We start from the raw sequence: 54,601 nt of genomic DNA, 5'->3' as shown, positions 1-54,601 counted from the left end.
GTGGACGGGCTGGGCCAGGAAAACAACCCCGAGTGGAAAACCGTCGCTATCGACAGCCGCAGCGGCGATCTGGTGGCGCCGCAGGGCTCCATCGGCTTCCGTTGGGGCGAGAAGGGCAAGTGGAACCTGGAACAGCGCGAGGGCAAGTCGCAACAGGAAGTCGAGCTGCAGCTCAGCCTGTTGGGCATGCATGACGATGTTGCCGAGGTGGGCTTCCCGTACTTCGGCGGCGCCGACAGCGAGCATTTCAACAGCGTGGCGCTGGACGAGATCCTGCTGCACAAACTGCCGGTGAAACGCCTGCAGCTGGCGGACGGCAGCGAAGCGCTGGTGACCAGCGTGTACGACCTGACGCTTGCCAACTACGGCCTCGAGCGTGGGTTGGGCGACGCCAACTGCGCCGCCGATTATGACGAGGTCAAGGCCTACAGCCCGGCCTGGGCCGAACAGATCACCGGCGTGTCGCGCCACAACATCATCCGCATTGCCCGCGAGTTCGCGGAAAACGCCGAGAAGACCCACGGCCGTTCGATGATCATCGTCGGCGCCGGCGTCAACCACTGGTATCACATGGACATGACCTACCGTGGCCTGATCAATATGCTGATCTTCTGCGGTTGCGTCGGCCAGAGCGGCGGCGGCTGGGCGCACTACGTCGGCCAGGAAAAACTGCGGCCGCAAACCGGCTGGCTGCCGCTGGCGTTCGGCCTCGACTGGCAGCGCCCGCCGCGCCACATGAACAGCACCTCGTTCTTCTACAACCATTCCAGCCAATGGCGCTATGAAACCGTTGGCACCGACGAGCTGCTGTCGCCGCTGGCGGACAAATCGCGCTTCGGCGGCAGCCTGATCGACTTCAACGTGCGCGCTGAGCGCATGGGCTGGCTGCCGTCGGCGCCGCAGCTGGGCACTAACCCGCTGCGCCTGGCGGAGCAGGCCCGCGCGGCCGGTCAGTCGCCGGTCGAGTTCACCGTCGACAGCCTGAAAAATGGCTCGCTGGGCTTCGCCGCCGAGCAGCCGGACAATCCGCAGAACTTCCCGCGCAACCTGTTCGTCTGGCGCTCCAACCTGTTGGGCTCCTCCGGCAAGGGCCATGAGTACATGCTCAAATACCTATTGGGCACCGAAAACGGCATTCAGGGGAAAGATCTCGGCCAGCAGGGCGGCGTGATGCCGCAGGAAGTGGAATGGCGCGAGCAGGGCGGCGAAGGCAAGCTGGATTTGGTGGTGACGCTCGATTTCCGCATGTCGAGCACCTGCCTGTACTCCGACGTGGTGTTGCCGACCGCCACCTGGTATGAAAAAGACGACATGAACACCTCCGACATGCACCCGTTCATCCATCCGCTGTCGGCGGCGGTCGATCCGGCCTGGGATTCGAAGAGCGACTGGGAGATCTACAAGGGCATCGCCAAGGCCTTCTCCGAGGTGTGCGTTGGCCATCTGGGCCAGGAAACCGACGTGGTGACCCTGCCTATCCAGCACGATTCCGCCGCCGAGCTGGCGCAACCTTACGGCGTGCAGGACTGGAAGAAAGGCGAATGCGATCTGATCCCGGGCAAAACCGCGCCGCACATCATCGCGGTGGAGCGCGATTACCCGGCCACCTACGAGCGCTTCACCTCGCTGGGGCCGCTGCTGGACAAATTGGGCAACGGCGGCAAGGGCATCAGCTGGAACACCCAAACCGAGGTCGACTTCCTCAAGCAGCTTAACTACGTCAAGGCCGACGGCCCGGCGGCGGGGCGGCCGAAGATCGAGAGCGCGATAGACGCGGCGGAAGTGATCCTGTCGCTGGCGCCGGAAACCAACGGCCAGGTGGCGGTAAAAGCCTGGGAGGCCCTGAGCAACGTCACCGGCCGCGATCACCGCCATCTGGCGCTGAACAAGGAAGACGAGAAAATTCGCTTCCGCGACATTCAGGCGCAGCCGCGCAAAATCATCTCCAGCCCGACCTGGTCCGGTCTGGAGGACGAACACGTATCCTACAACGCCTGCTACACCAACGTGCACGAGCTGATCCCGTGGCGCACCCTCAGCGGCCGTCAACAGCTGTATCAGGATCACGAGTGGATGCGCGCCTTTGGTGAAAGCCTGCTGGTATATCGGCCGCCGATCGACACCCGCGCCGCGCAGCCGTTGCTCAACAGCAAACCGAACGGCAACAAGGAGAAGGCGCTGAACTTCCTGACGCCGCACCAGAAGTGGGGCATTCACTCCACCTACAGCGACAACCTGTTGATGCTGACGCTGTCGCGCGGCGGCCCGATCGTCTGGCTGAGCGAAGACGACGCCAAAGATCTGGGCATCGCGGACAACGACTGGATCGAGGCCTTCAACGCCAACGGCGCGCTGACGGCGCGCGCGGTGGTCAGCCAGCGTATCCCGGCCGGCATGACCATGATGTACCACGCGCAGGAGCGCATCGTGAACCTGCCGGGCTCGGAGATCACCAGCCAGCGTGGCGGCATCCACAACTCGGTGACCCGCGCCTGTCCGAAGCCGACCCACATGATCGGCGGCTATGCGCAGCTGGCCTACGGCTTCAACTACTACGGCACCGTCGGCTCCAACCGCGACGAGTTCGTGGTGGTGCGCAAGATGAACCGCATTGATTGGTTGGACGACGAAGGCAACGACTACGCGCAGGGCAGTCAGCAGGAGAACAGCAAATGAAAATTCGTTCGCAAGTCGGCATGGTGCTGAATCTGGACAAGTGCATCGGTTGCCACACCTGTTCGGTCACCTGCAAAAACGTCTGGACCAGCCGTGAAGGTATGGAATACGCCTGGTTCAATAACGTGGAAAGCAAGCCCGGCGTCGGGTATCCGCACGCCTGGGAAGATCAGGAAAAATGGAAGGGCGGCTGGATACGTAAAATCAACGGCAAGCTGGAGCCGCGTATGGGCAACCGTGTCGGCGTGCTGGCGAAAATCTTCGCCAACCCGGACGTGCCGGCGCTGGACGACTACTACGAGCCGTTCGATTACGACTACCAGCATCTGCACACCGCCAAACAGGGCAAGCACCAGCCGGTGGCCCGCCCGCGCTCGCTGATCACCGGCCAGCGCATGAACAAGATCGAAAGCGGCCCGAACTGGGAGGAGATCCTCGGCGGGGAGTTCGAAAAACGCTCGCAGGACAAGAATTTCGACAACCTGCAGAAGGCGATGTACGGCCAGTTCGAAAACACCTTCATGATGTACCTGCCGCGCCTGTGCGAGCACTGCCTCAACCCGGCCTGCGTCGCCACCTGCCCGAGCGGGGCGATCTACAAGCGCGGCGAAGACGGTATTGTGCTGATCGACCAGGACAAGTGCCGCGGCTGGCGCATGTGCCTGACCGGCTGTCCGTACAAGAAAATCTACTTCAACTGGAAGAGCGGCAAGTCCGAGAAGTGCATCTTCTGCTACCCGCGCATCGAAGCTGGGCAGCCGACGGTGTGTTCGGAGACCTGCGTGGGCCGCATTCGCTACCTCGGCGTGCTGCTGTACGACGCCGACCGCATCGAGCAGGCGGCGGCGGTGGAGAACGACAAGGATCTGTATCAGAGCCAGCTCGACATCTTCCTCGATCCGCATGACCCGAAGGTGATTGCTCAGGCGCTGGCGGACGGCGTGCCGCAGGGGGTCATTGAAGCTGCCCAGCAGTCGCCGGTGTACAAAATGGCGATGGACTGGAAGCTGGCGCTGCCGCTGCACCCGGAATACCGCACGCTGCCGATGGTCTGGTACGTGCCGCCGTTGTCGCCGATTCAGTCCGCCGCCGACGCCGGCGAGCTGGCGCACAGCGGCGTGCTGCCGGACGTCGAGAGCCTGCGCATTCCGGTGCAGTATCTGGCGAACCTGCTGACCGCCGGCGATACCGAACCGGTGCTGCTGGCGCTGAAGCGCATGCTGGCGATGCGCCACTACAAGCGGGCGGAAACCGTCGACGGCGTGGTGGACACCAGCGCGCTGGAGCAGGTCGGGTTGAGCGAAGCGCAGGCGCAGGAGATGTATCGCTACCTGGCGATCGCCAACTATGAAGATCGCTTCGTGGTGCCGTCGAGCCACCGCGAGCTGGCGCGCGAAGCCTTCCCGGAAAGCAAAGGCTGCGGTTTCAGCTTCGGCGACGGCTGCCACGGCAGCGACGGCAAGTTCAACCTGTTCAACAGCCGCCGCATCGACGCCATCGACGTGACCGCGAAAACCGCGCGGCCGGAGGATGCCTCATGATCAGCCTGAAAGTGATCGCCCGCCTGCTGGATTACCCGGAGCAGGTCCTGTTTGACCATCAGCAGGCGCTGATTGAGGCGCTGGAGCCGGCCAGCGAGCTGGATCTGCACCACAGCGCGCAGCTGATTCTGTTTATCCGCCGCCTGTGCGCCCGCCCGCTGCTGGACGCGCAGGCCGACTATTGCGAGCTGTTCGATCGCGGCCGCGCCACCTCGCTGCTGCTGTTTGAGCACGTGCACGGCGAGTCGCGCGATCGCGGCCAGGCGATGGTCGATCTGATGGCGCAGTACCGCGCCGCCGGGCTGGAGATCGACAGCCGCGAGCTACCGGATTTCCTGCCGCTGTACCTGGAGTATCTGGCCAGCCGCAGCGCGGCGCAGGCGCGGGAAGGGCTGCAGGACATCGCGCCGATCCTGGCGCTGCTGGGCGCGCGCCTGCAACAGCGAGAAAGCCCGTACGCGGTGCTGTTCGATCTGCTGCTATTGCTGTCCGGCAGCGAGGTGCAGGCTCAGGCGCTGGAAACCCAGGTGGCGCAAGAGGCGCGCGACGATACGCCGCAGGCGCTGGATGCGGTGTGGGAAGAGGAGCAGGTCAAGTTTCTCGGCGAACAGGGCTGCGCCTCCGCCCAGCAGACGGCGCACCAGCGGCGCTTCGCCGGCGCGGTGGCGCCACAGTATCTGGACCTGACGGATGCGTTAACCGGAACCAAAGGACGCTAATCATGCAATTTTTGAATCAGTTCTTCTTCGATATTTACCCTTATCTGGCCGGCGCGGTATTCCTGATCGGCAGCTGGTTGCGTTACGACTACGGGCAGTACAGCTGGCGCGCCGGCTCCAGCCAGATGCTGGATAAAAAGGGCATGCGGCTGGCGTCCAACCTGTTTCACATCGGCATTATCGGCATCTTCGCGGGCCATTTCCTCGGCATGCTGACGCCACACTGGATGTATGAGGCTTTCCTGCCGATCGACGTGAAGCAGAAGCTGGCGATGATCGCCGGCGGCGCCTGCGGCCTGATGACGCTAATCGGCGGTGCGCTGTTGCTGAAGCGCCGGTTGACCAATCCGCGGGTGCGCGCCACCAGCAGCTTCGCCGACATCATGATCCTGACGTTGCTGGTGGTGCAGGTGTGCCTCGGCCTGCTGACCATTCCGTTCTCCGCCCAGCATATGGACGGCAGCGAAATGATGAAGCTGGTGGCCTGGGCACAGGCGGTGGTGACGTTCCACGCCGGCGCCTCTGCGCACCTGGAAGGCGTGGCGATTATCTTCAAACTGCACATGGTGCTGGGCATGACGCTGTTCGTGCTGTTCCCGTTCTGCCGCCTGGTGCATATCTGGAGTGCGCCGGTAGAGTATCTGACCCGCCGTTACCAGCTGGTGCGCAACCGCCGCTGAGCCTGACCCCGCAGCCGCCGCCGATCGCCAGCGGCGGCGCTATTCCGATAATTCCCCCGCCGTCTGCCCATTCTCGCCGCCTTGTCGTAAACTAACTATCTCAGTCATGTTACGCTTATGCTTGCGCCGACGGACGTCGGCCCGTGGTAGCCGATAACAAGAGATAGCGCCTTGATGAAAGGCCTTTTGGGACATAAAAACCGGGGATGATCCGCATGGCCTTCGCGCCGCGCGGGAGAATCGCTTTATGGATAGTCAGGTTAATCAATAACAATAATGACCACACAATGTCGCTCACCCGAGCTGTTGCCTCTGAAAATCATCGCCACCGGGGCCGCGTTGCCGCCCAACCGCGTGGCCTCCTCTACGCTCGATGCCCGCCTGGGGAAACCGGCCGGCTACGTTGAAAAGCGCTCGGGCATCGTTTACCGCTATCACGCCGCCGACGATGCCAGCCAGGCCGAGCTCGCCGCCGCCGCACTGCAAGACGCGCTGGCCCGCAGCACTATTCCGGCCGCTTCGATTGACCTGCTGATCTCCGCCTCGGCGATAGCGGTACAGGCGCTGCCGTGCTCTGCCGCGCATATTCTCAAGATCGCCGGATTGGCGCCGGGTACGCCGGGCTTCGACATCAACAGCAGCTGCGTCAGCTTTATCTCTGCACTGCAGGTGGCGGCGGGGCTGTTGAACGCCGGGACGTATCGGCGTATCGCCATCGTCTCGGCGGATCTCGCTTCGCGCGGCATCGACTGGCAGCACGAAGAGTCGTCGCTGATTTTCGGCGACGGCGCCGCCTGCGCCATCGTGGAGCGCGGTGACGGCACCGGCGGCATCCTCGCCAGCCTGGTGGAAACCTATCCCGCCGGCAGCGAACTGTGCGAGATCCGCGCCGGCGGCACGCGCCGCAACCCGCGCGCCGGCATGTGCGAGCAAGACTTCCTGTTTCATATGCAGGGCAAACCGCTGTTCCGTCAGGCGTCGGCGCTGATTGAGGACTACCTCGACCGGCTGCTGAGCGCCAGCGGCTTGACCCTGGCGCAGATCGCCACCGTGGTGCCGCACCAGGCCAGCCATTTGTCGCTCGAACATATGCGTAAACGGCTGCACGTTTCCAGCGAGGCGCTGGTGGACATCTACCGCCATCACGGCAACCAGGTGGCGGCCTCTATCCCGACCGCGCTGCATGCCGCCGTGACCACCGGGCGCTTCAACCCCGGCCAGCCGGTGATGCTGATCGGCACCGCCGCCGGGCTGGCGCTGGCCGGCATGGTGTTGCTGCCATGAGGGTGCTGGTGACCGGGGCGACCAGCGGGCTGGGGCGCAACGCGGCGCAGTGGTTGCTGGAGGCCGGGCATCAGGTGCGCGCCACCGGCCGCGATGAGCGGGCCGGCGAAGCGTTGCGGCAGATGGGCGCTGAATTTTACTCGCGCGATCTGGCGCAGGCCACGCCGCAGCAGTGCCGGGAGCTGGTGACCGACTGCGAGTGGGTGTGGCACTGTGCGGCCAAGTCTTCCCCCTGGGGCGGCAAAGCGGAATTTCACCGCATCAACGTCGCGGCGACGGAGAAACTGGCGGAGGCGGCCGGGCGCTGCGGCGTGCGGCGCTTCGTGCATATCTCCACGCCGGCAATCTACTTCGATTTTCAGCCGCATTACGATCTTGATGAGGGTTATCGCGCCCGGCGCTTCGCCAATCACTATGCCGCCAGCAAGCACGCCGCCGAGCAGCGGCTGTTGGCGCAGGCGAAGATCTACCCGCAAACCACCTATATTATGCTGCGGCCGCGCGGCCTGTTTGGCCCGCACGATCGGGTGATCGTGCCGCGGCTGTTGCAGCAGCTCGAACGCGATCGCGGCGTGCTGCGGCTGCCCGGCGGCGGGCAAGCGCTGCTGGATCTGACCTTTGCTCCCAACGTGGTGCACGCCATGGAGCTGGCCAGCCGGCAGCGCGGATTGCCGTCCGGCGCCGTGTATAACATCACCAACCATCAACCACAGCGGCTGGCGGAGATGCTGGATGCACTGCTGCGCCAGGAGCTGGGGCTGCGTTACCAGCTGCAAGCCGTGCCGTATCCGCTGCTGCAGGCGCTGGCCGGCGGCATGGAGCTGTGGGCAAGCCTGAGCGGCAAGGAACCGCTGCTGACGCGCTACAGCGTGGCGGCGGTGCATTTTGACATGACCCTGAGCCAGACCCGCGCGATCGAAGAGCTGGGCTATCGGCCGCGTTACTCGATGGAAGAGGGGATCCGCCTGACCGGCGAGTGGCTGCGGCAGCAAGGAGGCATACAGCATGGGTAAGGTCACCGTTTTTGAAGTGGGCTATTGCACGCATATCGGCTGTATGGCGCTGCGCGGCGCCGGGTTCCGGGTATGTAAATTTCCGGCACGCGCCTATCTGCTGGAGGTGGGAGAGCGCCGCTGGCTGTGGGATACCGGCTATGCGCATTATTTTCAGCAGCACACGCAGTCGGGGGTGTTCAGCCTTTACCGCCGCATGACGCCGGTCTACTTCGACCCCGCCGAGTCGTTGGCGCATCAGCTGCGCGAAGCCGGTTACGCCGAAGGCGACATCCAGGCGCTGATCGTCTCGCACTTTCACGCGGATCACATCGCCGGGCTGCAGGATTTCAGCCGCCTCGATTTTATTTGCTGCGGCGAAGGCTGGCAGCAAACCCGTGGGCTGCGCGGTTTCGCGGCGCTGAAACGCGCCTTTATTCCCGGCCTGATCCCGGCGGATTTCGAGAGCCGCCTGCAGTTTATGGAAGCTTTTCCCTCGGTGGCGTTGCCCGCGCTGCTGGCGCCGTTCGATCGCGGTTACGCGCTGCCGGGCAGCGAAGGGCAGATCGTGCTGGTGCCGCTGCCGGGGCATGCGGCCGGCCATATCGGCGCCTTTATTCTCACCGACGCCGGCTGGACGCTGTTGGCCAGCGACGCCGCCTGGTCGCCGCAGAGCTACCAGACGCTGCGCGGGCCTTCGCGCCTGGCCAATCTGGTGATGGACGACGCGGTGGCGTACACCCGCACGCTGGAACGGCTTAACCAACTGTGGGCGGGCGGCCAGGTCAACATTTTGCTGTGCCACGAGGGGGACCTGTGATCCCTTTCATGACCCTGTGGCACTACTTCCGCGCCCGGCGCCTGCGCTTTGGCGATCGTGCGGCGCTGGAGGCGCATCAGGCTCGGCAGCTCGCGGGCTTTGCCCGCCGGGTGCTGAGCAAGAGCCCCTATTTTCAGCGCTTCAGCCGCCGGCCGTTCGCCGAATGGCCGCAGATGGACAAGGCGCTGATGATGGCGCAGTTCGACCGGATGAATACCGCCGGGCTGAGCCGGGAGGCGGTGCTGGCCTGCGCGCAGCGCAGCGAGGCGGATCGCGATTTCACGCCAAAGATCGGCCGCTACAGCGTCGGATTGTCGTCCGGCACCTCCGGGCAGCGCGGCGTGTTTGTCGTCAGCCCGCGCGAACAGCAGGTGTGGGCCGGCGGCATGCTGGCGAAGATGCTGCCGGACGGGCTGCTGGCCGGCGAGCGCGTCGCGCTGTTTCTGCGGGCGGACAATAATCTCTATCACAGCGTAAACAACCGTTGGCTGAGCCTGGCGTTTTACGATTTGCTGGCGCCGTTCAGCGAGCATCTGCCCGCGCTGGAACGGCAGGTGCCCAGCATCATCGTGGCGCCGGCGCAGGTGCTGCGCGCCCTGGCGCTGGCGGTGCTGGCCGGGCAGGTGAAGCTGCCGGTCAAAAAAGTGATTTCGGTCGCCGAGGTATTGGAAGAACAGGATCGCCGCCTGCTGATGCAGGTGTTTCCGGCGGTTGGCGAAGTGTATCAGGCTACCGAGGGGTTCCTGGCCGCGACCTGCGCGCACGGCACCCTGCATCTGAACGAAGAGTTTTTGCATATCGAACCGCAGTGGATCGACGAACTGCGTTTCACGCCGCTGATCACTGATTTCACCCGCGGCACGCAGCCGATCGTGCGTTATCGGCTGGACGATGTGCTGGTACTGCGCAAGGAACCCTGCCCGTGCGGGCAGCCGACGCGCGCGATCGCGCGTATCGAAGGGCGGCGCGACGATCAGCTGATGCTGCCCGATGCGCAGCGGCAACCGCAGGCGGTGTTCGCCGATGCCTGCAGCCGGACGATTGCCAATGCGCTGCCGCTGACCAGCGATTACCGCCTGATCCAGCGCGGCGAGCACCGGCTGGAGTTGATCGCCGATTGCAGCCCGGCGGCGTTGGCGCACTGCCAGGCGCAGCTGATCGCGCTGTTCGCTCGCCAGGGCATCGCCACCGATCGGCTCGAATGGCGGTTGACGGCGCAGGCGGTGCTGCCGCAGTTCGATCGCAAGCGGCGGCGCATCGTGCGCCAGGCGGAGGAAGCATGAAAAATACGCTGTTCAGGCTAGGGCACATGTTGCTCGGCTGGGGGACGGTCGGGGTGGTGTATAGCCTGACCGATCGCCTGCAGGGGACGGGAACTTTGTTGCCGCCGTCGGCGCTTGATCGGGCGATCCCGTTCAGCCCGGCGGCCATTTGGCTTTACCTGTCGTTCTTCCTCATCGTCCCGGCGGGCTATTTGCTGGCGCCGCTGCAGCGAATCAAATGGCTGACGTTGGCGATGCAGCTGACGGCGCTGGGCGCCGGGGCAGTTTACCTGCTGTGGCCGACCACCATGGCCTATCCGCGGAACGATGGCGTTGGGATCAGCGTGCAGCTGCTGGCGGCGTTAACCCAGGTGGATTCGCCGCAGAACTGCCTGCCTTCGTTGCATATGGCGCTGACGGTGCTGGCGGTGTGGGCGTTGAGCGACGGCGAGCGCAAAGTGCGGACGGCGCTGTGGATGCTGTGGGGCGTGGCGATCGCGTTCTCCATTCTGCAACTGCGCCGCCATTTGTTTGTCGATCTGGCCGGCGGCGCGCTGCTGGCGCTGTGCGCCGGGTGGTTGGCCCTGCGCATCAAGACCCTGCGCCGGCGGGTGGTTAAAGGAGAAATGGGATGAGCGATCTGGCGTTGCCGATAGTGTTCATGCTGTTCATCGTGGTGGCCGAGGCGGTGGCGCTGCAGTGGGGGCGCCGTGAGCCGGTCAACTGGCACGATCTGGTGTTCAACCTGAACTCCGGCCATATCATGCTGTGGCTGTTCCGCGGGCTGGAGATCACCTGCTACGGCTACGTGGCCGCGCATTTCAGCCTGGGGCTGCTGGACGCCTGGCCGCCGCTGCTGATGTGGCTGTTCGCCCTGCTGGCGTGGGACTTCGGTTTCTACTGGCTGCACCGTCTGCACCACCGCTTCCGCGTGCTGTGGGCGGTACACGTGGTGCACCACCAGGGGGAGCACTTCAACCTGTCGCTGGGGGTGCGCAACTCCTGGTATTCGTCGTTGACGTCGATCCCGTTCTTTTTGCTGCTGGCGCTGGCGGGCGTGCCGCTGTCGGTGTTCGTCACGGTTTCGATTTTTCACTACAGCATTCAGCTGTTTAACCACAATGCGCTGACGCCGAAGCTGGGCGTGCTGGAAAAAATCCTGGTCACGCCGGCGCACCACCGGGTGCACCACGTCAAGGACATGGCGTATTCCAATAAGAACTTCGGCGGCAGCTTTATCTTCTGGGACAAGCTGTTCGGCACGTTCTGCCCGGCGTTGCCGACCACGCCGTTCAGCTACGGCGTCGGCGGCGACCGGCCGTCCGCCAACCCGTTCTGGGCGAGCAATCTGCCGTTTCTGCGCTATTTCCGTCTGGCATGGCGCCCGGCGCCGGGCCGGCCGCGCGACCGCCGTTCGGCGCTCAGCGTCTTCAGCGGCGCCATGCTGCTGTTCTCGTTGGTGGTCGGTTACGTCTACCAATACGGTTACGGCTACGGCGACATCAGCTGGCCGCAAATGGCGCTGCTGGTGCTGCTGGCGTTGGGCTCGGTGGCGCTGGGCGGCATGACGGAAGGGCGGCCGTGGGCGAGCGCCGTCTGGCTGCTGATCGCGCTGGGCATGCCGCTGCTGTTTATCGGCTATCTTGGCTGGCCGCAGCGCTATTGGCATATCGCCATGGCCGCCGTCGCGCTGCATGCCCTGTGCGTGGCGCTGGGCTGGGGGCGAGTGGCCGCGCCGGCCGCCGTGGAGGAACCGCATGGCTGACTTATTGCCGCCGCTGCGTTTCCCCGCCGATGGCGAGCAGGCGTTTCACCGCGATCTCAAGCGCGCGGCGCACGCCTGCCTGGCGGGCGATCATCGCTATGCCGATGCCGCGCGATTGGCCAAGGCCGCGCTGTTGCTGGCGCTGTGCGTCGGGTTTTACGCCCTGAGCCTGATGCAGCATCAGCCCTGGGCGTTTTTCCTCTGCTATTTCCTGTTCGTGGCCATGGGCATGCTGCTCAACGTCAACGTCAACCACGATGCTTCGCATAACGCCTTCTTGCGCGCGCCCTGGGCCAATCGCCTGGTGGGGCGGCTGGTGACGCTGCCGCTGGGCGTCGATCCGGACTACTGGCGCACGCGCCACGTGGATTACCACCACGTTTACGCCAACGTCGAACACTACGATCTGGACACCGAAGAGAACGGCTTTTTCCGCCAGACGCCGTTCCAGCGCTGGCGGCCGCATATGCGCTATCAGCATCTGTACTGGCCGCTGATCGCCGCGCTCTCGCTGCCCTACATCGCGTGGATTTTCGATTGGTCCGATCGGCTCGATAAAACGCCGCTGCGGGAAAAACGCGTGCTGGCGGGGCGCGGCGGTTGGAGGCTGTTCGTGCTGTGCAAATTGCTTCATGTGGCGCTGGTGCTGGTGGTGCCGCTGATCCTGTGCCACCTGCACGGCATCGGTTGGGGCTGGGTGCTGTTGGCTTACGTGCTCAGCCAGATGTTTGCCTCGCTGCTGGTGGTGTTCCTGCTGCTGGGCACCCACTGGGCGCAGGCCGAGTTTTACCCGGCGCCGGCGGGTGACAGCATGCCGCACGGTTGGTACCGGCACAATTTCGCCACCGCCTGCGACTGGCAGCCCGAGCCGCGCTGGCTGGAGCACCTGACCGGCGGGCTGAACTATCACCTGACCCATCACCTGTTTCCCGGCTGGAATCACCGCCACTACCCGGCGCTGGCCGCCGCAGTGGCGGAAGTGGCGCATCGGCACGGCATGGCGTACCGCTGCATCGGCTATCGCGAACTGCTGGCGCAGCAACAGCGCTTCTTACGCCGGATGGGGCAGCCATGAAGCCGCTGCGTCCGTTAGCCTACCGGCGTGACGACAGTGGGCTACATCGTGCGCTGATGCAGGCCGCCCAGCATTATCTGGCGGCCAACGGCGATCACCGCTTCGCCGACGGCGGCATGCTGGCGAAGGTGGCGCTGCTGCTGGCGCTGTGCGGCCTGTGTTACGGGTTGAGCCTGCAGCAGCAAAACGGCTGGGCGTTTTTCGCTTGCTACTTCGGTTTTATCTTTATCGGCATGTTCCTGACGGTGAACGTGGTGCACGATGCCTCACATAACGCGTTTTTCCGTCGGCCCTGGGCCAACCGCTGGCTGAACGCCCTGGTGAGCGTGCCGCTGGGGCTGGATCCCGACTGCTGGCGTGTGCGGCACGTGCTGTTCCACCATGCCCATAACAATATCGAACATTACGACCCCGACATCGACGCCAACGGCGTGCTGCGGCAAACGCCGTTCCAGCGCTGGCGGCCCTTTATGCGCGCCCAGCGCTACTATTGGCCGCTGGTGGCGGCGCTGACGTTCCCGTACTACATCTGGCTGTTCGACTGGCTGGATCGGGCGGGCCGCACCCGCGTGGCGGCACGCATGGCGCAGCAGGGTGTGCGCGGCTGGTGCGGATTTCTGGCGGGCAAGGCGGCGCACCTGCTGCTGGCGCTGGCGATCCCGTGCTGGCTGCTGCCGCCGGCCATCGGCATCGGGCAAATTCTGCTGGTCTATTTGCTGAGCCAGATGCTTTCTTCATTGCTGTTCGTGATGTTGATCATCGGCACCCACTGGGCCAAGGCCAATTTTTACCAGGCGCCAGCGCAGGGCGCGATGCCGCACGGCTGGTATCACCATGTGTTCGCCACCACCTTCGACTGGCTGACCCGGCCGCGTTGGCTGGGATACTGGCTCGGCGGGGCGAACCTGCATTTGACGCATCATCTGTTCCCGCACTGGAGCCACCGTCATTACCCGGCGCTGAGCCGCATCATCGGCGAGGTAGCGCCGCGTTTCGGCATCGACTACCGCCTGCTGGAGCTGGGGGAGCTGTTGCGCCTGCAGCAGCGCTTCCTCAGCGCGATGGGGCGCAAACCACATTAGCGTTGCATGCGGATTGTGCGAGGCGTTACGCAGTTCACTAATTGAACGATAGTTGCCCTTCCAGTAGACTTTCCCCCTGTGAATCAACGGCCACAGGAGGTGGACTATGCGCAGCTTGCCGATTCGGTTATCGAATAAAATTGATGATGATCTGAACGATATTGCCCGGCGTCATGGGATGGAAAAAACCGAGGTAATCAAAATGGCGTTTGCACTGATTACCCTTGCCGATAAGTACTGGATGAAACAGGATGGTACTTCTCTTGGCATTGTACGGGAGAAGGGTGAACAGCTTGAAGCGGTGGGGCGGGTCGTGGAGATCTTCCCATGAACATCGAAAGCCGTAATCTGCGCGATGAGGCCAGCCAGGTTTATCTGGAGCAGGTGTTGGTCTTCGACGAAATGGAGCGTCTGCGCCTGGCGCGCCAGGTATTGTGCGGGATATTCGCGGTCAGCGTGGGCGTATTCGCCGCCCACGCGTATTGGGACAAAAATGAAGCGCTGAGGCAAGCGTTCGAACTGGTGAAGATCGGCGCCTTGCCGCTGGTCACGCTGGTGGTTTCCTTCTACTTTCCCACCAGCGCGGCCAGATAAGGCGCCGCGTCAATGCGACTTCATGCCCGCCGCGGTCATCAGCAGGCGGAACAGCGAGGCGACCACGAACAGCCCCAGCACGCTGGCGCTCCAGATGATCACCAGCCAGCCGATGCGTTTCCACCAGGGCGCCGGCGCGGCGGTTGCCGTTTTATCTTGCATAGCGTCCTCCCTTCTCAGTGATAGCCGTGTTCATGGCTGATCTTGCCGCGGAACACGTAGTAGCTCCAGAAGGTGTAGACCAGAATGATCGGGATGATGAACAGCGCGCCCACCAGCATAAAGCCGAGGCTCTGCGGCGGGGCGGCGGCGTCCCAAAGGCTGATGGCCGGCGGGATCAGGTGCGGCCAGATGCTGATGCCAAGCCCGCTCAGGCCGAGGAACACCAGCAGCAGCGTCAGTATGAACGGCGAGTAGTGCGCGCCGCGTTTCACCCCGCGCTGAATTCCCCAGGCGCTGAGCAGCACCAGCACCGGCACCGGCAGCAGCCAGAACAAATTCGGCAGCGTAAACCAGCGGGCGGCGATTTCCGGATGCGCGATCGGCGTCCAGATACTGACCGCGGCCAGCACCAGCAACAGGATCGCCAGCAGCGGCGTCGCCAGATGATACATGCGCGCCTGCAGATCACCGGCGGTTTTCATCACCAGCCAGGTGCAGCCTAGCAGGGCGTAGGTCACCACCAGCCCCAGCCCGCAGAACAACGCGAACGGCGTCAGCCAGTCCAGTGCGCCGCCGGCGTAGGTGCGGCCTTCGACCGGGAAGCCGTTGATCACGGCGCCCACCACCACACCCTGGCTGAAGGTGGCGAAGATTGAGCCCCAGATGAACGCCTTGTCCCAGATATGGCGTTTCTCCGGCGTCGCCTTGAAGCGAAACTCGAAGGCCACGCCGCGGAAAATCAGCCCGATCAGCATCAGCGTCAGCGGGATCGCCAGCGCGTCGAGGATCACCGAGTAGGCCAGCGGGAAGGCGCCGAACAGCGCGGCGCCGCCCAGCACCAGCCAGGTCTCATTGCCGTCCCACACTGGGGCGACGGTGTTCATCATCAGATCGCGGTCGCCGCTCTCTTTCACCCACGGAAACAGGATGCCGATGCCCAGGTCGAAACCGTCCATCACCACGTACATCATGGTGCTGAACACGATGATCACAAACCAAATCAGCGGAAGATCGATGCCCATGTTCAGCTCCTGTCGTCCAGAGTGTCGTTGACCGCGGACAGCGGACGCGCCGGCCGGCCCTCGGTATTGTCTTCTTGGTGTTCATGCGGCTGCGGCCCTTTGCGGATCAGGCGCATCATGTAGGAATAGCCCACGCCGAACACCGAGCAGTAGACGATGATGAACGCCAGCAGGCTGATGCTCATGTGCAGATCGCCGTGCGCGGAGACCGCGTCCTTGGTGCGCAGCAGGCCGTACACCACCCACGGCTGGCGGCCGATCTCGGTGGTGAACCAGCCCGCCAGCAGCGCCAGCAGCCCGGAAGGGCCCATCCACAGGATGAAGTACAGGAACGGACGCGACTGATACAGCCCGCCGCGCCAGCGCAGCCACAGGCTCCACACCCCGGCCAGGATCATCAGCATGCCCAGCCCGACCATGATGCGGAACGACCAGAACACCACGGTGGAGTTGGGGCGATCTTCCGGCGGGAAGGATTTGAGCGCCGGTACCTGTTCGGTCAGGCTGTGGGTCAGGATCAGGCTGCCGAGGTACGGTACTTCCAGCTTGAAGCGGGTCTCTTCGCGCTCCATGTCCGGCCAACCGACCAGGATAAGCGGCGTGGCTTCGCCCGGCGGGTTTTCCCAGTGGCCTTCGATGGCGGCGATCTTCGCCGGCTGGTGTTTCAGCGTATTCAGGCCATGCGCATCGCCGATCAGCGCCTGCACCGGCGCGACGATCAGCGCCATCCACATCGCCATCGACAGCATTTTGCGCATCGCCGGGGTATCGCGGCCGCGCAGCAGGTGCCAGGCGGCGGAGGCGCCGACGAAGAACGCCGAGGAGAGGAAGGCGGCGGTGGACATGTGCAGCAGGCGGTACGGGAAGGACGGGTTGAAGATCACCTTCAGCCAGTCGACCGGTACCACCTGGCCGTTGATGATTTCATGCCCCTGTGGCGTCTGCATCCAGCTGTTGGAAGCCAGGATCCAGAAGGTGGAGATCAGCGTGCCGAGCGCCACCATGCAGGTGGCGAAGAAGTGCAGGCCGGGGCCGACGCGGTTCCAGCCGAACAGCATTACGCCGAGGAAACCGGCTTCGAGGAAGAAGGCGGTCAGCACTTCATAGGTCAGCAGCGGCCCGGTAATGCTGCCGGCGAACTCGGAGAAGAAGCTCCAGTTGGTGCCGAACTGATAGGCCATCACCAGCCCGGACACCACGCCCATGCCGAAGTTGACGGCGAAAATCTTTGACCAGAAGTGGTAAAGCTCACGGTAGGCTTCATTGTGCGTTTTCAACCATAATCCTTCCAGCACCGCCAGATAGCTGGCTAAACCGATGGTGATGGCGGGGAAGATGATATGGAAAGACACGGTGAAGGCGAACTGTATTCTGGCGAGTTCCAGTGCATCAAGACCCAGCATGGCGCCTCCTAGGGTTGAACATAAATTAACCTCTTGAGTATAGCTGTCATTTTTATGTGAAATACTTGGCGTTAAGTTAAGCACGGAGTACAGTGACTATAATAGTGACAGTTATTTTACTTTTTCATATAACAGTTAATGGTTATGACCCGATACGAGCAGCTTGCGCAGCAGATTAGAGAACAGATCCAGAACCGGGTGTGGCGGGCGGGCGACAAGCTGCCTTCGCTGCGCGAGAGCGGCAAACGCGCCGGACTGAGCCTGATGACGGTGGTGCAGTCTTACCAACTGCTGGAGAGCCAGGGGTGGATCGTCGCCCGGCCGCAGTCGGGCTACTACGTGGCGGCGCGCCCGCAGCCGCTGCCCCAGCCTTCGCGCGGCGAGAAGCTGTTGCTGAGCGAGCAGGTGGACATCAACGCCTTTATTTTCGACGTGCTGCAGGCCTGCAAGGATCCGGATATCGTGCCTTTCGGTTCGGCCTTTCCCGACGCCACGCTGTTCGCCCAGCCGAAGCTGGCGCGCGCGCTGAGCAGCGTGGCGCGCAAGTTCACGCCGCACAGTTCGCTGGCCAACCTGCCGCCGGGCAACGACGCGCTGCGGCGGCACATCGCCCAACGCTATGCGCTGAGCGGCATGCAGGTCGCGCCGGACGAAATCGTCATCACCGCCGGGGCGATGGAGTCGCTCAGCCTCAGCCTGCAGGCGGTGACCCAGCCGGGCGACTATGTGGCGATCGAATCGCCGGCGTTTTACGGCGCGCTGCAGGCGCTGGAACGGCTGCGGTTAAAGGCGGTGGCGATCGCTACGCATCCGCAGGACGGCATCGATCTGGACGCGCTGCAGCAGGCGGTGGACCAGTATCCGATCAAAGCCTGCTGGTTGATGACCCATTTCCAGAACCCGCAGGGCGCCACCCTGCCGGAGGCCAACAAGCAACGGCTGGTGACGCTGCTGCGCGAACGGCAGATCTCGCTGATTGAAGACGACGTCTACGGCGAACTGTACTTCAGCGCGGAACGGCCGCTGCCAGCCAAGGCGCTCGACAGCGGCGGCCAGATCCTGCACTGCTCGTCGTTTTCCAAATGCCTGGCGCCGGGCTTTCGCGTCGGCTGGGTGGCGGCAGGGCGTTATGCGCAGCAGATCCAGCGTTTGCAGCTGATGAGCACCGTTTCCACCAGCGTGCCGACCCAGATGGCGCTGGCGGATTATCTGCTGCACGGCGGCTACGATACCCATCTGCGGCGGCTGCGGCGCCTGCTGGCTCAGCGGCAAAGCGCGATGCGTCAGGCGATCGCCCACCATTTCCCGCCGACGGTGAAGGTCAGCCAGCCCGACGGCGGCTACTTCCTGTGGCTGGAGCTGGATCCGGCGCTGTCGTCGATGGAACTGTACCGGCGGGCCCTTTCCCGGGGCATTAGCATCGCGCCGGGGCGCATGTTTACCACCGGCGACCATTTCAACCACTGCTTCCGTCTCAACGCCTCTTTTGAATGGAACGACCGCTTTGAAGAGGCGATCAAAACCTTAGCCAAACTTATCCGGGGGCTGGCGGCGGCAGGCTGAACGGCACACCTGGCGTCAGGACAGATAGTGCTTCAACGCGCGCCCGGCCTGGTGGATCGCCGAATGCACCGCCGGGACGTGGGCGAGCGGATTCAACAGGCCGTAGTCGTGGATCAGCCCGTTATAGCGGGTGGAGGTGACCTCGACGCCGGCGGCATCGAGCAGACGCGCGTAGGCTTCGCCCTCATCGCGCAGCACGTCCAGCTCGGCGGTTTGCACCAGCGCCGGCGGCAACCCCCGCAGCTGGTCCGGCGTGGCGTTGAGCGGCGAGGCGTAGATGTCTTTGCGCTGCGCCTTATCGGGCGCGTAGCTGTCCCAAAACCACTTCATCATGTTGCGGGTCAGGAAATGGCCTTCGGCAAACTGATGATAGGAATCGGTATCAAACTGGGCGCGGGTGACGGGCCACAGCAGGATCTGGCAGCGCAGCGCCGGTATGCCTTTCTGTTTGGCCATCAGGCTGACCACCGCCGCCATATTGCCGCCGGCGCTGTTGCCGACCACCGCCAGCCGCGAGCCGTCGACGTTGATCTTCTCGCCGTACTCGGCCACCCATTCGGTGGCGGCGTAAGCCAGGTTGATCGCCTCAGGGTAGCGCACCTCCGGTGAGCGGGGATAATTGACGAACACCGCCGCCGCACCTGAGCTGTGCACCAGATCGCGCACCAGCCGTTCATGGGTGGGAAAATCGCCCAGCACCCAGCCACCGCCGTGGAAGAACATGAATACCGGCAGCGCCTCTTTGACCCTGGCCGGCCGCACCAGCTGCAGCAGAATATCCTGACCTTCTACGTGAATGGTTTTCTCGCTGATCTCGACCTCGCGCAGCGGCACCTCGACGCTGCGTTGCGCGTCCTCCAACATCCTGCGCGCCTCTTTGGGCTTCATCTGTTCCATAGGTTTACCGCCGCCGGCATTCAGCGCGTCGAGAAACGCGCGGATGTCGTGTTGGGCGTGCGGCTGGCTGAGATCGACGGTTTTCTTGGGCATGGGGACTCCTTGTGCGCAAAAGAGAAGGGGCGGTCAGGATCACAGTGTAGTCGCTGGCGCACAAAGCAGGAGCCGCGGCCAGCGTGGCCCCTTTTGGCCGGTGGGGTCTCGCGTCGCTGCCGCGATGCACCATTCTGGCGCACTGCTGCACCCACTGGGGGCAAAAAGTGTGATAGCGAGCAAATCCGGCGAAATTATTTTTGCGAGCCCGATCAGAAATCCTGAAGTTTTTCGCAATTGAATAGGATTTCGCGCGCAATGATGATTTTAGGCCTTATTTTTTAATTTATGCATTACCAATGCATAGAAAATGAATAACTATGCAATATAAGCCGTTGTTTTAACGCCAGAAATAGCAAAATCCGGTAAAAATCCCGTTTTGGCACGATAGCTGCTCTACACTCTTTATCAAACGACATGTATTTTAACTGCTCGTTAACATTTACTCCCCGCTCAGGGACCGGATATACGCCATAAATAGTGAAAAACCGATTTTATGTAACAGATTTGTTTCTAAATCAGCGGTAAGGGGCAGCATTTTCTCCGCCGTGAAAGTCGGTTTTGAACAACGGTTTTTTTGCAATGTGGCGGCCTAGCCGGGCCTGAGCGGCCCTTACAGTCAAAATTCAGCCTTTGCTGAGATTATGAGGTCACTATGGAACAGCCAATCGCAGTTACCCGCCAGTCTTTCGATGACTGGATGGTCCCGGTTTATGCCCCTGCCGATTTTATTCTGGTGCGGGGAGAAGGCTCGCAGGTGTGGGATCAGCAGGGTAAGTCTTACATCGACTTCGCCGGCGGCATCGCGGTTAACGCGTTGGGGCATGCGCACCCGGCGGTCAAGGCGGCGCTGGTGGAGCAGGCGGGCAAACTGTGGCATCTGGGCAATGGCTATACCAACGAACCGGTGCTGCGCCTGGCCAAAAAATTGATCGACGCCACCTTCGCCGACAAGGTGTTCTTCTGCAACTCGGGCGCCGAAGCCAACGAAGCGGCGCTGAAACTGGCGCGCAAGCATGCGCACGACCAGCACGGCGCCGGTAAGGATCAGATTGTGGCGTTCAACAACGCGTTCCACGGCCGCACGCTGTTTACCGTGTCCGCCGGCGGCCAGCCAAAATACTCGCAGGACTTTGCGCCGCTGCCGGGCGGCATCACCCATACGCCGTACAACGATCTGGCCGCGGCGGCCGAGCTTATCAACGATCGCACCTGCGCGGTGATCGTCGAGCCGATCCAGGGCGAGGGCGGCGTGCTGCCGGCGGAAGCCAGTTTCCTGCAGGGGCTGCGTGAGCTGTGCGATCGCCATAATGCGCTGCTGATCTTCGACGAAGTGCAGACCGGCGTCGGCCGCACCGGCCACCTGTATGCCTACATGCAGTACGGCGTGGTGCCGGACGTGCTGACCACCGCCAAAGCGCTGGGCGGCGGCTTCCCTATCGGCGCCATGCTGACCACCGATGCGCTGGCGAAAACGCTGGGCGTCGGCACCCACGGCACCACCTACGGCGGCAACCCGCTGGCGACGGCGGTGGCGGGGACGGTGTTCTCCATCATCAACACCTCGGAAGTGCTGGAGGGCGTCAAACAGCGTCACCAGTGGTTTATCGACGGGTTGAACGACATCAACCGTCAGTACCCGATCTTCGCCGACATTCGCGGCGGCGGTTTGCTGATCGGCTGCCAATTGACGAAAGACTATGCCGGCAAAGCGAAGCAGATCACCCAACTGGCCAACGAAGAAGGCGTTATCGCGCTGATCGCCGGCCCGGACGTGGTGCGTTTCACGCCGTCGCTGATCATCCCTGAGCAGGATGTGAAAGAGGGGCTGGCGCGATTCGCGCGCGCCGTGGCGCGCATTTGCAGCTAATCAGCGGGCTGCGCCTTCACCGGCGCAGCCTGATTCAGAAGAGGTTCGCATTATGATGATTATTCGCCCTATAGAGCGTCGCGATCTGGCGGATTTATTGACGCTGGCCGGTAAATCCGGCATCGGTCTCACTTCACTGCCGCAAAATGAAGATACCCTGTCGGCACGCATTGAGCGGGCGTTAAAAACCTGGCAAGGCGAACTTCCGCAAAGTGACCAGTGTTATTTGTTCGTGTTGGAAGACAGCGAGCGCCGTCAGGTGGTCGGGGTCTGCGCGATCGAAGTGGCCGTCGGCCTGGCGGAACCCTGGTACAGCTTCCGCGTAGGCACGCAGGTGCACGCTTCCAAACAGCTGAACGTCTATAAATCGGTGCCGACGCTGTTCCTCAGCAACGATCATACCGGCCATTCGGAGCTGTGCACGCTGTTCCTCGATCCGGATTATCGTCACGGTGAGAACGGCAAGCTGCTGTCGAAGGTGCGTTTCCTGTTTATTGCCGCGTTCCGCGAACGTTTCTCCCGGCGCCTGATCGCCGAGATGCGCGGTTTCTCCGATGAAAACGGCCGATCGCCGTTCTGGGAGAGCGTCGGGCGCCATTTCTTCTCCATCGAGTTCGCCAAGGCGGACTACCTGAGCGGCACCGGGCAAAAGGCGTTTATCGCCGAACTGATGCCGAAACACCCGTTGTATGTCGATTTCCTGGCCGAAGACGCGCAGAAAGTGATCGGCGAGGTGCATCCGCAAACCCTGCCGGCGCGCCGGTTGCTGGAGGCGGAAGGCCTGAGCTATCAGGGCTACGTCGATATCTTCGACGGCGGCCCGACGCTGGAAGCCGAGATCGACCACATCCGCGCGGTGAAGCAGAGCCGCCTGGTGAAAGTGGTGCTGGATGACACGCCGATGCGCGCCGATGCGCCGGTGCATCTGGTGGCCAACGACAACTATCAGCACTACCGCGCACTGTTGGTCAATGCCGATCTGTATGACGACCGCCTGCATATCAACGCCGCCACCGCCGCGGCGCTGGGCGTCGAACAGGGCAGCCCGGTGCGGGTGCTCCCCCTTATTGCACAGGAGAAAGCATGATGTCTCATCCTGCACTGTTGATTAACGGCGTCTGGCGGCAGGGCCGCGGTGCCGAGTTCGGCAAGGCCGATCCGGTCGGCAACCAGCCGCTGTGGCGCGCCAACGCCGCCGATACCGACGACGTCGCCGCCGCCTGCGAAGCCGCGCGCGCCGCGTTCCCGGCTTGGGCGCGTACGCCGTTCGAGCAGCGCGAACAGCTGGTAAAACGCTTCGCCGCCTTGCTGGAAGAACACAAGCAGTCGCTGGCGGAAACCATCAGCCGCGAGACCGGCAAACCGCGCTGGGAAACGCTGACCGAAATTCAGGCGATGATCGGCAAGGTGGGCATTTCGCTGCAGGCCTATCAGACGCGTACCGGCTTTAGCCAGACGGCGATGGCCGACGGCGCTTCGGTGTTGCGCCATCGTCCGCACGGCGTGCTGGCGGTGTTCGGGCCTTACAACTTCCCCGGCCATCTGCCGAACGGCCATATCGTGCCGGCGCTGTTGGCCGGCAACTGCGTGGTATTCAAACCGAGCGAGCTGACGCCGCTGACCGCCGAGGAGACCCTGAAGCTGTGGCTGCAGGCCGGCCTGCCGGACGGGGTGATCAATCTGGTGCAAGGCGGCCGCGAGACCGGCGAAGCGCTGGCGGCCAGTGCGGATATCGACGGCCTGCTGTTCACCGGCAGCGCCGGCACCGGCTATCACCTGCATCGCCAATTGGCGGGGCAGCCGGAGAAGATCCTGGCGCTGGAGATGGGCGGCAACAACGCGCTGATCGTCGACGGTTTTGACGATCGCGATGCGGCGGTCAACCTGGCTATCCAATCGGCGTTTATCTCCGCCGGCCAACGCTGCACCTGTTCACGCCGTATTCTGGTGAAGCAGGGGGCGGAAGGCGACGCCTTTATCGAACGTTTGGTCCAGGTGGCGGGCGAACTGCGCGTCGGCCGCTGGGATGCCGAACCGCAGCCGTTCATGGGCGGGGTGGTGTCGGCAGCCGCGGCGGAAAACATGCTGAACGCGCAGCAGCGCTTGCTGGCGCTGGGCGGCAAATCGCTGCTGAGCATGCGCCTGCTGGAACCGGGCAGTTCGCTGCTCAGCCCGGGCATCGTCGATCTGACCGGCGTGGCCGGCGTACCGGACGAAGAGTATTTCGGCCCCTTGACCACCATCGTGCGTTACCGCGATTTCGACGAAGCGCTACAGCTCGCCAACCGGACGCGCTACGGCCTGTCGGTGGGGCTGGTATCGCCGCAGCGCGAGTTGTTCGAGCGCTTGCTGCTGGAAGCGCGTGCCGGCATCGTCAACTGGAACAAGCCGCTGACCGGGGCGTCCAGCGCGGCGCCGTTCGGTGGCGTGGGGGCCTCCGGCAACCATCGCCCAAGCGCCTTCTATGCGGCGGACTATTGCGCCTGGCCGATGGCTTCGCTGGAAAGCGAAAGCCTGTCGCTGCCGGCGACGCTCTCGCCGGGCTTGTCGTTCCGTTAATCGTCTGCGGCGGCGCGATGGCGCCGCCGCAGGCCATCCCCTGGGGATAGCCATGTCAGGATATGAAGTCAATTTCGACGGTTTGGTGGGGCCGACGCACCACTATGCCGGGCTGTCGTTCGGCAATGAGGCCTCGACGCAGCACCAAAACAGCGTATCTAACCCGAAGCTGGCGGCGAAACAAGGTTTGCTGAAAATGAAGGCGCTGGCCGATCTCGGTTTCCAGCAAGGGGTATTGCCGCCGCAGGAGCGGCCGCACTTGCCGATGCTGCGGCGCCTGGGTTTCAGCGGCAGCGATGAGGCGGTGCTGGCGCAGGCGATGCGCCAGTCGCCGCGCCTGCTGTCGGCGCTCAGCTCGGCATCTTGCATGTGGACCGCCAATGCGGCCACCGTGTCGCCTTCGGCGGACAGCGCCGACGGCAAGGTGCATTTCACCGCCGCCAACCTGAACAACAAATTCCACCGCGCCATCGAAGCGGAAACCACCACCGCCGTATTGCGGGCGATGTTCAGCGACGATCGGCATTTCGCCCACCACGAGGCGTTGCCGCAGGTGGCGTTGTTCGGCGACGAAGGGGCCGCCAACCACAACCGTTTGGGCGGCGACTACGCCAGGCGCAGCGTGCAGGTGTTCGTCTACGGTCGGCAGGAGTTCGGCGGCGACACGGCGCCGGCGCGTTATCCGGCGCGCCAGACGCGCGAAGCCGGTGAGGCGATCGCTCGCCTGCACCAGCTGGACGAGCAGCATACGGTCTTCGTGCAGCAAAACCCGGCGGTGATCGATCAGGGCGTGTTCCATAACGACGTGATTGCGGTCAGCAACCAGAACGTGCTGTTCCACCACCAGCAGGCGTTTCACCGCCAGCAGCAGGCGCTGGATGAAGTGCGCCGCAAGATGGCGACGCTGGACAGCGAGCTGGTGGCGATCGAGGTGCCGACCGAGCGCGTTTCGGTGGCGGACGCGGTGGCGACCTACCTGTTCAATAGCCAAATTCTTACCAAACCGAACGGCAGGATGATGATCGTGGTGCCGGAAGAGTCGCGTCAGCACGCCGGCGTGTGGCGTTATCTGAACGACATGGTCGGCAGCGGCGGCCCGATCGATGAAATCCGCGTGTTCGACCTGCGCGAAAGCATGCGCAACGGCGGCGGCCCGGCCTGCCTGCGGCTGCGGGTGGCGCTCAACGAACAAGAGTTGAGAGCGGTCAATCCGCGCGTGATGATGAACGAGCGGCTGTTTGCGACGCTGAACGAATGGGTGGATCGTCATTACCGCGATCGCCTGACGCAGGATGACCTGGCCGATCCGCTGCTGCTGCGCGAAGGGCGCGAGGCGCTGGATGCGCTGACGTCGATCCTCGGCCTCGGTTCCATCTATCCATTCCAACGCTAAGGGAGGCGGCATGATCGATCTACTGCCCCTGACGCTGGAAGGGAACGAACCCGTCGAATGGCAGGGTGAAACACCACAGCTGCGCTGGCGCTGGCAGGGGGAAGGGGTGCTGGAGCTCACGCCGCGGCAGCCTTACCGCCAAGCGATGGTGATGTCGGCGGGCGTGCACGGCAACGAAACCGCGCCGATTGAACTGCTCAATCAGCTGGTCGGCGATCTGCTGGCCGGCCGGTTGCCGCTGAAGGTGCGGCTGTTGGTGGTGCTGGGTAACCCGGCGGCGATGCGGGCCGGCAAGCGTTATCTGCACAGCGATATGAACCGCATGTTCGGCGGCCGCTACCGCAACTTCGCCGCCAGCGGCGAAACCGTGCGCGCGCAGCAGTTGGAGCGTGCGCTCGCCGCCTTTTTCGATGGCGAGCAGGCGGCGCGTTTCCACTACGATTTGCACACCGCCATCCGTGAATCGCGTTTGCCGCGCTTCGGCATTCTGCCCTTCCAGAAACGCCCGTACAGCGAGCCGATGTTGCAGCTGCTGGATGCCGCCGATCTGGATGCGCTGGTGGTGCACAGCGCGCCGGGCGGTACCTTTAGCCACTACTCCAGCGAACATCTCAATGCGGCGAGCTGTACGCTCGAGTTGGGCAAGGCGCGGCCGTTCGGCAGTAACGATCTGCAGCAATTCGCCGCCATCGATCGCGCGCTGCGGGCGGCGGTCAGCGAAGGGCCGCCGCCGGTGCGTGCGGGCGCCGAGATTCGGGTTTTCCGTGTGATGCACTCGTTGATCAAGCACAGCGAAGATTTCAAGCTGCACCTGGACGATGACACGGCCAACTTCACCGAGCTGAAACCGGGGATGTTGCTGTGCGAGCAGCCGCAGGAGGAGTATCGCGTGGGCCAGGAGGGGGCGTGGATACTGTTCCCTAACCCCGGAGTGGCGTTGGGCCTGCGTGCCGGTATGTTGTTGAGCGAAGTTTCCCGTTCTACGCTGTATTGATTTATCCACGGCGGCGCCCTCAGCGCGCCGCCGTTATTCCCTTCATTATTTTAGTCTGCTATTTCCCGCTATTTTAATTGCCGTAAGGCGAATTTTATTCGTTCCGAAGAGATTCCCTTATGTGAATGAATAAAAGGCGGTGTCAGATGATTAGCTGAAAGTCTTAATTGCCTGGTGAATATGTTAAGACAAAAATGTGAAATAAGTAACGTTTTTAATAACCATGCTAATTTTGTTGTTACCTTTGAATCGCGCAGAAAGCACGCAAAACGAAACCTAAATGCACCATATTGGTGCGTTGCACCATTTTGGTTATAACTTATGTGGCAAAATATTCATATATTCAATGGGTTGTGTGAGGCTTTCTTTGTAATGTTTAGTTACAAATAAACATGCTTTCTCCTCGTTGTTTCATGAACTTTTTGATTTTAAGTTTTGATTCATGATGCTAATGTCACATCACCCCCGTATTAGGGGTGCTCATAAAATACCAAAAGATAAAATCACAGCCCAAATTATAAATGGGCGTGACGGGCAGGGTTCTAATTATAATATCTAGGAAAATAAATGATGAAACGCAGTGTATTAGCCTTAGCTGTCGCCCTCGGGGCGATCACCTCCTTCGCCAACGCGGCTGAAATCTACAATAAGGATGGCAATAAACTCGACCTGTACGGCCGTGTTAACGCCAAGCATTATTTCAGCGACAGTAAATCCAACGACGGTGATATGACCTATGTTCGCCTGGGCTTCAAAGGCGAAACGCAAATCAATGATCAGTTGACCGGGTACGGCCAGTGGGAATACAACGTCCAGGCCAATCACGACGAAGCGCAGGGCACTACCGGCACCAAAACGCGTCTGGGCTTCGCGGGGCTGAAATTCGGCAACTACGGTTCTTTCGACTACGGCCGTAACTATGGTGTGGTCTATGACGCCGAGGCTTACACCGACATGCTGCCGGAGTTCGGCGGCGACTCCTACAGCTATACCGATAACTTTATGACCGCCCGTTCCAACGGTTTGGCCACCTACCGCAACCGTGATTTCTTCGGTTTGGTGGACGGCCTGAATCTGGCGGTGCAGTACCAGGGTAAAAACGATGGCGACGGACGCAGCGTGACCAAGCAAAACGGCGACGGTTACGGCCTGTCTCTGGACTATCAGGACATCGGCGGTTCCGGCATCGGCGTAGCGGCGGCGTTCTCCGACTCCAACCGCACCAGCGCTCAAAAAGCGCTGCAGTACGGTAAAGGCGACAGCGCCACCGCATGGACCACTGCGGTGAAATACGATGCCAACCAGGTTTACCTGGCTGCGATGTATGCCGAAACCCGCAACATGACGCCGATCAGTGTCAACGGCACTTCCGGCTTCGCCAATAAAACGCAAAACTTCGAAGTTGTGGCCCAGTATCAATTCGAGAACGGTTTGCGTCCTTCCGTGGCTTACGTGCAATCCAAAGGCAAGGATATCGAAGGGATCGGTGATGCCGACCTGGTGAAGTACGTGGAAGTGGGGGCGACTTACTACTTCAACAAAAATATGTACACCTACGTTGATTACCAAATCAACCAGCTGAGCGACGATAACAAACTGAAACTGGCCAACGATGATATCGTTGCCGTCAGCCTGACGTATCGCTTCTAATCTGCAATTCCCTTACCTTCATCCTGTGTCGGGATTGGTAATCAGGCGGGGCGCAAGCCCCGCCTTAGCTCGTTGACAAAGGCGGAAAAAGCGTGGTTTTTCCTTCTTTGTGGTGAGCAACCGAAAATCAATGAATTGATTTCCCTTATTTTAAATGCTGTTTTCGGTAAACCTGGCAATGTCATCAGGCTTGTCATTCACCTCAGGCGGGGCGCAAGCCCGGCCTTCGTTTTATCGGGATCTCAGCCTTTGGGCGCCAGCCCGACCAGCTCAATGGCGGAACGCAGCGCGGTGAAACGTTGCTGATCCTGCTCACGCTCTATTTCGTTCACCAGCTGTGAAAGAATATTGCCGCCGGAGACCTTTTTATGGTTTTGGATTAACTGCAACACTGCGTCGCCTAACGCCAGGCTGACGTCGTGCAGCAGAGTTTCATATTGCTCGTTGGAGTGAGCCGATGCTGGCATGACCTTTCTCTGTCTCTTTCTTCTTCGGGAGCCGCAATTTAGCAAAACAGCGGCCTTATGCCTCGGAGGAAGATGCAGTTTCCGATGAAATCAGAAATTCCTCAGCGTCGCGCGGGGAGGGCGTTAAAAATCCGAATATTCGCTGGCTGGCAACCAGAAGCCGTCGATAAACTCTTCCATGGGATAACAGCCGGCGTGTCGCAAGTTCTGTTCCTTCATCGCGACCAGGCATTGCGGCTCGTCGCGCAATATATCGACCACCATTTCACTGCAGCCACCATCCAGATAACAGACAAACATCACCAATGCGTACATCGTTGCACGCCTCCTTCGTCGAGTTGCTCTGTCTGCAACAGTGTAGGTAAAAAAGCGCGATTTTTCAGCATCATTGCGCGATTAATCGCCATCGAAACGCCGTTGACTGCACTTTCGGAATACTCTAACCGTTTCTGACGCCGTGAGCGGATGGCATATCCTTTTGTCGATGCTAAGCTTAACTAGCCTTACTTAAACGCATTAGTGAAACCATCAAAAGGAGTGAATATGGGCTTGTTTAACTTCGTCAAAGAAGCGGGCGAAAAACTGTGGGACACAGTCACCGGCAATGCCTCCGCCGAAGATCAAGGCGCCAAACTCAAGGAGCATCTCGATAAGAGCGGCTTGCCGGGCACCGACAAAGTCAATGTGCAAGTGATCGATGGTAAAGCCGTAGTGACCGGCGACGCCGTCAGCCAGGAGTTAAAAGAGAAGATCCTGGTGGCTGTCGGCAACGTGGCGGGCATCAGCGGCGTGGAGGATAAGGTGGCGGTGACGCAACCCGACGCCGAGAGCCGCTTCTATACCGTGAAGAAGGGCGATACGCTGAGCGCCATCTCTAAAGAGATGTACGGCAACGCCAATCAGTACAACAAGATTTTCGAAGCCAACAAGCCGATGCTGTCGAGCCCGGACAAGATTTATCCTGGGCAGGTGTTGCGTATCCCGCAATAACGCGTCGGTCTGCCATAGCCCGGTTGCGTACCGGGCTTTTTTTTGTCCTCTGCAATAGGCGTCTCTTATTTCCCTGCGATCTTGATGCCGGTTACATTTCCCCTGTGTACCCGCTCGCTTGCCGGCAGGCGCGGTGTTGACCCTGATGGGGAAAATTGATAGCGTCATCCCCCGGTTGAGCCGGAACGACCAAGGCGGCAACGTTGGCGCCTTATTCTGAGGGGATGTTTTGCCCCGTCAAACAGCAATGCAGCAGTTGAACGAGTGAAACCGATTTAGTGAAACAACAGCGTAACGCCTCAACGGATAAAAACTATCGAGAAACCTTGGGTGATGCGCAATTTGCGATCGTCGTGTTGGCGGTGGCGTCCTGCTCACTGATTATCTTTACGCTGGCGGTCACGCTGTGGGTGACCTGACGCGATTAACTAGGGGAGATAAAATGGAGCCTAATCTCCATGATGAGACCAAACTGCTGGCGATTATCGGCCTGTTGGTGTCCGTGCTGCTGGTGGTATCAATTCTCTTTGGCGTGACCTATTTTTCCGATCTCAGGCACGCGCAGGACGATATAGACATCATGAGCTGCTATATCAAAGCGTCCTGACCGCGCAACTGCGCCTGAGCGTCGCCGCTCTGTGGGGAAGCTGTCCTGTGTTAAACTTGGTCGGTTACCCTTGGCGAATCGGCGCCATTCAGGAGGTCTTTGCGATGAGTCAGTCACGTCCTACGCTCTCTTCACCTGCACGCGAATGCCCTGTCGTTGACGGCGTGCGCCAGATACAACGTATTGCCGTGCGTAACGCAGAAGTGGGGGGCATCCCGATCAACCGTGCGTTACCAACCCGGGAGCGGCGCACCGTCGGCGCCTGGTGTTTTCTCGATCACGCCGGGCCGACGGTATTCAACGGCACTTCGCCCGGCATGGATGTGGGGCCGCATCCGCACATCGGGCTGCAAACGTTCACCTGGATGATAGAGGGGGAGGTGCTGCACCGAGACAGCCTCGGCAGTGAGCAGGTGATTCGCCCGGGCCAGGTTAATCTGATGACCGCAGGGCGCGGCATTGCGCATACCGAACAGTCGGTGGGTGAGCAACGGCGATTGCATGCCGCACAATTATGGATCGCGCTGCCGGCCGAACATGCCGACATGGCGCCACGCTTCGATCATTATCCTGACTTGCCGCAATGGCAGAATAACGGCGTGAATCACCGTTTGCTGGTTGGGGAATTTGGCGCTTACCGTTCACCGGTGTTTACGCTTTCGCCATTAATCGCCATTGACCTGGAATGGCAGGAAGCGGCGAGGATCGAATTGCCGCTGCGCGATGATTATGAAATCGGCTTTTTGCCCCTTATTGGTGCATTTGAACTTAATGGTGAAACTTTTTCACCTGATGAGTTCGCCTATTTGGGCATGAAGAATAACTCTATTGGGTTAAATGCGCAAAAGGGGAGCCGGGGATTATTAATCGGTGGGGCGCCATTAAACGAAGAGATCCTTATCTGGTGGAATTTCGTTGGCCATAGCAAGGCTGAAATTACTCGGGCTCAGCATGATTGGGAACAAGGGGCGCCGCGCTTCCCGGCGGTTAGCGGTTATTCTGGTGAGCGCATGACCGCGCCACGCCTGCCCTGGAGCGATGTTTGATAGCATTAGGATATAATCGCCGCGATTATTCGGCTTATTTCGCTCTAATAAGGCGCAATTAATGTGATCGCGGCTCCAGCTTTACGACAATATAAGGTTTATCGGCGGAAAAGTGATCTGGCGCATATAATGACAGCGAGAAGAAGTTTAGGATAATCCTCAGGAAGTAAGGTTGTCTCCCGTTAGTCAGATGTCAGTGAGGTCATTATGAGCCAGGTACTCTATCGTGCAAGACTGTCCCATGTCGTGGTTGCCACGGCGCTGTTTTGGGCCTCTGTCGCGGCATTGTTGGTCGCCGTATTAAACTAACCTCAAAAAATGACTCCTGCATAAACCCGCCTCGGCGGGTTTTTTTATCTCCGCCGATGGGAAGATGAGAGGCGGAGTTTATAATTGATGACATCTTCAATAAACGACCGGGATCCTCATGAAGCTCTTTGCCGATATTTTGCTGCTGCTCATCGCAGCGCTCCATCTTTATATCCTGGTGCTGGAAATGTTCCTGTGGCGTACGCCACTCGGCAGGCGCGCATTCGGCACGACGGCGGAGTTCGCCGCCGCCACCCGGGTGCTGGCCGCCAATCAGGGGTTGTACAACGGCTTTCTGGCGGTGGGGTTGGCATGGAGCTACTGGCGTGGGGATATGGCGCTGCAGCTGTTCTTTCTCGGGTGCGTGTTGGCGGCCGGCGTGTTCGGCGGGCTGACCGCCAGCCGCAAAATTCTGTGGGTGCAGGCGCTGCCGGCCGCGATCGCGATACTGGCTGCATGGGCGGCGCGTTAACCCGCCGGTTTGCGGCGGGCTTCAGGCGGATTTTTGGTGAATGACGTGCAGCGGCGGATCGATATGCAGATCGACGCTCAAATCCTGGCGGAAATCATAGGGCGTGATATTAAAACGCTTTCTGAACATGTACGTGAAGTGAGACTGTGAACCGAAGCCAAAGTCCAGGGCAATATCGAAGATCGACGCTTCACTGCTGCGCAGTTGGTAGACCGCGCCGGCCAGACGGCGTTCGCGAATGTATTTGCCGAGCGAAATTCCCGTCGCTTCTTTGAACAGCTTCTGCATGTGCCACAGCGAGTAGCCGGAGTACTCGGCCAGCTCTTCGAGATGGATCACTCGTCCGAGGTGAGTTTCGACCCATTTGCTGAGGGCGCAGACCAATGAGAGGTGGTGTTCTTGTATCATCAGTGCGTCAGTGTGAGACCTACATAGCGGTGAAGTATACACAACTTGCCGCCGTGGACAAAAACGCCGCCGGTGTCTGGCGGCAATTATTCGGAAAAACCGCGTAACCGCCGCTTGTCAGCCGAAAGGAAAAACGGCTAATCTGAGACGGTCACCGCCTCGGTGGGGGACGCAAAGAAGGCCGCAGCAAGTAACCGCCAAAACAGAGTCAGCCGTAACAACTCAACGTTGATGGGGTGATCGCATGTTAATGACAGTGATTATTACTCTGGTTGTAATCGTGGGCGTCGGCGCTTTTATGGCGATGCCGGTGATGAGCATGAAAAACGCGGAAGGTGTGGGAGGTGAAGAACCGTGAGAGCAAGAGATATTGCACGCCGCTGAGCGGGGCGAACGCCAATCGGGAAAGCCTGGGTCAGAAACCCGGGCTTTTTGTTGCGCAGGCGCTCAAACGTTTTTCCGCTCGACGGTTTCCTCTCCCCAATAAAGCTGGTCGGCGGTGGTTTTGGCAAAGGCTTTCTCCAGCGCTTCGTCGCTGCCTTCTTCCCAGATTTTCTGCGCCAACACTTCGTCGTTCCCTGCCAGTTCAAAAATGGCTTCGGCGATCTCCACCGAAGTTTCACGCACTGTCGCCCAGGATTTCACATTGTGATTCGCCATAACTTTCTCCTGTTGGTTGTGGCTTGGGGGTGGTTTTTGCCACCGTCATGCTGCAAGTATAGGCTAATCCGCCGCGGGCTTTTGCCCGGCGGTGCGCAGAAGGGGGAAAAAGACGGGGAGAGCGGGCAATGGCGCGGACGCCATGCTATTCTGTGCGGCGTTTGAATCAAGAAGGAAAGTTATTATGTCTGACATGCTGAGCAACGAGCAGGAATTGGCTTCCGATCTGGTCGCTTGCCAACTGGTCATCAAACAGATTCTGGACGTTATCGACGTGATTGCGCCGACCGAAGTGCGCGACAAGATGGCGGATCAGCTCAAAAGCATCGATTTCTCCACGCACCCTGCTGGCGCCGATCCGGTGACCCGCCGAGCGATTGACAAGGCGATTGCGCTGATCGAGATGAAGTTTACCCGCAACTGAGGCGGGGCCGCCGCAGAGCGGCGGCGTCGGGCGGTGGCGGTTAATCCACCACCGTTTCGATTTTCTTGAACAGCGGGCAGTCGGCTACGCCGATGAAACCGTTGTCGCCATTCACGTACTGGGCTATCGCCACGTTACGCGCCGTCAGGTATTTGCACTGCAATCCCAACCCGCCAACGTTTTTGTTGCTGCCGATCAGCACGCCGTAGCCCGAGATCAAAAAGCCGCCGTAAATGACCGCCAACACCAGTACCCACTTAATCAATTTACTCATCGCATTTCCTCGTTGTCCCTGAGGGAGCATCTAGCCACGGCGCGCATGCGAGGGCAAGGGTAACAGTCTGAAAACCGGGCGATAGCCAGAAATCTAAACGAAAAGTTAAACTTCGTTTAACTTCGCTGTGATAACATGCGCGATAGATTACCCAGATAACAATGAGGCTGCTAAATTTGTTGCGAAAAAAAATCCTCGTGATAATGACGGCCGTCGCTGCCTGCCTGTTTTTCTACCTGCTGGCGCTGGACAGCTATTGCGACGATGGTGGAAATTTTGCGTTGGGCATCTGTTCGGTGACCCGCTTCGTGCCCTGGTAAGCAATTTTCGGCAGGGATGTTCGCACGGCCGCCGCGAGTGTTAAGATGGCGGCCTGAATGTCGCAGTAGATAGGTTTTTTCATGTACGATTTAGGTTTTGGCCAGAACGGCCTGTTGTCGCTGGCCCTCGCCGCCGTGGCGTTGCTGGCCGGGCTGTGGGTTTGGTTCCTGGTGAACCGCGCCAGCGTGCGCGCCAACGAGCAGATTCGCCTGCTGCAAGAGATTGCCGAGCAACAGCGTCAGCAAACGGCGCTGTTGAAGCGTATGGCGCACCGCGCTGGCACTGACGGCGCTGCTGCTGACGACGACGATCTCAGCCCCGCGCTGGATTTCAAAGGTTTTATCCCCGAACGTTGAGCATGATGCTCCGGCTGGCGCTGCCGCCGGGGCGCCTCAGTAAAACACCATGCCCTGATAAGGTTTTTCCCGGCATGCCGCCAGGCGGCTGGCCAAATCGCCGGCATGGATCTCCAATTGATGCCCATCAGGATCGAGAAAATAAAGCGATTCGCCTTCGCTGCGATTGCTTTTCCACTCTTTGACGCCGGCCTGGCGCAACCGCTGGCTGGCCTGTTCAATGTGTTCCGGCGCTACGCTGAAGGCGTAATGGGTGTAATCGCGCTCGTGTTGTTGCGTGCGCTTTTCATCCAGCGACAGGCATAGCCACAACGGCCCCAACGAAAGATAGGCGCCGCCTTGCCAGCGGGCGTGCGGGGTAAACCCCAACAGATGACGATAAAAATCGAAGCTGCGATCGAGATCGCTGACGGCAAGCGTCAGATGGTTGAGGCCGGTCAACATGCATGCGTTTCCTGGGCGCAGAACAGAGAGAAAAGTGTACGCAGGCGCTCAGGAAAGATAAAGGGGGCAAAGCATTAGTAGAGATAATGTGAAAACCGGCGGCGCTGTCATAAAACTGTCGTACAGACATCGTAATGTAGCGCGAACCTTACGAAAGATGGATGAAGCCGATGATTAAATGGTACGAAGAAAGCGATGCCGAAGTGAACCGCAGCATCGCGCTGCTGACCGGAGAGAACCCGGACAAGTGGTATCCCTACGGTGGTGTGAAAGGTAAAGATTACTGCAAGAATCCCTCCGATGCCTGGCCGATCATTTGCGCCAACAAAATCAGTCTGAACCCCGATAACCAAAGCGACAGCCCGCAATGGCAGGCGCGCATGAGCACCCAGGGCGGTGAATGGCAGGCGGACAGCGCCAGCCCGCTGCGCGCGGCGATGATCTGCTTCCTGATGAGCCGACAGGCTAACTGAGTCGAACAATACCGGTGATTGGTAAGAGTTTCTCCTTTTTCTAATAACAGAGCTGTCGTTGGCGGAGGCTGTTTATGAAGCGCATTATCAAAGGTGATAAAAACTTGTCTCATCTGGTGATTGCCCATGCGGCGATCGATCGTCATGCCGAAAGCTTCGGCCAGCGCCGTCAGGGCTGGCCCTCGACCTACCTGATAAAATATCAAAACGATCGCGTGGCGGTGGAAGTGGTCACGCGTCGCCAATCCTATGTCGCCACGCTGATGATCGGCGCGCGCAACCTGACCAAACTGTGCGGTATGCCTGGCTGAACGCCACCGTTGCATGCTTTCTCACGGTTAAAAAATCGCGCTCCGGCCTGCCGTCTCGGGGCGCTTCTCCTTGATGCTCACGGGGTTAAGTGTTAAAAAGCCGCCCGCAGATACATTTATTGATTGGTGAAATCTTGGCCGATAGCGGCAAGGGTGTACGCCATATGAGGATAAGATGGGCGGTCAGCATCAGGATACTCCGCTAAAACGCGGCTTAAAAAACAGACATATACAGCTTATTGCCCTCGGGGGCGCCATCGGTACCGGTTTATTTCTCGGCATTGCGCAAACCATTAAAATGGCCGGCCCCGCCGTGCTGTTGGGTTACGCCATCGGTGGTTTTATCGCGTTTTTAATCATGCGCCAGCTGGGCGAAATGGTGGTGGAGGAGCCGGTCGCCGGATCGTTCAGCCACTTTGCCTATAAATATTGGGGCGACTTCGCCGGCTTTCTTTCCGGCTGGAACTATTGGGCGATGTTCATTCTGGTCGGCATGGCGGAACTGACCGCTGTCGGCATCTACATTCAGTACTGGTGGCCGGAGATCCCCACCTGGGCCTCCGCCGCGCTGTTTTTCGTGCTGATCAACCTGATTAACCTGGTGAACGTGCGCCTGTACGGCGAAACCGAGTTTTGGTTCGCCATCATCAAAGTGGTGGCGATTGTCGGCATGATCGTGTTCGGCGCCTGGCTGTTGGTCAGCGGCAACGGCGGCCCGCAGGCCAGCATCACCAACCTGTGGCAGCAGGGCGGCTTTATGCCGCACGGCTTCTCTGGGCTGGTGATGGCGATGGCGGTGATCATGTTCTCGTTCGGCGGCCTGGAAATGGTCGGCATCACCGCGGCGGAAGCCGCCGATCCGCGCCGCAGCATTCCCAAAGCCACCAATCAGGTGGTGTACCGCATTCTGATCTTCTATATCGGCTCGCTGACCGTGCTGCTGTCGCTCTATCCGTGGGGGCAAGTGGTGGAGGGGGGCAGCCCGTTCGTGCTGATTTTCCATGCGCTGAACAGCAATCTGGTGGCGACCGTGCTCAACGTGGTGGTGCTGACCGCCGCGCTGTCGGTCTACAACAGCGGCGTTTATGCCAACAGCCGCATGTTGTTCGGGCTGGCCAGCCAGGGCAATGCGCCGCAGGCGCTGACGCGGGTTAACAAGCGCGGCGTGCCGGTGCTGTCCATTGCGCTATCGGCGTTGATTACCTCGATCGGCGTGCTGATTAACTACCTGATGCCCGGCAAGGCGTTTGAGCTGCTGATGGCGCTGGTGGTTTCAACGTTGGTGATCAACTGGGTGATGATCTGCCTGGCGCACCTGAAATTCCGCGCCGCCAAGAACCGCCAGGGCGTCATTCCCAGCTTTAAGGCGCTGTGGTACCCGTTCGGCAACTACCTGTGCCTGGCGTTCCTCAGCCTGATTCTGGTGATTATGTATTTCAGCGAAGGGATCCGCATTTCGGTGTTGCTGATGCCGGTGTGGATTGCGGTGCTGTGGTGCGGGTTTATGCTGACGCGCCGTAAAGGCGCCAAGCGTTAATCGGTATGCTGCGGAGGCGTATTGCGCGCCTCCGCTTCTTTTCTCGTTAGCCGCGCGGCATAAAGGCGCGCCCCTCACTATGCCCCCGCCCCAGCAGTTTCCGACACAGCAGCAGCAGGGTGCTGATCACGTCGATGGCGACCACGCTGAGCATCAGCAGGGTCAGCATGAAGAATCCGAGCAGCGAACCGCCCAGCACCACCAGCGGGGCAGGTACGCGCAGACGGCGCAGCTTCATGGCGAAATACATTTTCCAGTATTGCTTCTGCGCCAGCAGCGCGCTGCGAATACGGCGCCCCAGGCCGATGCCTGATTTGCGGGATGTAGAACGACTCATAACTTCTCCTTTTCTGTATGCCCTACAAGTCAATCACAAAGATCTTAAGAGAGTCTTAACGGGCTCTTGGCGGCCCTGGCTGTCTCACCGGAGTGAGACAACAGCATACGGCAAAAGGTCCCGAGATGCAGCGCACGGCTGACAAAGTGCGAGCTTCATCGGGTTTGTTACACTGAAAGTCATGCCCGTGCAGGGCGCAGTGGTCGGGAGAAAAGGCAGGATGAAGAGAATCAACCGTTATTACGACGCGGCCAAGGCGCATCACACGCCGGAGGGATTTCGCAACCCGGAACCCTCGCAGCGCCAGGAGGGCGACCTGCAGCGTTGGCAGGATGAACGCAAGCGGCAGGGGCTGCCCAGGCCGCCGCAGCAGGGCTACGCGCAATTTACCGAGCGTTGGTGGCAACCCGCCGATCTCAGCGGTGGCGATGACAGCATTTGGTGGCTTGGGCATGCGTCAATGCTGCTGCGGCTGGGCGGGCGCTATATCCTGATCGACCCGGTGTTGTCTGAACGCGCATCGCCGCTGAGCTTCTACGGCCCGAAGCGCAGAACGCCGACGCCGCTGACGGTGGGGCAACTGCCGGCGGTGGATGCGGTGCTGATCTCCCATAATCATTATGATCATCTCGACAGGCGCACGGTGCGGCAGCTGGCGCGGCGCTTTCCACAGGCCGAGTTTATCGTGCCGCTCGGATTGAAGCGCTGGTTTCGCCGCTATCGGCTGAAGGTGCATGAACTGGACTGGTGGCAGAGCCTGTCGCTGGGCGAACTGACGGTCTACGCCACGCCGGCGCGGCATTGGAGCATGCGCACGCTGTGGGATCGCAATCGCTCGTTGTGGTGCGGCTGGGTGATCCACCATCCGGCGCTGCGGTTTTATTTTTCCGGCGACAGCGGCTATTCGGAACGGCTGGCGGAGATCGGTCAACGGCTGGGGCCGTTCGACGTGGCGGCGCTGCCGATTGGCGCCTATGCGCCGCGCTGGTTCATGCAGGAGCAGCATATGGATCCGCAGCAGTCGGTGACGTTGTATCGCGAGCTGAATCAGCCGCGCGCCATTCCCATCCATTGGGGGGTATTCGAATTGGCGGATGAATCGCTGGACGAGCCGCCGCAGCAGTTGAACCTGGCGCTGAGCGAGGCGGGGCTGGATCAGCATCAATTCCACCCGCTGAAGATTGGCGAGCGCATCGCGGTGCAGGACTCGCAGCAAGCGTTCTCTCTTCGCCCTGCGGTACCGGGGAAAGAATAAGATCAAGGGTTTGAAAGCGTGGCGGTAATTAGCAGAATCGATAAGCACGGGTGGTGATTCAAATAACCACCCGATCTTCAAGATTTAATTCCATGCCACACTTTCGCTATTCATAAGATTATTCCGGTTATTCAGATTCGTGGCTTTCGGATTATTTAGGATGAAACAACCGGCCAGCGGGAGAGGCGTCTGGAGGTTGCATGCTTATGCAACCGTTGCCCGCGGTACCCGCTTCACTTGCGCCTTCCGACGCGATGGGATTCTCACCCTGTGGCGGCAGGGTTAAAGACCGACGATGAATGCGCTTTCGGGCGCTAAAGGGTCGGAGGAGCATTGAATAAATTGGCCCCCGTTCATCGATATTCAAATGTTGCATATGACATTCCATAAAGATTCAAATTTTTTAACGCTATAAGCGGCAAAAAAGCGAAAGTGCCGAGAAGGAGAGGCGTCAAAACGATGAAAGTTTTGTTAAAACGCTATCAGAATGCGGGGTCTGGCGCAGTGATTTTGGCAAGCAGAAAATAGCCGATGCTTCAACATCTTTTGGGCTATTTAAGCAAATGCGGCGCTCGACCGTTTCAAATATGTGCGACATGTCGTTCAGTGATTAAAAATGGCTTGCCATCGCATACAGAGTATGTGATAACGCATCTGGGTAAAACGAGGTACAGTTCTGTATATGTGTGGCATTTTCAGTAAAGAAGTTCTGAGTAAAGACGTTAGCGTTGAATACCGCTTCTCTGCCGATCCTTATCTTAGTGCCTCAAGCAGTAACGACTCTAGTTTGTCTATGTAACGCCCACGGGCGGTTTAAACAATCCAAAGGAAATACTCAAGATGGCAAAGATCAAAGGTCAAGTTAAGTGGTTCAACGAGTCTAAAGGTTTCGGTTTCATCACCCCGGCTGACGGCAGCAAAGACGTGTTCGTACACTTCTCTGCAATCCAGGGTAACGGCTTCAAAACCCTGGCTGAAGGCCAGAACGTTGAGTTCGAAATCCAAGATGGCCAGAAAGGCCCATCTGCAGTAAACGTTACTGCTATCTAATCAGCGTCAGCTGTACAAAAAGCCCGCCTCCGCGCGGGCTTTTTCGTTTCCGTCATCCGGCGGCGATGATGATGCCGGCATACTGGTTGCGGCCTTTGATCCCCGGATGCGTCGGATCCTGCGCGCGCCGGTGGCTGTTGCGGCGATAGCTGGTGTACTTGAAGCGCTGCGGCCGCTGCGGGTCGACGTCGGGCGTGCAGATGGTGCAACTGCCGGCGCGGTCAACGGCGGCGAAGCCCAGCGCCGCCAGCTTGTGTTCGGCAATCGCGGCCAAATCCAGATGCCGGTAATGCGGGCTGATCAGCGTGGCGGGCAGCGGCAGGCGCTGTTTAAAATTCTCCACCAGCGCTTCGTCGACTTCGTAGCAGCACGCGCCGGCGGCTGGGCCGATAGATACCACCCAGTCGGCGGTGTCGCCGTCCTGGCGAATGCGCGCTGCCATCTGTTCCAGAATGCCGTCCAGCAACCCGCGCCAGCCGGCATGAACCGCGGCGATGGCGCCGCCGTCGCGGCGGCTGAACAGCACCGGCAGACAGTCCGCCGTCAGCACGCCGAGCAGAATGCCGGGCTGGCGGGTGTAGAAGCCGTCGGCTTCACCGCACGCCTGCGCCGGTTGCAGCACCTCGACGATACGGGTGCCGTGCACCTGCTTCTTTTCCGGCAGCGTGGCGCTGTAGGGCAGCAGATGCCCCGGCAGCAGCGCGAGTTTGCTGCCGAAGCCGTGCTGAATGTGGGGCACCGCATCGAGCAGCGCGGAACGATCGCTCATAAGTTATTTTCACCTGCGTGAGAAAACAGACTCACAGTGTAGCCAGCTTTTTCCCCGCTTGACCAGGTGTTGTTGGCGGCCGCAGCGAGCAGGGATGCGCCTTGCATCGAGCCGACGCCTTCTTTAGACTAGCCGCGCCCTGTCTTTCTGGAAGCCCATTCATGTCCTATCAATGCCCTCTGTGTCATCAACCGCTGCATTTCTCATCGCAACGCTGGCGTTGCGACGGCAATCATCAGTTCGATCAAGCCAAAGAAGGCTACGTCAATCTGCTGCCGGTACAGCACAAGCGATCGAAGCAGCCGGGAGACAGCGCGGAAATGATGCAGGCGCGGCGCGCGTTTCTCGACGGCGGTTTTTATCAGCCGCTGCAACAGCAGGTGGCAGAGTGGCTGGATTTGGCGCTGGCGGCCGATGCAGGCGCGTTATTGGATATAGGCTGTGGGGAAGGGTATTACACCGCCGCCGTGGCCGCACGGCTGGCGCAGGCGCGCAATATGGCGGTCTATGGGCTGGACGTCGCCAAGGTAGCGATCCGCTACGCCGCCAAACGTTATCCTGCGGTCTCGTTCTGCGTCGCCTCCAGCCACCGTCTGCCGTTCGCCGACGGGGCGCTGGATGCGGTGTTGCGCATCTATGCGCCCTGCAAGGCGGCGGAGCTGGCGCGAGTGGTGAAGCCGGGCGGCGTGGTGGTGACGGTTTCGCCGGGCCCGCGTCATCTGTACCAGCTGAAAGAGCAGGTGTACCAGCAGGCGCAGCTGCATGCCGAACAGGACGAACAGTTCGATGGATTCGAGTGTGAGCGTAAAGAGGCATTGGCCTATACGATGGCCCTGCCGGGCGCACAGGCTGCTAACCTGCTGCAGATGACGCCGTTCGCCTGGCGTGCTACGCCGGAGGTGCAGCAGCGGCTGGCGCACGGCGGCGAGTTTGAGTGCGAAACGGATTTCGTGCTAGCGTTGTACCGGCGCCGTGCTTAACAGGCGCAGTGAGCCCAGAAACAAAAAAACCTGCCGCGGCAGGTTTTTTTGTAGCGCGAGCGCCTCAGGCCAGGTAGCCAAGATGCTCCAGCAGAATGTTGACGCCGATACCGATCAGCACCACGCCGCCGAGGATCTCGGCGCGTTTGCCCAGCAGCGGGCCGATAAAGCGGCCGATCATCATGCCCAGCGTCGCCATGATCATGGTGGCGCAACCGATGGCCATGGCGGTGTGCACGATATTGACCTGCAGGAAGGCCAGGCCGACGCCGATAGCCATGGCGTCGAGGCTGGTGGCGATAGCGGTAGCCACCAAGATCCAGAAACCGTGGCGTTTGACCTTCTCTTCTTCATCGGGCTTGTTGCGCACCCCTTCGACAATCATGCGCATGCCGAGAATGAACAGCAGCGAGAAGGCGACCCAGTGATCCCATTCCATGATGTATTGGCTGGCGAACAGGCCGATGGCCCAACCGATGAGCGGGGTGATCGCTTCGACCACGCCGAAGATCAGGCCGGTGCGGATCGCTTCGCGGAAACGGGGTTGATGCAGGCTGGCGCCTTTGCCGATCGAAGCGGCGAAAGCATCCATGGACATGCCGAAAGCGAGAATGAGTGTTGCTGAAAGGTTCATGTGAAATAGCCTCGGCCGGGTGGCTCCATATACACGTAACCCACCCCCAACCAAACGACGGAGTTACGTGTCTATGGTCTCGCCAACCTTACCTGGCTGCCCGCACCACGTTTCATACGGCGAAACGAGTATGTTGATACGGGCGTTTCTGGCGTTTTATTCTCCAGAAACCGGCTACTCCCCAATGACGGCGCAACCATACCATATTATTTCCGCCACCGACAACTTTATTCTGGCGTGATGTTCGCGCTTAATTGAGACTCGTTTTCATTAATCTAATTTCATATGGGAATATAATGTAGACGTGGGTAACAATGTTGCGGAAATAATAGTCAGAGTGAAAGTGACGCAGCCCATTAATTACCCACAGGCCGCGCAAGGTTTGAGTGGTAACAAAGCGGTTATTTATTTATCTATTGATTATCAACGAAAAATTGATAAATCTTCTCCAGGTCGTCCAGGTGTGTCACCTGAACCAACAGCCGGCGCTGTTCCAGGTCGATGGCCAGAATACCGTCCTCCGATAAATTCATGGCTTTAATGCGGTTATATTCAACAAACACATTGGCGAAGAAAAAACCCTGCGCTTTAAACACCATCTTGGGAGCGCGAATATAAGAAACATAGATAGCGAGCAGCGCCAAGGAAATAAGCAGGTAGGTGGTTAATACCGCACCATTGTCGGTGACATTGCGGTAAATCAGAATGGCGATCAGGCCGACGAAAATCAGGCTGTCGAGGCGGTGGCGGCGTTTGAGCAGCACCTTGAGGCGCGTTTTGCCTTTCAGCAGATCCATGCCGAATTCGTCATACAGCGAGTACAGCAACAGCAGGGTAATAAACAGCATCAGTACGGCGTCGGTCAGTGACATCTCTTGCTCCACACATAAAAAAGCCGGGGGTTGCCCCCCGGCCGTTTCGAACGATTACAGGCCCAGCAGGCCAATCCAATAGCCAAAGATACCGATGACGAAGAAGCCGATGATGATCCACAGCGCGTTGACTTTCTTGCGCAGCAGCCACATACAGGCGAAGGTCAGCAGCAACGGCACCAGGCCCGGCATCAATTGGTCGAGGATGGTCTGCACCGTGGTCACGTTGGTATGCCCGGTCTGGTCGGTGATCTTGGACACCACCAGCGGGATATTCACGTGCGTCCACTTGTTGACCAGCGCCCCCATGACAAACAGGCCGAGAATGGACGCCCCTTCCGTCAGTTTCTGCAGGAAGCCGCCGCCCATGTCGTTGACGATATCCACCCCTTTACGGTAACCGTAGGCCACGCCGTAGTAGCGGGTCAGCAGGCGCACCAGGTTGAACAGCACGAAGAACAGGATTGGCCCGAGCAGGCTGCCGCTCATAGCGATGCCCGCGCCGAGCGCGGCGAACACCGGCCGCACGGTGCCCCAGAAGATCGGGTCACCGACGCCCGCCAATGGCCCCATCAGACCGACCTTGATGCCGTTGATCGCGCCGTCGTCGATCGGCGCGCCGTTCGCGCGTTGCTCTTCCATCGCCATGGTTACGCCGAGCACCGGGGCCGCCACGTAAGGGTGGGTGTTGAAGAACTCGAGGTGGCGCTTGATCGCCTGTTTGCGATCGTCATTGTTTTCCGGATACAGGCGACGGATCACCGGTACCATCGAGAAGCAAAAACCCAGCGCCTGCATGCGTTCGAAGTTCCACGAACCCTGGAACAGGTTCGAGCGCAGGAATACGCCGCGAATATCGGCCGGCGTGAGTTTCTTTTGAGCAGTTGTATCAACCATTTCTCTCACCTATTCCTAGTCGAGTTCGTTATCGAGATCGTTCGCGTTAGCCGGGCCGGCCTGGACAACCTGAGACTTGTTGTATTTCGGGCTGAGCTGGATGTACAGCACGGCCATCACCACGCCGATGACGCCGAGCGCCACCAGGTTGAAGTTGGTGAAGGCGGCGGTCACGAAACCCAGGTAGAAGAACGGCATCAGGTAGCCGGCGCGCATCATGTTAATCACCATCGCGTAACCGACCACCACGATCATGCCGCCGGCGATGTTCAGGCCGCTGGTGACCACTTCCGGGATCGAGTTGAGCAGGGCGTGTACCCCGGCGGTGCCAACCGAGATGGCGACGATGACCGCCGGGATGGCGATACGCATCGCCTGCAGCAGCAGGGCGCCGATGTGGATCCAGGTGATGGCCCGCAGGCTGCCGCGCTCCGCCGCGCTGTCCGCCGCGTGCTGGAAGGCCACGGTGAGGGTGCGCACGATGATGGTCAACACCTGGCCGGCCGCCGCCAGCGGAATGGCCAGGGCGATACCGGCGCCGACGCTTTGCCCGCCGGCGATGACCAGAATGGTCGAGATGATGGACGCCAGGGCGGCATCCGGCGCGACCGCCGCGCCGATGTTCATCCAGCCCAGGGCGATCATTTCCAGCGTACCGCCGATAATGATGCCGGTTTTCATATCGCCGAGAATGAAGCCGATCAGAGTACAGGCGACCAGCGGACGGTGGAACTGAAACTCGTCGAGGACGGAACCCATCCCGGCGATACAGGCAACGATAAATATCAGCACAATCTGAAGAGTGGTGATCTCCATTGCACTTCTCCTATGACCAAAAAAGCTCTGAGTAAAATAATCAGCGGCTGGCGCCACTAATTGAGTTTGTTAATCAGGTCCATCATTTTTAGCCGGCTGTCGGACGAGACCTTGCGCACCTCCAGCTCGATACCGCGATCGTTCAGTTTCTTAAACGCTTCGATATCTTTTTCATCGACGGAAACGGCGTTGTTCACCTGGGTTTTCCCCTGACGGAACGCCATGCCGCCGATATTGACAGATTGAATATCCACGCCGCCCTCCACCAGACGCAAGACGTCGGTCGGGTTGGTAAACAACAGCATCACGCGGTCGTTGGCGTATTTCGGGTTGTTCCAGACGCGGATGGCCTTCGCCACGTCCACCACGTGGGCGGTGACGCCCGGCGGGGCAACCTGGGTCAGCAGGGTTTTGCGCACATGGTCGGCGGCGACTTCATCGCTGACGACGATAATGCGGCTGACGTTGGTCTCTTTGGTCCAGCGGGTAGCGACCTGGCCGTGAATCAAGCGGTCATCGATGCGCGCCAGGCCGATTTTCATGTGGTCATTCGGCCCCAGCGGCGCCTGAGGGGCAGCGGCTTTGGCGACGGGTGCTGCGGGTTTTGCGGGTTCTTCCTGCGGTTTTTTCAGCGCTTTCACGCCTTCGCGGCCGGTTTCCAACGCCAGCGCCACCAGTTCATCGAAGGCGGGGTTGTCGTCCCGCGCCATGAAGGTTTCCACCAGCATCGGAATGTTGACCCCGGTGACGACCTCATAGTTTTCCTTGTCGACCGCAATGCGGCTGGCGGCGTTGAACGGGCTGCCGCCCCAGGTATCCACCAGGAACAGCACGCCGCCGCTGGTATCCAACCCACTGATTTTCTCGTTGTACTTGACGATTAACGTCTCGGCATTCTCACCGGGAACGAAGTCTATAAAGGCGACGTTGTCCTGCTCGCCCAATAGCATCTCCGCCGTTTTCAGCAGTTGTTCCGCTGCAGCCCCGTGTGTGCCGATGATAATAGCTATTGCCACTCGCTACCTCCTCGTTGAACTCCAGGCGCGGTTTGTGTCGTTTCTCCGCGCCGTCTTGGCAGTCACTTCCGCGGTTCAGATACATTATGGTAGAAAAAAAGAAACGCACGCCTAACATTTCTCACGCAGTTTCAAATGCCTGTGCGCAATACTTCACGAACGCGACATTTATTTTAGTGAGTGAAAAAATATTTTTTGTGACGCTGCTCCGCTATTGAATGCTCGGAGAAATCTTAGCTGTCGCAGATGACATGACGGGGGCGTCACCCTAAACCGCCGTTGAAAAAGCCGCTTTGTCCCCCAGAAAAATCCTGATACAGTAATTCCTTCTTTCATCACTAAGGAGTGAAGGGCCTCAGCCCTCCCTATGGACTGTCACCGAAGTTACTGTTTTCCCAGGTTTCACCCGCCACCCGCTGGCGTTGCATATGCTGTTCGGCCCTTCGGCCATCTCCCGGCAATCCCATCCCGTCACCTTGCTATTGTCGACTGCACCCATGCAGCGGCGGCATCGTCACGTCTGAGCGGCGTGCGCTCATTCCCACTTTTCTCTGGAGTCTGATATGGAATTTTTAATGGACCCCTCTATTTGGGCGGGGTTGCTGACGCTGGTGGTGCTGGAAATCGTGCTGGGCATCGACAACCTGGTGTTCATCGCCATTTTGGCCGACAAGCTGCCGCCGAAGCAGCGCGACAAGGCGCGCATTATCGGCCTGTCGCTGGCATTGCTGATGCGTTTGGGCCTGCTGTCGGTGATCTCCTGGATGGTAACCCTGACCACGCCGCTGTTCAGCGTCGGCGATTTCAGCTTCTCCGGCCGCGATTTGATCCTGCTGTTCGGCGGGGTATTCCTGCTGTTCAAGGCCACCATGGAGCTGCATGAACGGCTGGAAGGGCAGACGCATCAAGACGGCGCTAACCGCGGTTACGCCAAGTTCTGGGCGGTGGTGGTGCAAATCGTGATCCTCGACGCGGTATTTTCGCTCGACGCGGTGATTACCGCCGTGGGCATGGTGAACGATCTGCCGGTGATGATGGCGGCGGTGGTGATCGCGATGGCGGTGATGCTGTTGGCGTCGAAGCCGTTGACCAACTTCGTCAACGCGCACCCGACCATCGTGGTGCTGTGCCTGAGCTTCCTGTTGATGATCGGCCTGAGCCTGATCGCCGAAGGCTTCGGTTTGCACATTCCTAAAGGCTACCTGTATGCCGCTATCGGCTTCTCGATTCTGATTGAATTGTTCAACCAGATCGCGCGTCGCAACTTTATCAAGCATCAAGCGCGTCGTCCGATGCGCGAGCGCACCGCGGAAGCGATCATGCGCCTGATGGGGCAGCAGCGTGCGCAGCAGACGGACGATGCGGTCGCCTTGCCGCGGGATGAAACCTTTGCGGCGGAAGAGCGCTATATGATCAGCGGCGTGTTGACGCTGGCCTCGCGTTCATTGCGCAGCGTGATGACGCCGCGCACCGACATTTCCTGGGTCGACTGCGAGCGCTCCCGCGAGGAGGTGCGCGCACAGCTGCTGGATACGCCGCACAGCCTGTTCCCGGTGTGCCGCGATTCGGTGGATGAGATCGTGGGCGTGGTACGCGCCAAGGATCTGCTGGTGGCGCTGGAGCAAGGGGAAGATATCGCCGAGTTCGCCGCCCGCACGCCGCCGATCGTGGTGCCGGAAACCATGGACGTCATCAAGCTGCTGGCGGTGCTGCGCCGCGCCAAAGGGCGTCTGGTGGTGGTCACCAACGAGTTCGGCGTGGTGCAGGGGCTGGTAACGCCGCTGGACGTGCTGGAAGCGATTGCCGGTGAATTCCCGGACGAGGACGAAACGCCGGACATCGTGGCGGAAGGCGACGGCTGGCTGGTGAAGGGCGGAACCGATCTGCACTCGCTGGAACAGGCGCTGGCCTGCGATGACCTGGTCAGCCCCACCGCCGACTACGCCACCTTGGCGGGGCTGCTGTTGGCTCACTACGGGCAGATGCCGGTGGCGGGAGATAGCATTGAGCTGAACCACCTGCGGTTCGATATCGTTGAGGTGTCCGAATACCGTATCGAACTGGTGCGCGTTACCCGCGTCGTCCTGGACGAGACGGCGCACGCGTAACCCTCCCGCCGGGGGCTCAGGCCTCCGGCGGATCCTCTTCCGCTTTCCTGACGCGCGATTCGTACTGTTGCAACCACAGCGGGAAAACGTGGATCGGCATCGGCTTGGCGAAATAATATCCCTGTAGGGCATTGACCTCGCGTGAGCGCAGATAGTCGGCCTGTTCCTCCGTTTCCACCCCCTCTGCCACCAGTTTCAGCTTCAGGCGCTGCGCCAGCGTAATGATGGTGTCGGTCACCGTGGCGTTGACCGCGTCGGTGCCGATGGCGGCGGTAAACCCGCGATCGATCTTCAAGACGTCCGGGCTGAGGTTCTTCAGGTAGCTCAGCGAGCTGTGGCCGGTGCCGAAATCGTCGATGGCCAGCATGATCCCCATGTCTTTCAGCGTGCGGATCTGGTCATGCTGAATTGCCGACAGCGCGGTGCGTTCGGTCAGCTCCAGCATCAGCGAGGGCATCGGGTGCGCCGGCAGCCAAATCTGGCGAATATCGTCGATGATATTGAGCGTTTTAAAATGCTCGGCGGCGACGTTGATGCTGATGTAGAACGACGGCCGGGGCGGGAACAGCTGCAGATTTTCCGTCACGGTGCTCATCAGGTAGCGGGTGAGCGGAATGATCAGCTCATGCTGCTCGGCCAGCGGAATAAACACGTCGGGCGAGATCCACCCTTGCCGTTTCTTTTTCCAACGCAGCAGCATCTCAACGCCGGCGCAGCGCCCGGTATCGCTGTGGATGATCGGCTGGCAGTAGACGCGGAACTCGCGATGGGTGATGGCATGGCCGATGTGATAAGACAGGCTCATGCGGTTGGCGGTGAGCAGATAGACCACATAGGCGGCCAACAGGCTGATCAGCAGCGCCAGCGGAATATGGCGCGGCAGGGCGGAAAGCGCCAGCATGCCGATCTGCGGGCCGAACAGCGAAATCGAGAACGGATACAGCGCGGAACCGGCGGTGTAGCGCAGATCGTTGGTCAGGGTATCGCGGCTCAGGATTTCGCGGCGGCCGTATTCCAGGCTGCTGTCGGCCACGTTCAGCACCACGCGCTGAACGTAAGGCTCCTGCGGCTCGAGTAAAAAGTTGGACAGCAGCTCGATATTGAATACGTGCAGCACGCCGCTGGTTTTATCGCGGGGCGATGGCGTCCACAGCACCAGCGTGGGCAGACCTTTGCTCACCGCCAGCGAGGGGCGCAGCGCCAGCCTGGCGTCGCTGTTGACGAAGGAGGGCATCACCGCGGCCAGCTGATAATGACGGGCGCCAAACAGGCTGGAGCAATAAATAATGCCGTTCTTCACCAGCAACATGGCGCGCAGCGCCTGATTTTGCGCGGCGCGAAAGCGCAGGGTAGATGACACGTTCTCGCAGGACTGGTTCAGCATGTCCATGCTGCGTTCCGCCTGCAGCTGCGCCGGCGTCAGCAACTGGTTGAGCTTGCCGACGGTGCGGGTGGCCAACGTGTGTTGGCTCAACTCGATGCTTTTGACCTCTTGATAGTAACGGGTATACAGCGATACCAACAGAATAGCCGCGCCCACCGCTCCGGCCAGCAGCCAACGGTAGTAACGATATCGGGACGCGGCGAGGTGGGTCATCAACATCCGGTAAATCCTTGTTCGGTAATCCAGCTCCGAGTCACAGTCAGGCGATTGATCCTTAAGTTGCGCTCGGCTAATTCTAGCCTGAGGTTATACAAGATTGATGGTAACTCAGTAAATTATTTCAGTTTGGTAAAACAGAAGGCCAATTTGCAGGCTAACCGCCGGATCGATGAGAAAAATGCAGGATTTTTTCTGGTGACATTGTCACTAAAACGTTCAATGAATTGATTACCCATAAAAAACCCCGCCGGGCGGCGGGGTTATCTGTCAGTCGCATTGCACCTTGATTGCCAGGCCGCCGCGTGACGTTTCGCGGTACTTGGCGTTCATGTCTTTGCCGGTTTCGTACATGGTCTCGATCACCTTATCCAGCGAAACGCGCGGCTCGCTGGTGCGGCGCAGGGCCATGCGGGCGGCATTGATCGCCTTGACCGAGGCGATGGCGTTGCGCTCGATGCACGGCACCTGCACCTGGCCGGCGACCGGGTCACAGGTCAGACCCAGGTTGTGTTCCATGCCGATCTCCGCCGCCACGCACACCTGCTCAGGGCTGCCGCCCAGCAGTTCGGCCAGGCCGGCCGCCGCCATGGAGCAGGCTACGCCGACTTCACCCTGGCAGCCGACTTCGGCGCCGGAAATGGAGGCGTTCATCTTGTACAACGCGCCGATGGCGCCCGCCGCCATAAAGTAGCGGATGTAGATGTCCGGGCTGACGGACTCGATGAAGTGATCGTAGTAAGCCAGTACCGCAGGCACGATGCCGCAGGCGCCGTTGGTCGGCGCGGTAACCACGCGGCCGCCGGCGGCGTTTTCTTCGTTAACCGCCAGCGCGAACATGTTGACCCAGTCGATCACGTTCATCGGATCGCTGGACAGTTTGTCCGACGCCACCAGCATGCGGCGCAGCGCGGAGGCACGGCGCGGCACGCGCAGCGGCCCCGGCAGCACGCCTTCGGTGTTCAGGCCGCGATCGATACAGGCACGCATGGTTTGCCAGACGTTGCCGAAGTAGGTCTCGATCTCTTGCTTGCTGTGCAGCGCCAGTTCGTTCTGCATCACCATGCCGGACAGCGACAGCCCGGTCTCGCGGCAGTGATCGAGCATTTCGCGCGCGGAGTTGAACGGATAGGGCATTTGCAGCTCTTGCTCGGCGTCCTTACCGAAGTTCTCCTCGTCGACGATGAAACCGCCGCCGATAGAGTAATAGGTCTTGCTGTACACTTCTTTATCGCCGGCGAAGGCGTGGATCTGCATGCCGTTTTCATGCAGCGGCAGGTTGTCGCTGCGGAAGACCATGCCGCCGTCGCGCGGGAAATCGACTTCATGCAGGCCGTTGGCCAGCATCAGGCGTTGACGTTGTTCTACATCGCGAATAAAACCCGGAATGCTATCGATATCGACGGTGTCCGGCATGTTGCCGGCCAGGCCGAGAATGATGGCGATATCGGTATGGTGACCTTTGCCGGTCAATGAGAGTGAGCCGTAAACGTCTACGGCAACACGCGTGATAGAAGGCATCAGGCCTTTATTTACCAGATCGTCGACAAACTGTTTGCCGGCTTTCATCGGTCCAACCGTATGAGAGCTGGACGGGCCGATGCCGATCTTAAACATGTCGAAAACGCTAATCACGCTAAAACTCCTTAAAGAGACGTATTGTTATGGCTGCGGCGGTTAAAAACCGCGCAGGGAACAGCGATATTGTAAAAGGGCCGTGCGGGTTCGGCTGCCTTTTTCGCATGAAATTAAATAATCCGTGGTGTCGCTTTTTTTCCTGATTACCCGGGGCGAACCCTTAAGCGGGGTATCCGCTTTCGCCCAAGCTCCATTAGCGGTAATCGCGCCAGCCTTCCGTGCTGAACGCCGCCGGCTTAATCCCTGTTTCTACAGTGGTTTATCTCGGACGGTGGTATTTTACAGGTATTTCGTAAGGTTTAAGAGAGGGTTTACAGTTTTTTTAAAACCATTCAACCGGAACGGTAGTTGAAAAAGCGATCAAATGAAGTGATTTCGATCGCTTTACCTGCAGCTGACGCCGACGGCCATGCCAGATTGCGAGTCAGATCACGCAATGCGGGCTAAATACTGACCTGTTGCGCCAGGCGGCGAATGATGGCGGCGGTCAGCCCCCAGATAAACTGGCTGTGATACCAGGAGAGATAAATGCGGTGCGTGCGGCCGGCGCGGTGAATATCCAGCGGGTAGTAACGCGACAGGGTCAGCGCTTCCCGCAGGGGCATCTCGAACACGTCCGCCACTTCGCCCTCGTTGGCGCGGAACTGCACGTCCGGCGGGATCAGGCCGACGATAGGCGTGACCTGAAATCCGGTGCTGCTGTCGAGCGGCGCCATTTGGCCGAGGACGGTCACCGCGTGCGGCGGTATCGCCACTTCTTCCTGCGCTTCCCGCAGCGCCGTGACGATCGCCGATCCGTCTTCGGCGTCGGTCTTGCCGCCGGGGAAGGCCACCTGGCCGGCATGTTTGCGCAGCGAGTCGGCGCGGCGGGTCAACAGCAGCGTCGGCTCGGCGCGGCAGACGATCGGGATAAGCACCGCCGCCGGGCGCACATTGTGCGAGATCTGCGCCGCCTGCGGCAGCTGCAGTTGAAAACGGCTGATAAAGGCGTGCAGCGAGGCCGGTGAGTTCGATGGGATCACGACGAGGCATACTCCCCAAGCTGCGGCAGAATACGGCCAACCTTGTCGAAGGTCTCCTGGTATTCCGCCTGCTCCTGGCTGTCCGCCACGATGCCGCCGCCGGCGGAGCAGTGGATGCGGCCGTTTTCGGTGACGAGCGTGCGGATGGTGATGTTGGTGTCCATGGCGCCGCAGGCGCTCAGGTAACCGATGCTGCCGCAATAGGCGTTGCGCCGCTGCGGCTCCAGCTCTTCGATGATTTCCATCGCGCGCACCTTGGGCGCGCCGGTGATCGAACCGCCGGGGAAGCAGGCGCGCAGCAGCTCGGTGGCCGAGGCCTGCTCCGGCAGGGTGGCGGTAATGGTGCTCACCAGGTGGTGCACGGCGGGGAACGGTTCCACGACGAACAGTTCCGGCACCCGTACGCTGCCGGGCTGGGCGACGCGGCCGATATCGTTGCGCAGCAGATCGACGATCATTAGATTTTCAGCGCGATCCTTGGGCGAATCGGCCAAGCGGCGCGCCTGTGCGGCGTCCTGTTCCGCGTCCGCCAGCCGCGGCAGCGTACCCTTGATCGGGCGGGTTTGGATGCGCTGCTGCGCCAGCCACAGGAAGCGCTCGGGAGAGACGCTCAGCACGCTGTTGTGCGGCAGCCGCAGGAAAGCGGAAAACGGCGCGCGGTTGCAGGCGCTCAGTCGGCAAAACGCCTGCCATTCATCCCCCTGATAGTCGGCGGAGAACCGCTGCGCCAGATTAATCTGGTAACAGTCGCCGCTGCGCAGGTAGTGTTGAATACGTTGGAACTTCTCGCCGTATTGCCGGCGGCTCATATTGGCACGCCAGCCGCTCAGCAGCGTGAAGGGGCGCTCCGTCGGCGCGGTTTGGCTAGTAAGCCAGCGCCAGCGCTGCTCCACATCGCCATAGCTGAGCAGCGTCAGGGTTTGCAATTGGTGGTCGGCGATCAATGCCCAGTCATAAATGCCCACCGCCATGTCCGGCAGAGCGAGGTCGGCTTCAGCCAACTGCGGCAAGGTTTCCACCCGGCGCCCGAGATCGTAGCCGAACAGCCCCAGGGCGCCGCCCTGAAACGGCAGATCCGGGTTAAACGCCGGCTGCCAGCCTTGCGCCGCCAGCTGCTGTTGAAGCAGGGAGAACGGATCCTCCTGAGACTCAATGGTGACGCCGTCACTTTCGATTGTCGTGCCGGCGCCCTGGGTGGTGAGCGTAACGCGCGGCTGTGCGACCAGGATATCGAAGCGGTTATGCGAATGGTCGGCGAAGCCAGAATGCAGCAGCATCGCCCAGGGCTGTGCTGAAAGCGGGGCGAAAAGCGTCATCAGGGCACTGCGGCTGTAGGGCAACGATTTTATGTTTGGGGCGGTTACGCTCATGAACGTCAATAAACCTGGCTGTGAGGGCGGCGATATCTGGCGGCTAGTGTGCCATAGACGGTCACGTCATGCATGTTTTGCCATGCGCGGCATGCAGCACAGTTCACATAAACGGCAGTTCAATAAACCTGAAATAAGGCATTTTTTGCGCCATTGATTATACTTCGATATGTTAAAAATTTAACGTCAAATGCACTGGAAGCCTATTTATCGCGGGCGCAAGGCTCGAAAAATATAAAAAAAGATTCGTTAATTTCATAAATTTATTATTTCTGCTTGTTATTAGATGCGGAGCGGCGTGGTTTTGCCTGATTTTAGCCAGCGTCGCCGCCCTTTGGAATTAATGGGTTAATTACTCAGCGCTTTCTGGCGCTGGTTTGAATAAAGAAAAGCAGGTTCGGTTCCATTAGCCGCTGCGGGAATTTGCAGGCGTCACGCTATTTCAGCGTGCGCTGAACCCTATGCGTCTTTTAGAAAAGTAAAATTATTATTTTGTTACATTATCATTAAAGAGCTGCCTATGTCGTTAATGCTGAGCGTGATCGTCCCGATGCACAATGCGGGGGAATTATTGGAGCCTTTCCTGGCCTCGCTGCTGGCCCAGCGTGAGCAGCGGTTGGAGGTGATCATCGTCAACGATGGTTCCACCGACGGTTCGGGGGAGATCGCACACCGTTACGCGGCGGCGCATCCGCATATTCGTGTGATCGATCAAGCCAATGCCGGTGTTTCTAACGCGCGCAATGCCGGGCTCGCCGTTGCCCGAGGCAAATATGTGGCGTTTCCCGATGCCGACGATGTGCTGGCGCCGGACATGTATTCCACGCTGCTGGAACAGGCGGAACAACACCAATTAGACGTGATGCAATGCAATGGCGAACGCTATTTCACCAGCCAGGATGAATTGCAGCCGATTTTTCCCGAGGCGCGTTTGCGCACCACCGACGTTATCACCGGCGTACAGTGGTTTGAACGTGCGCTGAAATCGCGAAAGTTTATTCACGTTGTATGGCTGGCAATATATCGCCTCGACTTTATTCGC

Annotated in this window: 59 protein-coding genes and 1 riboswitch (2 of these 60 only partly in view); of the genes, 38 read left to right on the top strand and 21 right to left on the bottom strand. The window is 60.1% G+C overall.

What is annotated here, in order from left to right; all coding sequences use genetic code 11:
- The 14 genes from ACJ8PI_RS10155 to ACJ8PI_RS10090 form a co-directional block, all read left to right on the top strand.
- A protein-coding gene (locus ACJ8PI_RS10155) for a nitrate reductase subunit alpha (protein ID WP_047571568.1) crosses the window boundary here: on the top strand, positions 1-2,676 show its 3' portion. It extends 1,086 nt beyond the left edge of the window; the window shows 2,676 of its 3,762 coding nt (coding positions 1,087-3,762); its start codon lies beyond the left edge, outside the window; its stop codon occupies positions 2,674-2,676.
- On the top strand, positions 2,673-4,217 hold the full coding sequence (gene narH / locus ACJ8PI_RS10150) for a nitrate reductase subunit beta (protein ID WP_033634924.1): 1,545 nt from the start codon (positions 2,673-2,675) through the stop codon (positions 4,215-4,217). The genes ACJ8PI_RS10155 and narH overlap by 4 nt, the downstream gene beginning before the upstream one ends.
- On the top strand, positions 4,214-4,936 hold the full coding sequence (gene narJ, locus ACJ8PI_RS10145) for a nitrate reductase molybdenum cofactor assembly chaperone (protein WP_060438561.1): 723 nt from the start codon (positions 4,214-4,216) through the stop codon (positions 4,934-4,936). The genes narH and narJ overlap by 4 nt, the downstream gene beginning before the upstream one ends.
- 2 nt (positions 4,937-4,938) lie before the next feature.
- Positions 4,939-5,616 (top strand): respiratory nitrate reductase subunit gamma, encoded by a 678-nt coding sequence (gene narI, locus ACJ8PI_RS10140; protein WP_025303199.1) that lies wholly within the window; start codon positions 4,939-4,941, stop codon positions 5,614-5,616.
- A gap of 276 nt (positions 5,617-5,892) precedes the next feature.
- Positions 5,893-6,900, top strand: coding sequence for a 3-oxoacyl-[acyl-carrier-protein] synthase III C-terminal domain-containing protein (locus ACJ8PI_RS10135; RefSeq protein WP_033653675.1), 1,008 nt, complete (start codon positions 5,893-5,895; stop codon positions 6,898-6,900).
- The gene (locus tag ACJ8PI_RS10130; RefSeq protein WP_033653676.1) at positions 6,897-7,913 is read left to right on the top strand and encodes an NAD-dependent epimerase/dehydratase family protein; all 1,017 of its coding nucleotides are present in this window, start codon (positions 6,897-6,899) and stop codon (positions 7,911-7,913) included. Before ACJ8PI_RS10135 ends, ACJ8PI_RS10130 begins: the two co-directional genes overlap by 4 nt.
- A complete protein-coding gene (locus ACJ8PI_RS10125) occupies positions 7,906-8,712 on the top strand; it encodes an MBL fold metallo-hydrolase (protein ID WP_164134357.1) in 807 nt (268 codons plus the stop codon). The genes ACJ8PI_RS10130 and ACJ8PI_RS10125 overlap by 8 nt, the downstream gene beginning before the upstream one ends.
- On the top strand, positions 8,709-9,995 hold the full coding sequence (locus tag ACJ8PI_RS10120; RefSeq protein ID WP_164134358.1) for a F390 synthetase-related protein: 1,287 nt from the start codon (positions 8,709-8,711) through the stop codon (positions 9,993-9,995). Before ACJ8PI_RS10125 ends, ACJ8PI_RS10120 begins: the two co-directional genes overlap by 4 nt.
- Positions 9,992-10,609, top strand: coding sequence for a phosphatase PAP2 family protein (locus ACJ8PI_RS10115; protein ID WP_164134359.1), 618 nt, complete (start codon positions 9,992-9,994; stop codon positions 10,607-10,609). Before ACJ8PI_RS10120 ends, ACJ8PI_RS10115 begins: the two co-directional genes overlap by 4 nt.
- A complete protein-coding gene (locus ACJ8PI_RS10110) occupies positions 10,606-11,739 on the top strand; it encodes a sterol desaturase family protein (RefSeq protein ID WP_079656567.1) in 1,134 nt (377 codons plus the stop codon). Before ACJ8PI_RS10115 ends, ACJ8PI_RS10110 begins: the two co-directional genes overlap by 4 nt.
- Entirely contained in the window at positions 11,732-12,814 is a 1,083-nt protein-coding gene (locus ACJ8PI_RS10105) for a fatty acid desaturase family protein (protein ID WP_049212724.1), read from the top strand. The genes ACJ8PI_RS10110 and ACJ8PI_RS10105 overlap by 8 nt, the downstream gene beginning before the upstream one ends.
- A complete protein-coding gene (locus ACJ8PI_RS10100) occupies positions 12,811-13,896 on the top strand; it encodes an acyl-CoA desaturase (protein WP_049212725.1) in 1,086 nt (361 codons plus the stop codon). Before ACJ8PI_RS10105 ends, ACJ8PI_RS10100 begins: the two co-directional genes overlap by 4 nt.
- Before the next feature lie 106 nt (positions 13,897-14,002).
- Positions 14,003-14,227 (top strand): hypothetical protein, encoded by a 225-nt coding sequence (locus ACJ8PI_RS10095; protein ID WP_025303190.1) that lies wholly within the window; start codon positions 14,003-14,005, stop codon positions 14,225-14,227.
- Positions 14,224-14,490: a hypothetical protein gene (locus ACJ8PI_RS10090; RefSeq protein WP_049212727.1), complete on the top strand. Its 267-nt coding sequence runs from the start codon at positions 14,224-14,226 to the stop codon at positions 14,488-14,490. Before ACJ8PI_RS10095 ends, ACJ8PI_RS10090 begins: the two co-directional genes overlap by 4 nt.
- Before the next feature lie 9 nt (positions 14,491-14,499).
- Here the strand turns inward: ACJ8PI_RS10090 and ACJ8PI_RS10085 are convergent, their stop codons facing one another.
- Genes ACJ8PI_RS10085 through ACJ8PI_RS10075 form a run of 3 tightly spaced genes read right to left on the bottom strand, consistent with a single transcriptional unit; the run spans position 14,500 to position 17,077 of the window.
- Positions 14,500-14,652 carry a DUF2474 domain-containing protein gene (locus ACJ8PI_RS10085; protein WP_071605360.1) on the bottom strand — a complete coding sequence of 51 codons (153 nt, stop codon included), beginning with the start codon at positions 14,650-14,652 and terminating at the stop codon, positions 14,500-14,502.
- Between the two features lie 14 nt (positions 14,653-14,666).
- Positions 14,667-15,674: a cytochrome d ubiquinol oxidase subunit II gene (gene cydB, locus ACJ8PI_RS10080; protein ID WP_033653684.1), complete on the bottom strand. Its 1,008-nt coding sequence runs from the start codon at positions 15,672-15,674 to the stop codon at positions 14,667-14,669.
- Positions 15,675-15,676: 2 nt separating this feature from the next.
- Entirely contained in the window at positions 15,677-17,077 is a 1,401-nt protein-coding gene (locus ACJ8PI_RS10075) for a cytochrome ubiquinol oxidase subunit I (RefSeq protein WP_033647706.1), read from the bottom strand.
- 144 nt (positions 17,078-17,221) lie between these two features.
- Between ACJ8PI_RS10075 and ACJ8PI_RS10070 the strand changes: the two genes are divergently transcribed.
- Positions 17,222-18,640, top strand: a complete 1,419-nt coding sequence (locus ACJ8PI_RS10070) for an aminotransferase-like domain-containing protein (RefSeq protein ID WP_033647705.1) — start codon at positions 17,222-17,224, stop codon at positions 18,638-18,640.
- A gap of 15 nt (positions 18,641-18,655) precedes the next feature.
- Here the strand turns inward: ACJ8PI_RS10070 and ACJ8PI_RS10065 are convergent, their stop codons facing one another.
- Positions 18,656-19,630, bottom strand: a complete 975-nt coding sequence (locus ACJ8PI_RS10065) for an alpha/beta hydrolase (RefSeq protein ID WP_049212731.1) — start codon at positions 19,628-19,630, stop codon at positions 18,656-18,658.
- Positions 19,631-20,285: 655 nt separating this feature from the next.
- Here ACJ8PI_RS10065 and ACJ8PI_RS10060 point away from each other — a divergent pair.
- The 6 genes from ACJ8PI_RS10060 (at position 20,286) to ompC (ending at position 28,096) form a co-directional block, all read left to right on the top strand.
- Positions 20,286-21,500 (top strand): aspartate aminotransferase family protein, encoded by a 1,215-nt coding sequence (locus tag ACJ8PI_RS10060; protein WP_060452580.1) that lies wholly within the window; start codon positions 20,286-20,288, stop codon positions 21,498-21,500.
- A gap of 52 nt (positions 21,501-21,552) precedes the next feature.
- On the top strand, positions 21,553-22,587 hold the full coding sequence (gene astA / locus ACJ8PI_RS10055; protein ID WP_033647701.1) for an arginine N-succinyltransferase: 1,035 nt from the start codon (positions 21,553-21,555) through the stop codon (positions 22,585-22,587).
- Positions 22,587-24,059, top strand: coding sequence for a succinylglutamate-semialdehyde dehydrogenase (gene astD, locus ACJ8PI_RS10050; protein WP_041038021.1), 1,473 nt, complete (start codon positions 22,587-22,589; stop codon positions 24,057-24,059). Before astA ends, astD begins: the two co-directional genes overlap by 1 nt.
- Positions 24,060-24,111: 52 nt before the next feature.
- Positions 24,112-25,452: an N-succinylarginine dihydrolase gene (astB, locus tag ACJ8PI_RS10045; RefSeq protein WP_164134360.1), complete on the top strand. Its 1,341-nt coding sequence runs from the start codon at positions 24,112-24,114 to the stop codon at positions 25,450-25,452.
- Between the two features lie 10 nt (positions 25,453-25,462).
- Positions 25,463-26,446 (top strand): succinylglutamate desuccinylase, encoded by a 984-nt coding sequence (gene astE / locus ACJ8PI_RS10040; protein WP_033654434.1) that lies wholly within the window; start codon positions 25,463-25,465, stop codon positions 26,444-26,446.
- Between the two features lie 567 nt (positions 26,447-27,013).
- A complete protein-coding gene (gene ompC / locus ACJ8PI_RS10035; protein ID WP_033634904.1) occupies positions 27,014-28,096 on the top strand; it encodes a porin OmpC in 1,083 nt (360 codons plus the stop codon).
- Positions 28,097-28,338: 242 nt separating this feature from the next.
- Here ompC and ACJ8PI_RS10030 read toward each other — a convergent pair whose 3' ends face one another.
- Both ACJ8PI_RS10030 and ACJ8PI_RS10025 read right to left on the bottom strand, forming a co-directional pair.
- Positions 28,339-28,563 carry a biofilm development regulator YmgB/AriR family protein gene (locus tag ACJ8PI_RS10030; protein ID WP_049194710.1) on the bottom strand — a complete coding sequence of 75 codons (225 nt, stop codon included), beginning with the start codon at positions 28,561-28,563 and terminating at the stop codon, positions 28,339-28,341.
- Between the two features lie 123 nt (positions 28,564-28,686).
- Positions 28,687-28,878 carry a YebW family protein gene (locus ACJ8PI_RS10025; RefSeq protein WP_004934567.1) on the bottom strand — a complete coding sequence of 64 codons (192 nt, stop codon included), beginning with the start codon at positions 28,876-28,878 and terminating at the stop codon, positions 28,687-28,689.
- 228 nt (positions 28,879-29,106) lie between these two features.
- Between ACJ8PI_RS10025 and lysM the strand changes: the two genes are divergently transcribed.
- From lysM to ACJ8PI_RS10000, 5 genes are all read left to right on the top strand, one after another.
- Positions 29,107-29,553 (top strand): peptidoglycan-binding protein LysM, encoded by a 447-nt coding sequence (lysM, locus tag ACJ8PI_RS10020; RefSeq protein ID WP_033634902.1) that lies wholly within the window; start codon positions 29,107-29,109, stop codon positions 29,551-29,553.
- 278 nt (positions 29,554-29,831) lie between these two features.
- Positions 29,832-29,972 (top strand): hypothetical protein, encoded by a 141-nt coding sequence (locus tag ACJ8PI_RS10015; protein ID WP_162846225.1) that lies wholly within the window; start codon positions 29,832-29,834, stop codon positions 29,970-29,972.
- A gap of 23 nt (positions 29,973-29,995) precedes the next feature.
- Complete coding sequence (locus tag ACJ8PI_RS10010; RefSeq protein ID WP_162846224.1) at positions 29,996-30,160, top strand: hypothetical protein; 165 nt, start codon at positions 29,996-29,998, stop codon at positions 30,158-30,160.
- Between the two features lie 104 nt (positions 30,161-30,264).
- Complete coding sequence (locus tag ACJ8PI_RS10005) at positions 30,265-31,206, top strand: pirin family protein (protein ID WP_033634901.1); 942 nt, start codon at positions 30,265-30,267, stop codon at positions 31,204-31,206.
- A 427-nt stretch (positions 31,207-31,633) separates the two neighbouring features.
- Positions 31,634-31,987, top strand: coding sequence for a DUF1304 domain-containing protein (locus tag ACJ8PI_RS10000; protein WP_033654431.1), 354 nt, complete (start codon positions 31,634-31,636; stop codon positions 31,985-31,987).
- A 21-nt stretch (positions 31,988-32,008) separates the two neighbouring features.
- Here ACJ8PI_RS10000 and ACJ8PI_RS09995 read toward each other — a convergent pair whose 3' ends face one another.
- Both ACJ8PI_RS09995 and ACJ8PI_RS09990 read right to left on the bottom strand, forming a co-directional pair.
- Positions 32,009-32,395: a helix-turn-helix domain-containing protein gene (locus ACJ8PI_RS09995; RefSeq protein ID WP_004927697.1), complete on the bottom strand. Its 387-nt coding sequence runs from the start codon at positions 32,393-32,395 to the stop codon at positions 32,009-32,011.
- A gap of 447 nt (positions 32,396-32,842) precedes the next feature.
- Positions 32,843-33,055, bottom strand: coding sequence for a YccJ family protein (locus tag ACJ8PI_RS09990; protein ID WP_004927694.1), 213 nt, complete (start codon positions 33,053-33,055; stop codon positions 32,843-32,845).
- Between the two features lie 184 nt (positions 33,056-33,239).
- Here ACJ8PI_RS09990 and ACJ8PI_RS09985 point away from each other — a divergent pair, with 184 nt between their 5' ends.
- Positions 33,240-33,479: a DUF2766 family protein gene (locus ACJ8PI_RS09985; RefSeq protein WP_164134361.1), complete on the top strand. Its 240-nt coding sequence runs from the start codon at positions 33,240-33,242 to the stop codon at positions 33,477-33,479.
- Positions 33,480-33,519: 40 nt separating this feature from the next.
- Here the strand turns inward: ACJ8PI_RS09985 and ACJ8PI_RS09980 are convergent, their stop codons facing one another.
- Complete coding sequence (locus tag ACJ8PI_RS09980) at positions 33,520-33,753, bottom strand: YobH family protein (RefSeq protein ID WP_004927690.1); 234 nt, start codon at positions 33,751-33,753, stop codon at positions 33,520-33,522.
- Positions 33,754-33,914: 161 nt separating this feature from the next.
- On the opposite strand from ACJ8PI_RS09980, the gene ACJ8PI_RS09975 reads away from it, so the two are divergent.
- A complete protein-coding gene (locus ACJ8PI_RS09975; protein ID WP_004927688.1) occupies positions 33,915-34,073 on the top strand; it encodes a PhoP/PhoQ regulator MgrB in 159 nt (52 codons plus the stop codon).
- An 81-nt stretch (positions 34,074-34,154) separates the two neighbouring features.
- Entirely contained in the window at positions 34,155-34,430 is a 276-nt protein-coding gene (locus tag ACJ8PI_RS09970) for a YebO family protein (RefSeq protein ID WP_033647694.1), read from the top strand.
- A 36-nt stretch (positions 34,431-34,466) separates the two neighbouring features.
- Here ACJ8PI_RS09970 and fos read toward each other — a convergent pair whose 3' ends face one another.
- Positions 34,467-34,874, bottom strand: a complete 408-nt coding sequence (gene fos / locus ACJ8PI_RS09965) for a fosfomycin resistance glutathione transferase (protein WP_060430415.1) — start codon at positions 34,872-34,874, stop codon at positions 34,467-34,469.
- Between the two features lie 170 nt (positions 34,875-35,044).
- On the opposite strand from fos, the gene ACJ8PI_RS09960 reads away from it, so the two are divergent.
- From ACJ8PI_RS09960 to ACJ8PI_RS09950, 3 genes are all read left to right on the top strand, one after another.
- Complete coding sequence (locus ACJ8PI_RS09960; protein WP_004927682.1) at positions 35,045-35,347, top strand: phage protein NinX family protein; 303 nt, start codon at positions 35,045-35,047, stop codon at positions 35,345-35,347.
- Positions 35,348-35,421: 74 nt separating this feature from the next.
- Entirely contained in the window at positions 35,422-35,658 is a 237-nt protein-coding gene (locus ACJ8PI_RS09955; RefSeq protein WP_025303167.1) for a DUF4060 family protein, read from the top strand.
- Between the two features lie 175 nt (positions 35,659-35,833).
- A complete protein-coding gene (locus tag ACJ8PI_RS09950; RefSeq protein ID WP_033634896.1) occupies positions 35,834-37,195 on the top strand; it encodes an amino acid permease in 1,362 nt (453 codons plus the stop codon).
- Between the two features lie 46 nt (positions 37,196-37,241).
- Here the strand turns inward: ACJ8PI_RS09950 and ACJ8PI_RS09945 are convergent, their stop codons facing one another.
- The gene (locus tag ACJ8PI_RS09945; RefSeq protein ID WP_033647690.1) at positions 37,242-37,532 is read right to left on the bottom strand and encodes a hypothetical protein; all 291 of its coding nucleotides are present in this window, start codon (positions 37,530-37,532) and stop codon (positions 37,242-37,244) included.
- Between the two features lie 220 nt (positions 37,533-37,752).
- Between ACJ8PI_RS09945 and ACJ8PI_RS09940 the strand changes: the two genes are divergently transcribed.
- From ACJ8PI_RS09940 to cspE, 3 genes are all read left to right on the top strand, one after another.
- Positions 37,753-38,787 (top strand): MBL fold metallo-hydrolase, encoded by a 1,035-nt coding sequence (locus ACJ8PI_RS09940; RefSeq protein ID WP_164134362.1) that lies wholly within the window; start codon positions 37,753-37,755, stop codon positions 38,785-38,787.
- 682 nt (positions 38,788-39,469) lie between these two features.
- A complete protein-coding gene (locus ACJ8PI_RS09935) occupies positions 39,470-39,586 on the top strand; it encodes a DUF2627 domain-containing protein (protein WP_002211058.1) in 117 nt (38 codons plus the stop codon).
- 41 nt (positions 39,587-39,627) lie between these two features.
- The gene (cspE, locus tag ACJ8PI_RS09930) at positions 39,628-39,837 is read left to right on the top strand and encodes a transcription antiterminator/RNA stability regulator CspE (protein ID WP_002221949.1); all 210 of its coding nucleotides are present in this window, start codon (positions 39,628-39,630) and stop codon (positions 39,835-39,837) included.
- 52 nt (positions 39,838-39,889) lie between these two features.
- Here cspE and pgeF read toward each other — a convergent pair whose 3' ends face one another.
- A complete protein-coding gene (gene pgeF / locus ACJ8PI_RS09925) occupies positions 39,890-40,606 on the bottom strand; it encodes a peptidoglycan editing factor PgeF (RefSeq protein WP_033634893.1) in 717 nt (238 codons plus the stop codon).
- Positions 40,607-40,767: 161 nt separating this feature from the next.
- Between pgeF and rlmA the strand changes: the two genes are divergently transcribed.
- Positions 40,768-41,586 (top strand): 23S rRNA (guanine(745)-N(1))-methyltransferase, encoded by an 819-nt coding sequence (gene rlmA, locus ACJ8PI_RS09920; protein ID WP_164134363.1) that lies wholly within the window; start codon positions 40,768-40,770, stop codon positions 41,584-41,586.
- Positions 41,587-41,650: 64 nt separating this feature from the next.
- Here rlmA and mntP read toward each other — a convergent pair whose 3' ends face one another.
- The 5 genes from mntP to manX form a co-directional block, all read right to left on the bottom strand.
- Complete coding sequence (gene mntP / locus ACJ8PI_RS09915; protein ID WP_033647683.1) at positions 41,651-42,220, bottom strand: manganese efflux pump MntP; 570 nt, start codon at positions 42,218-42,220, stop codon at positions 41,651-41,653.
- A gap of 11 nt (positions 42,221-42,231) precedes the next feature.
- A riboswitch (yybP-ykoY riboswitch) is annotated at positions 42,232-42,415 on the bottom strand.
- Positions 42,416-42,633: 218 nt separating this feature from the next.
- A complete protein-coding gene (locus ACJ8PI_RS09910) occupies positions 42,634-43,092 on the bottom strand; it encodes a DUF986 family protein (protein ID WP_033647681.1) in 459 nt (152 codons plus the stop codon).
- A 54-nt stretch (positions 43,093-43,146) separates the two neighbouring features.
- Positions 43,147-43,989, bottom strand: a complete 843-nt coding sequence (locus tag ACJ8PI_RS09905) for a PTS mannose transporter subunit IID (RefSeq protein ID WP_033634889.1) — start codon at positions 43,987-43,989, stop codon at positions 43,147-43,149.
- A gap of 15 nt (positions 43,990-44,004) precedes the next feature.
- Positions 44,005-44,805: a PTS mannose/fructose/sorbose transporter subunit IIC gene (locus tag ACJ8PI_RS09900; RefSeq protein WP_033634888.1), complete on the bottom strand. Its 801-nt coding sequence runs from the start codon at positions 44,803-44,805 to the stop codon at positions 44,005-44,007.
- Positions 44,806-44,861: 56 nt separating this feature from the next.
- A complete protein-coding gene (gene manX / locus ACJ8PI_RS09895) occupies positions 44,862-45,821 on the bottom strand; it encodes a PTS mannose transporter subunit IIAB (protein WP_033654424.1) in 960 nt (319 codons plus the stop codon).
- Between the two features lie 563 nt (positions 45,822-46,384).
- Between manX and ACJ8PI_RS09890 the strand changes: the two genes are divergently transcribed.
- A complete protein-coding gene (locus tag ACJ8PI_RS09890) occupies positions 46,385-47,929 on the top strand; it encodes a TerC family protein (RefSeq protein ID WP_033634886.1) in 1,545 nt (514 codons plus the stop codon).
- A 16-nt stretch (positions 47,930-47,945) separates the two neighbouring features.
- Here ACJ8PI_RS09890 and ACJ8PI_RS09885 read toward each other — a convergent pair whose 3' ends face one another.
- The 4 genes from ACJ8PI_RS09885 to pabB all read right to left on the bottom strand — a co-directional run bounded on the left by ACJ8PI_RS09885 (position 47,946) and on the right by pabB (position 53,559).
- A complete protein-coding gene (locus ACJ8PI_RS09885) occupies positions 47,946-49,532 on the bottom strand; it encodes an EAL domain-containing protein (RefSeq protein WP_164134364.1) in 1,587 nt (528 codons plus the stop codon).
- A gap of 267 nt (positions 49,533-49,799) precedes the next feature.
- Positions 49,800-51,164 carry an L-serine ammonia-lyase gene (gene sdaA, locus ACJ8PI_RS09880; protein WP_033634884.1) on the bottom strand — a complete coding sequence of 455 codons (1,365 nt, stop codon included), beginning with the start codon at positions 51,162-51,164 and terminating at the stop codon, positions 49,800-49,802.
- A 446-nt stretch (positions 51,165-51,610) separates the two neighbouring features.
- Positions 51,611-52,189, bottom strand: coding sequence for a CoA pyrophosphatase (locus ACJ8PI_RS09875; protein WP_033654422.1), 579 nt, complete (start codon positions 52,187-52,189; stop codon positions 51,611-51,613).
- Complete coding sequence (gene pabB / locus ACJ8PI_RS09870) at positions 52,186-53,559, bottom strand: aminodeoxychorismate synthase component 1 (protein ID WP_060438811.1); 1,374 nt, start codon at positions 53,557-53,559, stop codon at positions 52,186-52,188. The genes ACJ8PI_RS09875 and pabB overlap by 4 nt, the downstream gene beginning before the upstream one ends.
- A gap of 520 nt (positions 53,560-54,079) precedes the next feature.
- Here pabB and ACJ8PI_RS09865 point away from each other — a divergent pair.
- Positions 54,080-54,601, top strand: partial view of a glycosyltransferase gene (locus tag ACJ8PI_RS09865; protein WP_033634882.1) — the 5' portion only. Its footprint extends 480 nt past the window's final position; 522 of the gene's 1,002 nt are visible here — the first part of the coding sequence; its start codon is at positions 54,080-54,082; its stop codon lies off the right edge, out of view.

This window comes from Serratia sp. CY82433, assembly GCF_052166535.1.
Lineage (GTDB): Bacteria > Pseudomonadota > Gammaproteobacteria > Enterobacterales > Enterobacteriaceae > Serratia > Serratia sarumanii.
Note: the sequence above shows the minus strand (reverse complement) of the source record. Positions and strands in the feature narration are given on the sequence as shown.

Excerpts from the sequence above, each read along its gene's own strand:
- narH (WP_033634924.1), top strand. The coding sequence starts at position 2,673 with ATGAAAATTCGTTCGCAAGTCGGCATGGTGCTGAATCTGGACAAGTGC.
- narJ (WP_060438561.1), top strand. The coding sequence starts at position 4,214 with ATGATCAGCCTGAAAGTGATCGCCCGCCTGCTGGATTACCCGGAGCAG.
- narI (WP_025303199.1), top strand. The coding sequence starts at position 4,939 with ATGCAATTTTTGAATCAGTTCTTCTTCGATATTTACCCTTATCTGGCC.
- ACJ8PI_RS10135 (WP_033653675.1), top strand. The coding sequence starts at position 5,893 with ATGACCACACAATGTCGCTCACCCGAGCTGTTGCCTCTGAAAATCATC.
- ACJ8PI_RS10130 (WP_033653676.1), top strand. The coding sequence starts at position 6,897 with ATGAGGGTGCTGGTGACCGGGGCGACCAGCGGGCTGGGGCGCAACGCG.
- ACJ8PI_RS10125 (WP_164134357.1), top strand. The coding sequence starts at position 7,906 with ATGGGTAAGGTCACCGTTTTTGAAGTGGGCTATTGCACGCATATCGGC.
- ACJ8PI_RS10115 (WP_164134359.1), top strand. The coding sequence starts at position 9,992 with ATGAAAAATACGCTGTTCAGGCTAGGGCACATGTTGCTCGGCTGGGGG.
- ACJ8PI_RS10110 (WP_079656567.1), top strand. The coding sequence starts at position 10,606 with ATGAGCGATCTGGCGTTGCCGATAGTGTTCATGCTGTTCATCGTGGTG.
- ACJ8PI_RS10105 (WP_049212724.1), top strand. The coding sequence starts at position 11,732 with ATGGCTGACTTATTGCCGCCGCTGCGTTTCCCCGCCGATGGCGAGCAG.
- ACJ8PI_RS10100 (WP_049212725.1), top strand. The coding sequence starts at position 12,811 with ATGAAGCCGCTGCGTCCGTTAGCCTACCGGCGTGACGACAGTGGGCTA.
- ACJ8PI_RS10095 (WP_025303190.1), top strand. The coding sequence starts at position 14,003 with ATGCGCAGCTTGCCGATTCGGTTATCGAATAAAATTGATGATGATCTG.
- ACJ8PI_RS10090 (WP_049212727.1), top strand. The coding sequence starts at position 14,224 with ATGAACATCGAAAGCCGTAATCTGCGCGATGAGGCCAGCCAGGTTTAT.
- ACJ8PI_RS10085 (WP_071605360.1), bottom strand. The coding sequence starts at position 14,652 with ATGCAAGATAAAACGGCAACCGCCGCGCCGGCGCCCTGGTGGAAACGC.
- cydB (WP_033653684.1), bottom strand. The coding sequence starts at position 15,674 with ATGGGCATCGATCTTCCGCTGATTTGGTTTGTGATCATCGTGTTCAGC.
- ACJ8PI_RS10075 (WP_033647706.1), bottom strand. The coding sequence starts at position 17,077 with ATGCTGGGTCTTGATGCACTGGAACTCGCCAGAATACAGTTCGCCTTC.
- ACJ8PI_RS10070 (WP_033647705.1), top strand. The coding sequence starts at position 17,222 with ATGACCCGATACGAGCAGCTTGCGCAGCAGATTAGAGAACAGATCCAG.
- ACJ8PI_RS10065 (WP_049212731.1), bottom strand. The coding sequence starts at position 19,630 with ATGCCCAAGAAAACCGTCGATCTCAGCCAGCCGCACGCCCAACACGAC.
- ACJ8PI_RS10060 (WP_060452580.1), top strand. The coding sequence starts at position 20,286 with ATGGAACAGCCAATCGCAGTTACCCGCCAGTCTTTCGATGACTGGATG.
- astA (WP_033647701.1), top strand. The coding sequence starts at position 21,553 with ATGATGATTATTCGCCCTATAGAGCGTCGCGATCTGGCGGATTTATTG.
- astD (WP_041038021.1), top strand. The coding sequence starts at position 22,587 with ATGTCTCATCCTGCACTGTTGATTAACGGCGTCTGGCGGCAGGGCCGC.
- astB (WP_164134360.1), top strand. The coding sequence starts at position 24,112 with ATGTCAGGATATGAAGTCAATTTCGACGGTTTGGTGGGGCCGACGCAC.
- astE (WP_033654434.1), top strand. The coding sequence starts at position 25,463 with ATGATCGATCTACTGCCCCTGACGCTGGAAGGGAACGAACCCGTCGAA.
- ompC (WP_033634904.1), top strand. The coding sequence starts at position 27,014 with ATGATGAAACGCAGTGTATTAGCCTTAGCTGTCGCCCTCGGGGCGATC.
- ACJ8PI_RS10030 (WP_049194710.1), bottom strand. The coding sequence starts at position 28,563 with ATGCCAGCATCGGCTCACTCCAACGAGCAATATGAAACTCTGCTGCAC.
- ACJ8PI_RS10025 (WP_004934567.1), bottom strand. The coding sequence starts at position 28,878 with ATGTACGCATTGGTGATGTTTGTCTGTTATCTGGATGGTGGCTGCAGT.
- lysM (WP_033634902.1), top strand. The coding sequence starts at position 29,107 with ATGGGCTTGTTTAACTTCGTCAAAGAAGCGGGCGAAAAACTGTGGGAC.
- ACJ8PI_RS10010 (WP_162846224.1), top strand. The coding sequence starts at position 29,996 with ATGGAGCCTAATCTCCATGATGAGACCAAACTGCTGGCGATTATCGGC.
- ACJ8PI_RS10005 (WP_033634901.1), top strand. The coding sequence starts at position 30,265 with ATGAGTCAGTCACGTCCTACGCTCTCTTCACCTGCACGCGAATGCCCT.
- ACJ8PI_RS10000 (WP_033654431.1), top strand. The coding sequence starts at position 31,634 with ATGAAGCTCTTTGCCGATATTTTGCTGCTGCTCATCGCAGCGCTCCAT.
- ACJ8PI_RS09995 (WP_004927697.1), bottom strand. The coding sequence starts at position 32,395 with ATGATACAAGAACACCACCTCTCATTGGTCTGCGCCCTCAGCAAATGG.
- ACJ8PI_RS09990 (WP_004927694.1), bottom strand. The coding sequence starts at position 33,055 with ATGGCGAATCACAATGTGAAATCCTGGGCGACAGTGCGTGAAACTTCG.
- ACJ8PI_RS09985 (WP_164134361.1), top strand. The coding sequence starts at position 33,240 with ATGTCTGACATGCTGAGCAACGAGCAGGAATTGGCTTCCGATCTGGTC.
- ACJ8PI_RS09980 (WP_004927690.1), bottom strand. The coding sequence starts at position 33,753 with ATGAGTAAATTGATTAAGTGGGTACTGGTGTTGGCGGTCATTTACGGC.
- ACJ8PI_RS09975 (WP_004927688.1), top strand. The coding sequence starts at position 33,915 with ATGAGGCTGCTAAATTTGTTGCGAAAAAAAATCCTCGTGATAATGACG.
- ACJ8PI_RS09970 (WP_033647694.1), top strand. The coding sequence starts at position 34,155 with ATGTACGATTTAGGTTTTGGCCAGAACGGCCTGTTGTCGCTGGCCCTC.
- fos (WP_060430415.1), bottom strand. The coding sequence starts at position 34,874 with ATGTTGACCGGCCTCAACCATCTGACGCTTGCCGTCAGCGATCTCGAT.
- ACJ8PI_RS09960 (WP_004927682.1), top strand. The coding sequence starts at position 35,045 with ATGATTAAATGGTACGAAGAAAGCGATGCCGAAGTGAACCGCAGCATC.
- ACJ8PI_RS09955 (WP_025303167.1), top strand. The coding sequence starts at position 35,422 with ATGAAGCGCATTATCAAAGGTGATAAAAACTTGTCTCATCTGGTGATT.
- ACJ8PI_RS09950 (WP_033634896.1), top strand. The coding sequence starts at position 35,834 with ATGGGCGGTCAGCATCAGGATACTCCGCTAAAACGCGGCTTAAAAAAC.
- ACJ8PI_RS09945 (WP_033647690.1), bottom strand. The coding sequence starts at position 37,532 with ATGAGTCGTTCTACATCCCGCAAATCAGGCATCGGCCTGGGGCGCCGT.
- ACJ8PI_RS09940 (WP_164134362.1), top strand. The coding sequence starts at position 37,753 with ATGAAGAGAATCAACCGTTATTACGACGCGGCCAAGGCGCATCACACG.
- ACJ8PI_RS09935 (WP_002211058.1), top strand. The coding sequence starts at position 39,470 with ATGTGTGGCATTTTCAGTAAAGAAGTTCTGAGTAAAGACGTTAGCGTT.
- cspE (WP_002221949.1), top strand. The coding sequence starts at position 39,628 with ATGGCAAAGATCAAAGGTCAAGTTAAGTGGTTCAACGAGTCTAAAGGT.
- pgeF (WP_033634893.1), bottom strand. The coding sequence starts at position 40,606 with ATGAGCGATCGTTCCGCGCTGCTCGATGCGGTGCCCCACATTCAGCAC.
- rlmA (WP_164134363.1), top strand. The coding sequence starts at position 40,768 with ATGTCCTATCAATGCCCTCTGTGTCATCAACCGCTGCATTTCTCATCG.
- mntP (WP_033647683.1), bottom strand. The coding sequence starts at position 42,220 with ATGAACCTTTCAGCAACACTCATTCTCGCTTTCGGCATGTCCATGGAT.
- ACJ8PI_RS09910 (WP_033647681.1), bottom strand. The coding sequence starts at position 43,092 with ATGTCACTGACCGACGCCGTACTGATGCTGTTTATTACCCTGCTGTTG.
- ACJ8PI_RS09905 (WP_033634889.1), bottom strand. The coding sequence starts at position 43,989 with ATGGTTGATACAACTGCTCAAAAGAAACTCACGCCGGCCGATATTCGC.
- ACJ8PI_RS09900 (WP_033634888.1), bottom strand. The coding sequence starts at position 44,805 with ATGGAGATCACCACTCTTCAGATTGTGCTGATATTTATCGTTGCCTGT.
- ACJ8PI_RS09890 (WP_033634886.1), top strand. The coding sequence starts at position 46,385 with ATGGAATTTTTAATGGACCCCTCTATTTGGGCGGGGTTGCTGACGCTG.
- ACJ8PI_RS09885 (WP_164134364.1), bottom strand. The coding sequence starts at position 49,532 with ATGTTGATGACCCACCTCGCCGCGTCCCGATATCGTTACTACCGTTGG.
- pabB (WP_060438811.1), bottom strand. The coding sequence starts at position 53,559 with ATGAGCGTAACCGCCCCAAACATAAAATCGTTGCCCTACAGCCGCAGT.